The sequence below is a fragment of the Teredinibacter haidensis genome, from assembly GCF_014211975.1.
In the GTDB taxonomy this organism is placed as follows: Bacteria; Pseudomonadota; Gammaproteobacteria; order Pseudomonadales; family Cellvibrionaceae; genus Teredinibacter; species Teredinibacter haidensis.
On the sequence record NZ_CP060084.1, the window covers coordinates 3,653,083 to 3,710,753 of the forward strand.

Annotated in this window: 54 protein-coding genes and 1 pseudogene (2 of these 55 only partly in view); 7 read left to right on the forward strand and 48 right to left on the reverse strand. The window is 43.2% G+C overall.

The genetic code is table 11. The features are described from left to right. The 26 genes from H5715_RS14655 to H5715_RS14780 all read right to left on the reverse strand — a co-directional run. A protein-coding gene (locus H5715_RS14655; protein ID WP_075187034.1) for a DUF4279 domain-containing protein crosses the window boundary here: on the reverse strand, positions 1–300 show its 5' portion. 126 nt of this gene lie to the left of the window's left edge; 300 of the gene's 426 nt are visible here — the first part of the coding sequence; it begins with the start codon at positions 298–300; its stop codon lies off the left edge, out of view. 985 nt (positions 301–1,285) lie between these two features. Continuing rightward, a complete protein-coding gene (locus H5715_RS14660) occupies positions 1,286–1,645 on the reverse strand; it encodes a hypothetical protein (protein ID WP_075187035.1) in 360 nt (119 codons plus the stop codon). Between the two features lie 144 nt (positions 1,646–1,789). After that, entirely contained in the window at positions 1,790–2,164 is a 375-nt protein-coding gene (locus H5715_RS14665; protein WP_075187036.1) for a DUF4288 domain-containing protein, read from the reverse strand. Positions 2,165–2,894: 730 nt separating this feature from the next. After that, on the reverse strand, positions 2,895–3,473 hold the full coding sequence (locus tag H5715_RS14670; protein ID WP_075186170.1) for a hypothetical protein: 579 nt from the start codon (positions 3,471–3,473) through the stop codon (positions 2,895–2,897). A 1,904-nt stretch (positions 3,474–5,377) separates the two neighbouring features. Then, the gene (locus H5715_RS14675; RefSeq protein ID WP_075186116.1) at positions 5,378–6,010 is read right to left on the reverse strand and encodes a hypothetical protein; all 633 of its coding nucleotides are present in this window, start codon (positions 6,008–6,010) and stop codon (positions 5,378–5,380) included. A gap of 1,071 nt (positions 6,011–7,081) precedes the next feature. Further along, complete coding sequence (locus H5715_RS14680; protein ID WP_075185004.1) at positions 7,082–7,390, reverse strand: hypothetical protein; 309 nt, start codon at positions 7,388–7,390, stop codon at positions 7,082–7,084. 123 nt (positions 7,391–7,513) lie between these two features. Then, positions 7,514–8,185, reverse strand: coding sequence for a hypothetical protein (locus H5715_RS14685; RefSeq protein ID WP_075185005.1), 672 nt, complete (start codon positions 8,183–8,185; stop codon positions 7,514–7,516). A gap of 120 nt (positions 8,186–8,305) precedes the next feature. Continuing rightward, the gene (locus tag H5715_RS20620; RefSeq protein WP_075185006.1) at positions 8,306–8,545 is read right to left on the reverse strand and encodes a tetratricopeptide repeat protein; all 240 of its coding nucleotides are present in this window, start codon (positions 8,543–8,545) and stop codon (positions 8,306–8,308) included. A 1,065-nt stretch (positions 8,546–9,610) separates the two neighbouring features. Next, a complete protein-coding gene (locus tag H5715_RS14695; RefSeq protein ID WP_075184547.1) occupies positions 9,611–10,120 on the reverse strand; it encodes an RING finger protein in 510 nt (169 codons plus the stop codon). Between the two features lie 118 nt (positions 10,121–10,238). Further along, positions 10,239–10,742 (reverse strand): hypothetical protein, encoded by a 504-nt coding sequence (locus tag H5715_RS14700; RefSeq protein WP_075184546.1) that lies wholly within the window; start codon positions 10,740–10,742, stop codon positions 10,239–10,241. 890 nt (positions 10,743–11,632) lie between these two features. After that, positions 11,633–12,049: a hypothetical protein gene (locus H5715_RS14705; protein WP_185906544.1), complete on the reverse strand. Its 417-nt coding sequence runs from the start codon at positions 12,047–12,049 to the stop codon at positions 11,633–11,635. Between the two features lie 176 nt (positions 12,050–12,225). Then, complete coding sequence (tnpA, locus tag H5715_RS14710) at positions 12,226–12,669, reverse strand: IS200/IS605 family transposase (RefSeq protein ID WP_185906545.1); 444 nt, start codon at positions 12,667–12,669, stop codon at positions 12,226–12,228. A gap of 509 nt (positions 12,670–13,178) precedes the next feature. Further along, a complete protein-coding gene (locus tag H5715_RS14715) occupies positions 13,179–13,631 on the reverse strand; it encodes a hypothetical protein (protein WP_075186662.1) in 453 nt (150 codons plus the stop codon). A gap of 1,479 nt (positions 13,632–15,110) precedes the next feature. Beyond that, positions 15,111–16,346 carry a hypothetical protein gene (locus H5715_RS14720; protein ID WP_139309789.1) on the reverse strand — a complete coding sequence of 412 codons (1,236 nt, stop codon included), beginning with the start codon at positions 16,344–16,346 and terminating at the stop codon, positions 15,111–15,113. Further along, a complete protein-coding gene (locus H5715_RS14725) occupies positions 16,339–17,379 on the reverse strand; it encodes a nucleoid-associated protein (protein WP_075185768.1) in 1,041 nt (346 codons plus the stop codon). Before H5715_RS14725 ends, H5715_RS14720 begins: the two co-directional genes overlap by 8 nt. A gap of 217 nt (positions 17,380–17,596) precedes the next feature. Then, positions 17,597–18,067 (reverse strand): hypothetical protein, encoded by a 471-nt coding sequence (locus H5715_RS14730; RefSeq protein WP_185906546.1) that lies wholly within the window; start codon positions 18,065–18,067, stop codon positions 17,597–17,599. Positions 18,068–18,190: 123 nt separating this feature from the next. Next, complete coding sequence (locus H5715_RS14735) at positions 18,191–18,577, reverse strand: type II toxin-antitoxin system YafO family toxin (protein ID WP_075188193.1); 387 nt, start codon at positions 18,575–18,577, stop codon at positions 18,191–18,193. Continuing rightward, the gene (locus H5715_RS14740; protein WP_175574348.1) at positions 18,568–18,732 is read right to left on the reverse strand and encodes a hypothetical protein; all 165 of its coding nucleotides are present in this window, start codon (positions 18,730–18,732) and stop codon (positions 18,568–18,570) included. Before H5715_RS14740 ends, H5715_RS14735 begins: the two co-directional genes overlap by 10 nt. Before the next feature lie 10 nt (positions 18,733–18,742). Then, positions 18,743–19,105, reverse strand: a complete 363-nt coding sequence (locus tag H5715_RS14745) for a hypothetical protein (RefSeq protein WP_075188194.1) — start codon at positions 19,103–19,105, stop codon at positions 18,743–18,745. A 141-nt stretch (positions 19,106–19,246) separates the two neighbouring features. Further along, the gene (locus H5715_RS14750; protein WP_185906547.1) at positions 19,247–19,717 is read right to left on the reverse strand and encodes a hypothetical protein; all 471 of its coding nucleotides are present in this window, start codon (positions 19,715–19,717) and stop codon (positions 19,247–19,249) included. Positions 19,718–19,848: 131 nt separating this feature from the next. Then, entirely contained in the window at positions 19,849–20,844 is a 996-nt protein-coding gene (locus H5715_RS14755; protein WP_075188196.1) for a DUF5677 domain-containing protein, read from the reverse strand. A 1,885-nt stretch (positions 20,845–22,729) separates the two neighbouring features. Beyond that, on the reverse strand, positions 22,730–23,137 hold the full coding sequence (locus H5715_RS14760) for a lysozyme inhibitor LprI family protein (protein WP_075188411.1): 408 nt from the start codon (positions 23,135–23,137) through the stop codon (positions 22,730–22,732). Positions 23,138–23,678: 541 nt separating this feature from the next. Continuing rightward, positions 23,679–24,164, reverse strand: a complete 486-nt coding sequence (locus tag H5715_RS14765; protein WP_075184544.1) for a GNAT family N-acetyltransferase — start codon at positions 24,162–24,164, stop codon at positions 23,679–23,681. A 112-nt stretch (positions 24,165–24,276) separates the two neighbouring features. Next, positions 24,277–24,501: a hypothetical protein gene (locus H5715_RS14770; RefSeq protein ID WP_075184545.1), complete on the reverse strand. Its 225-nt coding sequence runs from the start codon at positions 24,499–24,501 to the stop codon at positions 24,277–24,279. 1,794 nt (positions 24,502–26,295) lie between these two features. Continuing rightward, positions 26,296–26,628 carry a hypothetical protein gene (locus H5715_RS14775; protein ID WP_075186517.1) on the reverse strand — a complete coding sequence of 111 codons (333 nt, stop codon included), beginning with the start codon at positions 26,626–26,628 and terminating at the stop codon, positions 26,296–26,298. Between the two features lie 87 nt (positions 26,629–26,715). Next, positions 26,716–27,372, reverse strand: coding sequence for a DUF4145 domain-containing protein (locus H5715_RS14780; RefSeq protein ID WP_083608101.1), 657 nt, complete (start codon positions 27,370–27,372; stop codon positions 26,716–26,718). 605 nt (positions 27,373–27,977) lie between these two features. Here H5715_RS14780 and H5715_RS14785 point away from each other — a divergent pair. Both H5715_RS14785 and H5715_RS14790 read left to right on the forward strand, forming a co-directional pair. After that, complete coding sequence (locus tag H5715_RS14785) at positions 27,978–28,226, forward strand: type II toxin-antitoxin system Phd/YefM family antitoxin (RefSeq protein ID WP_075185000.1); 249 nt, start codon at positions 27,978–27,980, stop codon at positions 28,224–28,226. Continuing rightward, a complete protein-coding gene (locus H5715_RS14790) occupies positions 28,216–28,515 on the forward strand; it encodes a type II toxin-antitoxin system RelE family toxin (RefSeq protein WP_185906548.1) in 300 nt (99 codons plus the stop codon). The genes H5715_RS14785 and H5715_RS14790 overlap by 11 nt, the downstream gene beginning before the upstream one ends. 66 nt (positions 28,516–28,581) lie before the next feature. On the opposite strand, the gene H5715_RS14795 is transcribed toward H5715_RS14790, so the two are convergent. The 3 genes from H5715_RS14795 to H5715_RS14805 all read right to left on the reverse strand — a co-directional run bounded on the left by H5715_RS14795 (position 28,582) and on the right by H5715_RS14805 (position 32,846). Beyond that, positions 28,582–28,884, reverse strand: a complete 303-nt coding sequence (locus H5715_RS14795) for a hypothetical protein (RefSeq protein ID WP_075186935.1) — start codon at positions 28,882–28,884, stop codon at positions 28,582–28,584. A gap of 3,076 nt (positions 28,885–31,960) precedes the next feature. Then, positions 31,961–32,263: a hypothetical protein gene (locus tag H5715_RS14800; protein ID WP_075186657.1), complete on the reverse strand. Its 303-nt coding sequence runs from the start codon at positions 32,261–32,263 to the stop codon at positions 31,961–31,963. A 370-nt stretch (positions 32,264–32,633) separates the two neighbouring features. Beyond that, positions 32,634–32,846, reverse strand: coding sequence for a hypothetical protein (locus H5715_RS14805; RefSeq protein WP_075186132.1), 213 nt, complete (start codon positions 32,844–32,846; stop codon positions 32,634–32,636). A 1,035-nt stretch (positions 32,847–33,881) separates the two neighbouring features. Here H5715_RS14805 and H5715_RS14810 point away from each other — a divergent pair. Both H5715_RS14810 and H5715_RS14815 read left to right on the forward strand, forming a co-directional pair. After that, the gene (locus tag H5715_RS14810; protein WP_075185000.1) at positions 33,882–34,130 is read left to right on the forward strand and encodes a type II toxin-antitoxin system Phd/YefM family antitoxin; all 249 of its coding nucleotides are present in this window, start codon (positions 33,882–33,884) and stop codon (positions 34,128–34,130) included. Then, positions 34,120–34,419, forward strand: coding sequence for a type II toxin-antitoxin system RelE family toxin (locus H5715_RS14815; RefSeq protein WP_075184999.1), 300 nt, complete (start codon positions 34,120–34,122; stop codon positions 34,417–34,419). Before H5715_RS14810 ends, H5715_RS14815 begins: the two co-directional genes overlap by 11 nt. Positions 34,420–34,518: 99 nt before the next feature. On the opposite strand, the gene H5715_RS14820 is transcribed toward H5715_RS14815, so the two are convergent. Further along, positions 34,519–34,866, reverse strand: a complete 348-nt coding sequence (locus H5715_RS14820; protein ID WP_175574239.1) for an energy transducer TonB — start codon at positions 34,864–34,866, stop codon at positions 34,519–34,521. 178 nt (positions 34,867–35,044) lie between these two features. On the opposite strand from H5715_RS14820, the gene H5715_RS14825 reads away from it, so the two are divergent. Continuing rightward, complete coding sequence (locus H5715_RS14825) at positions 35,045–35,317, forward strand: type II toxin-antitoxin system Phd/YefM family antitoxin (protein WP_075184721.1); 273 nt, start codon at positions 35,045–35,047, stop codon at positions 35,315–35,317. Beyond that, positions 35,298–35,567, forward strand: coding sequence for a Txe/YoeB family addiction module toxin (locus tag H5715_RS14830; protein ID WP_075184719.1), 270 nt, complete (start codon positions 35,298–35,300; stop codon positions 35,565–35,567). The genes H5715_RS14825 and H5715_RS14830 overlap by 20 nt, the downstream gene beginning before the upstream one ends. A 125-nt stretch (positions 35,568–35,692) precedes the next feature. On the opposite strand, the gene H5715_RS14835 is transcribed toward H5715_RS14830, so the two are convergent. From H5715_RS14835 to H5715_RS14915, 18 genes and pseudogenes are all read right to left on the reverse strand, one after another. Next, entirely contained in the window at positions 35,693–36,316 is a 624-nt protein-coding gene (locus tag H5715_RS14835; RefSeq protein ID WP_139309728.1) for a hypothetical protein, read from the reverse strand. A 502-nt stretch (positions 36,317–36,818) separates the two neighbouring features. Then, positions 36,819–36,974, reverse strand: a pseudogene (locus H5715_RS20625) (DUF7683 domain-containing protein); the annotation flags it as partial. 225 nt (positions 36,975–37,199) lie between these two features. Next, positions 37,200–37,499: a hypothetical protein gene (locus H5715_RS14845; protein ID WP_075186666.1), complete on the reverse strand. Its 300-nt coding sequence runs from the start codon at positions 37,497–37,499 to the stop codon at positions 37,200–37,202. 113 nt (positions 37,500–37,612) lie between these two features. After that, positions 37,613–38,236 carry a metal-dependent hydrolase gene (locus H5715_RS20630; protein ID WP_221892300.1) on the reverse strand — a complete coding sequence of 208 codons (624 nt, stop codon included), beginning with the start codon at positions 38,234–38,236 and terminating at the stop codon, positions 37,613–37,615. A 2,168-nt stretch (positions 38,237–40,404) separates the two neighbouring features. Then, on the reverse strand, positions 40,405–40,803 hold the full coding sequence (locus H5715_RS14850) for a hypothetical protein (RefSeq protein WP_075186121.1): 399 nt from the start codon (positions 40,801–40,803) through the stop codon (positions 40,405–40,407). 899 nt (positions 40,804–41,702) lie between these two features. Continuing rightward, positions 41,703–42,113: a hypothetical protein gene (locus tag H5715_RS14855; RefSeq protein WP_075184712.1), complete on the reverse strand. Its 411-nt coding sequence runs from the start codon at positions 42,111–42,113 to the stop codon at positions 41,703–41,705. Between the two features lie 607 nt (positions 42,114–42,720). Next, positions 42,721–43,140, reverse strand: a complete 420-nt coding sequence (locus H5715_RS14860; protein ID WP_075184713.1) for a hypothetical protein — start codon at positions 43,138–43,140, stop codon at positions 42,721–42,723. 555 nt (positions 43,141–43,695) lie between these two features. Further along, complete coding sequence (locus H5715_RS14865) at positions 43,696–43,995, reverse strand: hypothetical protein (RefSeq protein ID WP_075185764.1); 300 nt, start codon at positions 43,993–43,995, stop codon at positions 43,696–43,698. A gap of 1,421 nt (positions 43,996–45,416) precedes the next feature. Next, positions 45,417–45,830, reverse strand: a complete 414-nt coding sequence (locus tag H5715_RS14870) for a hypothetical protein (protein WP_075186122.1) — start codon at positions 45,828–45,830, stop codon at positions 45,417–45,419. Between the two features lie 1,523 nt (positions 45,831–47,353). Then, complete coding sequence (locus H5715_RS14875) at positions 47,354–47,782, reverse strand: hypothetical protein (RefSeq protein ID WP_075185462.1); 429 nt, start codon at positions 47,780–47,782, stop codon at positions 47,354–47,356. 865 nt (positions 47,783–48,647) lie between these two features. After that, on the reverse strand, positions 48,648–49,460 hold the full coding sequence (locus H5715_RS14880; RefSeq protein ID WP_083608170.1) for an alpha/beta hydrolase: 813 nt from the start codon (positions 49,458–49,460) through the stop codon (positions 48,648–48,650). Continuing rightward, the gene (locus tag H5715_RS14885) at positions 49,453–50,154 is read right to left on the reverse strand and encodes an SDR family NAD(P)-dependent oxidoreductase (RefSeq protein WP_075187187.1); all 702 of its coding nucleotides are present in this window, start codon (positions 50,152–50,154) and stop codon (positions 49,453–49,455) included. The genes H5715_RS14880 and H5715_RS14885 overlap by 8 nt, the downstream gene beginning before the upstream one ends. Before the next feature lie 18 nt (positions 50,155–50,172). Next, on the reverse strand, positions 50,173–51,372 hold the full coding sequence (locus H5715_RS14890) for a heme biosynthesis HemY N-terminal domain-containing protein (protein ID WP_075187186.1): 1,200 nt from the start codon (positions 51,370–51,372) through the stop codon (positions 50,173–50,175). Then, positions 51,369–52,610, reverse strand: a complete 1,242-nt coding sequence (locus tag H5715_RS14895; RefSeq protein WP_075187185.1) for a uroporphyrinogen-III C-methyltransferase — start codon at positions 52,608–52,610, stop codon at positions 51,369–51,371. The genes H5715_RS14890 and H5715_RS14895 overlap by 4 nt, the downstream gene beginning before the upstream one ends. Further along, on the reverse strand, positions 52,607–53,416 hold the full coding sequence (locus H5715_RS14900; RefSeq protein ID WP_075187184.1) for a uroporphyrinogen-III synthase: 810 nt from the start codon (positions 53,414–53,416) through the stop codon (positions 52,607–52,609). Before H5715_RS14900 ends, H5715_RS14895 begins: the two co-directional genes overlap by 4 nt. Continuing rightward, positions 53,406–54,332: a hydroxymethylbilane synthase gene (gene hemC, locus H5715_RS14905; RefSeq protein WP_075187183.1), complete on the reverse strand. Its 927-nt coding sequence runs from the start codon at positions 54,330–54,332 to the stop codon at positions 53,406–53,408. Before hemC ends, H5715_RS14900 begins: the two co-directional genes overlap by 11 nt. A gap of 87 nt (positions 54,333–54,419) precedes the next feature. Beyond that, the gene (locus H5715_RS14910; protein ID WP_075187182.1) at positions 54,420–55,154 is read right to left on the reverse strand and encodes a LytR/AlgR family response regulator transcription factor; all 735 of its coding nucleotides are present in this window, start codon (positions 55,152–55,154) and stop codon (positions 54,420–54,422) included. 18 nt (positions 55,155–55,172) lie between these two features. Continuing rightward, positions 55,173–56,276: a sensor histidine kinase gene (locus tag H5715_RS14915; protein ID WP_075187181.1), complete on the reverse strand. Its 1,104-nt coding sequence runs from the start codon at positions 56,274–56,276 to the stop codon at positions 55,173–55,175. Between the two features lie 138 nt (positions 56,277–56,414). On the opposite strand from H5715_RS14915, the gene argH reads away from it, so the two are divergent. Continuing rightward, on the forward strand, positions 56,415–57,671 hold the 5' portion of the coding sequence (gene argH, locus H5715_RS14920) for an argininosuccinate lyase (protein ID WP_075187180.1). 144 nt of this gene lie beyond the right edge of the window; the window shows 1,257 of its 1,401 coding nt (coding positions 1–1,257); its start codon is at positions 56,415–56,417; the stop codon falls past the right edge of the window.

Below are 57,671 nucleotides of genomic sequence, written 5' to 3' on the forward strand. Positions count from 1 at the left end.
TCCGCAGAATAAATCTACTCGATACTTCTTAGTCAGAGTATTCCACACTCCTAAATCGTCAGTTAGTTTATCCGAAATTTCAGTTATTTGTAGATCTAGATCTCCTGGGATTTTCTCCGTTGCGAAAATACGCCACATTCCAGATTTTGCTACTCGAATTTTACCGGAAGGTAGCTTTACCTCCTCACCTTTTTGCTGCCCATTAGAAGGCATACACCCAAGCGATGCTGATATGTCAGCAGGTAGTAAATCATCTCCAATTATACGAAGAGTGGCTTTTGTTCTACTAATCGTTGCCATATAGCTCTACTACATAGTGTGTAACGCCGAGCTCACCGGCGCATATTGCGGAGAGCGTTTTTATGTAAAATGGAGCACCGCGACATACATAAAAACGAGCGTAGCAATATGCGTCCGAGTGCAGCGATTTGTTATGGAGCTGGGTGGCACTTATTCTCTACAGCGCTCTTTGTGGAGCTTTAGCGAAACCAATACCCCGAAAAAAACCCAACCAGTTTAAACTACAATTCTTGTAATACGTACCTTCTTGATGGAGCTTTGAAGATGCGAGTCACCCATTTTCTTTTCGCAGTGGAATCTTAAACGGTGAGCCAAGGAACGAATAGTTTTAGACTCACCTTATTCCAATGCTTTCTATTGGAACCACTTGGCTACTTTCTTGCGCCGAGTGAAACTATTTGTTCTTTCTCGACGATTGCACTTACTAAACTGCGAACTCTCAAATTAGAAAAGATTCTGGAACCACAAATAAATTATTTAAACCCGCCCTAACGTTTTGCTAAACGGCGCAGCTTGCTGCGTCCAGTGGAGGCCGTCTTTTTGGCCGGAACGATGTTTAAGTAATTTGTTATAAGCGGAACCGTACCGAACTTTCTAGTGAGGACCACAATACCTTACTCGAATACCATACTTCAATATTTGGACTTAGCCCACGCGAAGATGGTTGGAACGGAATCAAACAGCCAACAACAAACTGATTGACTAAGCCAAACTATATTGTTGTTCTTTAACGATTTAGTTTGGCTGGTATAACTCGCACCTAGAACGAACACTCTTAACCTCAAACTGTGGCGGCCTACAGGCGGCCCTTTAGGTTAAAAGTGATTACACAAAGCTCTCAGAAAGCTCGTTGCTCAATTGAAACACGTAAAAACTTTACAACTAACTACGAGCGCTTATAACGTCGCCATTTGCGGCCGTAGTGTAGGCGCGAAGCGCCGAAAGAAGGTCCAGAGAGCGAAGCGAACGAGGCAAGATGGCCTTGTTAAGCATTTGTAACCAACCCTGCAAAACCGATAAGACCCAATAGAATGCGTACGACTCTGAATGATACTGAAAAAATAATGGCGGCTATAAACCAACTTACCGACATTGCCACGCCAAATAAAGCTATTGCAATTGAGCCCACAATGAAAAGCACTAAAGATGCAACTTGATATACACGAGCTGGATACATACTAACTACATTATTGTTTTTCGTAGTCGTTAGAATTAATGACGCAACGACCATAGGCATCCACAACCCAATAGTATGCCAACCCCCGAACAATAAAGCCAAGCTCAAGATCAATAGCATTCCTGCTAGGAATTTTGGCCGAACCTTTTTTTCATTGGATACATTCATATTGAAGCTTAACGCCCGCTTCAGTTGCGCCGAATGCGGAGCGGTTTTTGTGTTATTGTTTGAGCGCAGCGAGTAACGCAAAAACGGCGTAGCATTTGGCGTCAGTCTGCAAGCGTTTGTCAGGCTCTTGATAACTCGGCAATTTTATTGTTTAAACTCGCCTTTTGGTGTAACCAAATTTCTGATGTTTTTCAGCTTTTTGGGATTATATTCAGACCACATAATCTCGGCCCCATCTTCCAATTCTTCATATATGGGCAACAAATTAGTAACACCCTCTAGAACCCATTGTACTGGAACTCCATCAGGGCCTCCTTTATATGGATTTGTGCCTAACTGTGCTTCTTTAACCACTTTATCATATGCTTCATCCAGATCTGAAGCGCGAACGATTATAGTATTTTCCCATGATAGAAACCTCTTTTCGAGATCATCGTTATCTTCTTCATTGAGTTCAATAAATCGAATTAGGTATGATCCGACATACCAACCAACTGGAGATACATTTTGATTCTTCATGATTGCCTAACGCCTGTAGCACCTGCACGAATTGTGGAGTGCCGTTTGTGTATAATTGAGCGTAGCGAAAACACAAAAAGGCGCGCAGCAATTTGTGTCAGGTGACTACACTTGTTAGGGCTTACGTGCACTGACAAAGGAATGCTCCAAATCTAATTCGCTACACGCTGAACGCTGAACGCTGAACGCTTACCAGGTACTGCGCCACAACTCTTACAATAAAGACTCTCATCTTTCCAAAGTTCAAATGTGTGGCAATTATCAATTTGCAGCCCGCCACTACAACTCGTTTTCCTACCCGGTACGGCACCACATGCAGTACAGTAAACAGGAAACTCTAAAGGAACAAAATCATGCCCAACAATCGAAAAACACTCTGTTGATTCTTTTGGAGACACTCCACAATTTTTGCAGTAGACATCCCCCAATCTCTACTCGAGGGTCTTCCTCAAAGGAACTCTCAGTTTTATGGCTGGAAAGCTGAGCCCCTACTAAAGTTATCAAACTTGCGATACATGTAATTATCGGTTCATAACCATTCTCTGCAAAAAACCATACACCAGAAAGAACAACACCAATCAACGCTAGAATTCTAATCATTACTCGTTCTCTAAGGTTGCCCTAACGCTTTTGTCAGCCACGTTTTGGTTGTAGTGGATTTTTGGGCAAAGATGGCCGAAGGCCATGCACAAAAAGGAGCGAAGACCAAAACGTCGGCTGCACAAACCTGTTAGGCATTGCCCCTCCTACCACCGAAATCATCAATACACAACATAAAAGTGTTGATTATCTTCTCGATGTGGTCCAGCGTAAATACTGGTATCGACTTAAACGAAACATACTCAGAATTTTTTAGTCTGTTATATAAATTCAAATGCTTATTTGAACCTGAAAACACCGGCCCGTAGTGTACTAGATGATTTCTTAGGTCATACAGTACGTAAGTATCTTTCCAGTGCTTCTGATTTATATCTATCGAAAACCCCAGAACTTTATTTGCGTATGATACAGACCGTTTTATTCCGCGATCTTTTAAGTCACCTGGAGATAAACTGGCCTCTTGTTTCTCTTTCGCCATATGAGCCAATTCATCAAGATTTTGCTCCAATGTTGAACACAGCGAGATAAATGCAGATCTATAAAGGCTTTGACACGTCGCGTTTAAATTTCCGATCTTGTCTTTATCTTCTGCTTTATCTATTTCGCATTGAAAGTGCTGATCGACTACTTTTAGCCCTTCATAAAGATAAGCTAAATCTATAAAGGATAAAAACCGGGGTACCGAATATACTTCTTTTTCTTCATTCATTGAGCATTACCCCGATATGCCTAACGCCCCAAGCAGAGGCTTACTTTGCGTTTTGGAGCGAAGCGACGGCAAAGTAAGTCCTACTGACTTGGTTTGTTACTTGTACCAAACACCTACTCGCTTTGAACTACGCTGTTACGCCAATTGCTTTATTTGTTTAAAAAGCCTGAAGCTTTGGTTAGACCCAACTATAACCGTGGGATAGCCAAAACAGAAGGCATAAAATTGACCCAAAACAACAAGTGATTATGGCAACCAACAGAAAGGAACGAACGGGAGGAATAAGCCGCAATTTCCCTTTGCTAGGTAAAGCTTGGTTGCGATTTTTTGCAACGAAGCTTTACCGGATTACCAAATCTGCCTTTTACGAAGCACGTTGTAAGCGACCAAAGGTGGCTTACCTAAACTTGATGGAGGGAGACGAATTTAGGAACACCCTACTGAAACTTAAATACACACCAAACTTTTTTGAATAGACAAGTAACGCCGCTATAAACGGCAGACAAAACGCAGTTTTGGCTGTCCAGTGGAGGCATGCAGTGCCGGAACGAGTTTAATAGCCTTGTTATAACGGATAAACATTCGGTAAAACCACCATGCAAAATAAACACAACCCAGTAGAAACAGCCAGGTATGAAATCCCTTTAATCATTTTTTTCTTAATTATTACAACCCAACTAAACAAGAAGGAAGTAATAGCCAAAGAATAAACAACAATAAGTATTGGCCCGTAGACATACCAGAGAAAATACTGAGGATTTATTGTTTCTTCCGATGGCGGAAAAAAGCTAATGCCGAATAAAGCAATTATAAAAATCAACGCTAAAACTAAAATCTGTTGTGTGGATTTAGCCCAGCTATCGGGTAGAAGCCTCAAAACGTATCCTCGAATTAGTTATAACGCCCACATTTGCGGTGACTGAAGCGTAGCGTAAGGAGTCCGGCCGCTTTAGCGGCGAACAACATGTGCTTGTTAAGGTGTTTTTGCAGCATAAATTACTCCCCAAATTAAGAGCGCCTGCAATAAAAAGAACACGAGATGCCCAATAATACTTGGCCGCTTATCTAGGATGTTGATATTCACATTTGCATAGATTTGATAAAGCGCCGTAGTAGGTATACCAGATAGAACAGCCATTAGGATCCATACAAATAGATTGTCGACCCAAATCATCGCTCCGAACCACATCAAGAATGAGGGGAGCGTAGTGATGCACTTTACACTTAGCGGAATATCTCTCCATGAATCTTTGGATTGTTCCAACTGACTGAAAACTTTATCTACCATTATTACCTTAACGTTTTGCTAAACGGCGCAGCTTGCTGCGTCCAGTGGAGGCCGTCTTTTTGGCCGGAACGATGTTTAAGTAATTTGTTATAAGCGGAACCGTACCGAACTTTCTAGTGAGGACCACAATACCTTACTCAAAGACCCTTCTTCAATATTTTGACTTAGCCGACGCAAAGATGGTTGAAACGAAGTCAAACAACCACCAACAAATTGTTTACTAAGCCAAGCTATATTGTTGCTCTTTAACAATTTAGTTTGGCTGGTATAACTTGCACCGAGAACGAACACTCTTAACCTCAAACTATGGCGGCCGACAGGCGGCCTTTTAGCCTAAAAGTGGTTCCACGAAACCCTCAGGGGCCTCACCGCTCAATTGAAAAACGTAAAAAACCTTACAACCAACTACGACCGATTATAACGCTGAGTTAACCGGACCGACCTGTTTGTATTTTTTGTGATACCCTGCGCGCAGCGTAGGCACAAAAAATTCGAACGGGGAGGTTCCAGCCAGCGGGGTTTATGCTGGCGAGGTTGAACGTTTTGTTGGGCATGCCGGAGTAAAATAGTCAATATAATAGGAATCTATACTACGGAAGTATAGATTCCTATTATTCTATAATGAACTCCCGATGGCCTTTAATAATATTTCAAAGCCCCCAACTTCACCACCACTAATATGCGTTTTTTCGTCTACTGAATTAGTAGTGGTGATATCGGGAACTAGAGGAAATGCCTTTTTAAGAGCCGGCAAGTCTCGCTTATATTGATTCTCATAAAATACATTTGCACCTGTCACGACGAGCCCCGCAGACTTAGTTTGATCAAAGTGAAAGCCCCCCAAATAAATAGCCTTTCCTGCTTCAACCAACACCTCTACAGCAAAGCTTTCCTTCTTACTAACACTAAATGAGCTACTAATACTCCAACCATTGAAAACGTATTTTCCAGGCTCTAACTCTAAGGCAAAAACACTACCTTTGGCTCCGAAACCAGATACACTAGTTTTTGAATCAGGTATTGAAAACATAGAGCCGCTACCTGCCCCAACTGATCCAGACTGAGTTGAGTCTATTTTACTATAAAGTATAGAATACCTTGAGAGCATACCACTGTATGTAACCGAACCCATTAAGACACCCTTTGGACTACTCCCCTCTAGCCTATAATCACTTTTAATGTTATTGCTACTACACCCAGCCATTATGGCAATAGCAAAATAACATATGATAACTTTAAATAATTTCATTTCACTTCCTTAAAATTTAATACAGAATTAAGCATCTTCCCAGCAGTATATATCCACAAGCAGAATAAGTAATAGAAAAGGTCTCAACACCTGACTTTCACAGCCCAACGTTTTGCTAAACGGCGCAGCTTGCTGCGTCCAGTGGAGGCCGTCTTTTCGGCCGGAACGATGTTTAAGTAATTTGTTATAAGCGGAACCGTACCGAACTTTCTAGTGAGGACCACAATGCCTTACTCAAAGAGCCTTCTTCAATATTTTGACTTAGCCGACGCAAAGATGGTTGAAACGAAGTCAAACAACCACCAACAAATTATTTACAAAGACAATCTATATTGTTGTTCTTTAACAATTTAGTTTGGCTGGCATTACCCGCACCGAGAACGAACACTCTTAACCTCAAACTTTTGGCGGCCGACAGGCGGCCCTTTAGCTAAAAAGTGATTACACAAAACTCTCAGAAAACTCAGTGCTCAATTGAAACACGTAAAAACCTTACAACCAACTACGAGCGCTTATAACGTTGTTATAAACTGCACTTTTTACGTAATGTAATGTTGTGCGATTATGCCGCAGGCATGCACAACATGGAATGCAGTAAAAAGTGTCAGGTTTGATGACTTTGTTATAGCAAAGCAGCGTTCATACCTACAAATTTTCCCCATTCTTCTAACAGAGCCTTTGCCGACAATAACGAACAGGCCGCCGCACGCCATTCCCCTCTAAACACTACCACTACTGACAAAAGCCGAGCAACAGCACAACATCCAAACTGGCAAAGACCCGTAGTTAAATACCACCAACGATAAAGAAACTACGTTAGCGATGTAGAATCTCGCAATTTACGATCCAACTGCTTGGCCAAGCCCCTACGAAGTAAGGTAAGGGATACTTGAGACTCACCTAAAAATGTAAAATGCTAAAGACCGCTATAACGCTGAGTGCAGTGGCAGTTTGTGGAGTGGCGTTTTGTGCAAGCGTAGCGGCATGCACAAAAAGAGCCACGGAACAAACTGTCCGACTGGCACGACTTGTTAAATGTGTGTACGATAGTGGCTGATTGAATATTTATAGCTATGCAATTGACACCAGCTCCATTTCCTCTCTTCCCCAACATAGTCTTTTATTTTCTAACTCGCCAATTAGAGTGATAGGATAAACGGTCATTTCTCTTCCTTCAATCTCTATCCGGCTTGCCTCACCATCTAAGACCATTTCATCAGACATGTTTTCTGGAATCATAGTGAGTACCCATTTACCCGGTGGATTTTCTTCAATATCACCCTTTACAACACTAAGAACATACTTTTCATCTTTACATAGAGATATAGCTTCATCCATGTAACTCAAAATATTTTTATCAATAACAAGACTTGATTTCATGTGACATTTAACGCCAAGCTCTTTTGCATTTTGGTTGAAGTGTAGTGTTGTGTGAAAATGGCCGTAGGCCATGCACAACACGAAACGTAGACCAAAATGTCAAAAGGAGCGCCTTGTTAGCATTTAAGCTAACCCTCTTTCAAACAGGTCTGTCACCCGTTTGGGGTGATAATGTTGAACTATAGATGAACCATCCAAAGATCGTTGAAGCTCTATCGTAAAATCAATATTTAGTGCTATTTCATCGTAGTGAATGTAGTTGTTAACCTGACAAACTAACTGTTTTAGGTCGTATTCGCTAATATGATTAATACCCAGAAGCAACTCAAAAACTGTTGGAGTACCTATTTCTTTTAGATATCTTGACCCACCCACTTTGAACTTGTGAAATATTCTGTTTGCTATAGCACAAATATATTCACTACCATAAATTGCATAATGTCCAGCATGGTTTAGAAGATCTGTATCGTCCAAAACCACAAATAGCCGGCCATTATGAAATTCACCTATTTCTTTGCGCGCTAAATCTAAGTGTTCTTTAGTGATATCTATATCGAAGTTTGTTTTCATATTACGGGAAAACTCTTTCTCAAGTTCTCGATAATTAGATACCTTTAATCCATTTTTATAATAGAGGTTCAGATCTGTTGGTCGTGCAGCATGGTATACACGTATATAATCGTAATTATTGTAAAACTGCCACATTAAATCTTCGTCAATATTTAGATCAAGTGCCTCATTCTTTCCAAGAAATTTGGGCCAAGTGAGGGGGTCTTTCCAGCTAAATATATCCATATGTGTTTCTGATGCTAACGCCTTAAGCACCTGCACGAATTGTGGGGTGCCTTTTGGTGTATTGTGAGCGACGCGAACACCAAAAGGCGCGCCGCAATTCGTGTCAGGTGACTTTATTTGTTAGTGCTTTGCTGCAATTTTTTCCAAAAATGGAGATATAAATTTTTTATCCCATGTTGGGTCCAGCTCTCTGGCTTTCAGAAAGTATTCTTTTGCGCTATGAAAGTTGTTCTGTTCATATAATGCTCGCCCAATATTGTAGTTAGCTATAGCGGAATTTGGGCGTTTTGCTAACTCTGCTTCACAATACTTGACCAGTTCATCGTACTCACCATCTTCTAGTAGCTGGCTGCAAACCACCCCGAATTTTCGCCCCTCGTTTGATCCTGAAAACGCACACCCATGAATTTAGATGCGACTACAGCTATCATAGGTATCCCTGTCGAGAACAATATACCTATGAGCAAGTATTTAATTGTTACTAATTCATTCAATATTTCTTGCTGCATTGCTCCCCCTGAGTACTAACGTTGTTATAAACTGCACTTTTTACGTAATGTAATGTTGTGCGATTATGCCGCAGGCATGCACAACATGGAATGCAGTAAAAAGTGTCAGGTTTGATGACTTTGTTATAGCAAGGCAGCGTTCATACCTACAAACCGTCCCCATTTCTCTAACAAAGCTATCGCCGACAATAACGACCAGACCGCCGCACGCCATTTCCCTCTAAACACTACCACTACTGACAAAAGCCGAGCAACAGCACAATATCCAAACGGGAAAAGACTCGTAGTTAAATACCACCAACGATAAAGAAACTACGTTAGCGATGCCGAATCTCGCGATTTACGATCCAACTGCTTGAGCAAGCCCCTACGAAGTAAGGTAAGGGATACTCGAGACTCATCTAAAAATATAAAATGCTAAAGACCGCTATAACGTTTTGCTAAACGGCGCAGCTTGCTGCGTCCAGTGGAGGCCGTCTTTTTGGCCGGAACGATGTTTAAGTAATTTGTTATAAGCGGAACCGTACCGAACTTTCTAGTGAGGACCACAATACCTTACTCGAATACCATACTTCAATATTTGGACTTAGCCCACGCGAAGATGGTTGGAACGGAGTCAAACAGCCAACAACAAACTGATTGACTAAGCCAAACTATATTGTTGTTCTTTAACAATTTAGTTTGGCTGGTATAACTCGCACCGAGAACGAACACTCTTAACCTCAAACTATGGCGGCCGACAGGCGGCCTTTTAGCCTAAAAGAGGTTCCACAAAACTCTCAGAAAGCTCGTTACTCAATTGAAACACGTAAAAACATTACAACCAACCACGAGCGCTTATAACGCCGCACATAAGCGGAATTTTGGCTGGAATGGAGCTTTGGGGTAAAGTGGCGCAGCCACCCCAAAGTGGAAATCAAGCCAAAATGTCCCGCTTTGTGGCTTTGACAACTTTCACCTTGAACTTTGACGGTAATTCCTCAATTGAACTTTTACTATTTTCTAGTTTGAACTTCAACTTCGTATTTGCTGGAACGATTAAGCCATAGTGTTTTTCGTCAAATGCTTCGACTAACTTTCCTTTTTCATCATATGCCTCGATATTGAAATGAAAATCTTCGTACGCCTCTGCATTTGAATTATATATTTCACCAAGAAATTGTATTTTTTGAGCACACTTGCCCATTGCTTGCTGAATATTGTTTTCAGTTATATCGAATCCACTTGGCATATATACATCTTGGCGATCTGCGAAATAGCTACTACCCCAGAATACAACAGAAAAGAAAATTACGAATAGTGGAATATTTATCAACGGTGAATTTAATATCCGATTTATTCCAAGTTGTGGCGTTCGGCAATATGGGCACTTACTAGCCTCTTTTTCAATTTCTTTAATACAGTCCTTGCAGTATTTGGTATTCATTATCTATTCCTAAATCTAACGCAGAGCTAACCGGCAGCTTTGGAGAAGCGAAGCGCCGGAAAAGCTGTCCAGTGGAAGCCGCGTGTTTTTGCGGCTGGAACGGTGGTTGAGCGTATTGTTAAGTTTGAAAGCTGACATACAAGACACGCTTAGTAAGTTTGTGATACATAATAACCACTGCCCCTTCAACATGCTTCCGATTAGATTCAACAGACCATATTTTTGCTGCTATATTTTGTGACTCTGGATTCGACTCGCCTTCGAAACATTTATCAATTTTCCCCGAACTTGCAGCTAGCTCCCTAGCCTGGCTAAAGATATGGTTATCTTCTTGCCCATACACCCATTTACCTTCTTCAGGTCTCTGGAATTCAAACTTCTCAAGTTGAAGACAATAATAATCCAGATGATCGCCATTGAAAATTGGTGGAGACTGATCGCTGTAAATTAACTTGTAATCTTGCTCGGTTACGATATTACCGTGGTTAAGTACGAACACAGAATCTCTTTTACCCGGTTTTCCTAGAGGACTAAATGAGTAAATCAGAGCCAATACTACACAACACACTACTAAAAGTGATATTCCTGACGCGATGAAATATATGGCTTTTAATATCTTCATGATTATTTCGATATTCCCAGAAACTTAACGCCCAGTTCAGTTGCGTTTTGGTTGTAGTGTATTTTTGTGCGAAAATTTGCGAAGCAAATGCACAAAAATGAGCGCAGAACAAAACGTCAACTGGAAATGTTTGTTATGCATAAATTTCAAATTTCTCTACCTGTTACACCAATTCCCATTTAGAACCGATTTGATATATTTCGATTGCTAGGTTGGATTATTACTTATTGGCCAAAATATTGAGCTCCAGCATTAAACCCTTGGTAAATACCCCAGCAAAACACTATAAATAATAGACCGGCTGTAGCGAATACTACTTTTCGGTTTTCGAAGCACAATTTATGTTTTCCAAAATTTACTTCCATTGGTTTACTCATAGATATTCTCCTTTTCTAGAATTTAATAAAACCTACGGATTCTGCATAACGTTTTGCTAAACGGCGCAGCGTGCTGCGTCCAGTGGAGGCCGTCTTTTGGCCGGAACGATGTTTAAGCAATTTGTTATAAACGGAACCGCACCGAACTGTCTAGTGAGAACCACAATACCTTACTCGAATGCCATACTTCAATATTTGGACTTAGCCCACGCAAAGATGGTTGAAACGAAGTCAAACAACCACCAACAACTTATTGACTAAGCCAAACTATATTGTTGTTCTTTAACAATTTAGCTTGGCTGGTATAACTCGCACCGGGAACGAACGCTCTTAACATCAAACTATGGCGGCCGACAGGCTGCCTTTTAGCCTAAAAGTGGTTCCACGAAACCCTCAGGCGCCTCTGCGCTCAATTGAAACACGTAAACATTTTTCAACCAAATACGAGCGCTTATAACGCCAACAGCAAGCGCGCCGCTTTTTGGCGTCGCCTTGCCTGTTTTTGTTAGAGCTTTATTGTTGCGCAACATAAGCAACCTTCAATATCCATATTCCAAGTAAAACCCCAACACCCATTGCCACCGGGGAGAGAAGTACTGGGGTCAACCCTCCCGAACGAAAGTACGCAGCTATCAAACCACAAATGCCACTCACCACCAAAACTACCGCCGCAAACTGAAAGAAGTGCTCTGGGTGTGAGAAGTCCAGCGGGTTTGATTCCCAGCTTGAAAGCTGGATTTCCAACTTCTTCCTAAGGATAATTTTTAATATAAGCAATCCAGCAACAACTATGCATGGGAAAAACAACAGCCCGACAATGACCGGGTCCCACCCAATCTCATCCCCAACCTCGGAGTACGATGTATCAAACATCGCTCCAACCGAGGCGACGATAATCAAGATGATTTTAATAGCTGGCCAAATTTTCATGTGTAGCTCTAACGCCCCAAGCAGAGGCTTACTTTGCGTTTTGGAGCGAAGCGACAGCAAAGTAAGTCCTTCTGGCTTGGTTTGTTACTTGTACCAAACACCTACTCGCTTTGAACTACACTGCTACGCCAATTGCTTTATTTGTATAAAAAACTCGGCCGCAAGCGACCGAGTTTTTAGAAGAGCCCCAGCTGCTTACTGTTTTCTTCACCTTTATTCATAGCTTCAAGTTGATTCTTAATATACTCGCGAATGACTTTTTCACTCGCATTTCCGATCGTTTCGACAAAGTAGCTTTGAGTCCACAATTTGCCACCCCAGAAATATTTATGCCTTATTTGTGGGTGTATTCGAAAAAACTCTCTTGCCGATAAGCTTTTGATTTTCTGCATAATACTTGATGGTGAATCTTTAGGCTCAGCTCTTACAACCATATGTATATGATCTACTGGAATCTCAAGCTCCACAATTTCTATATCGTAGTCATATCCGATCTTCTGGATAATGGCTTTCAAATCTGCTCGAAATGGTTCTTCAAAAACTTTATGCCTATATTTTGGTATCCATACAAAGTGATACATTATTCTATACACATGATGAGTATTTCGACGTAACTCCATAAGTTGGCTACCCCACAATGGCTAAAGCCATTGTACGCTATCCAGCTCGGGGGCAAGCCCCCGAGATTTACGCTATGCGGTTAAAAAGCCTGAAGCTTTGGTTAGACCCAACTATAACCGTGGGATAGCCAAAACAGAAGGCATAAAATTGACCCAAAACAACAAGTGATTATGGCAACCAACAGAAAGGAACGAACGGGAGGAATAAGCCGCAATTTCCCTTTGCTAGGTAAAGCTTGGTTGCGCTTTTTTGCAACGAAGCTTTACCTGATTACCAAATCTGCCTTTTACGAAGCACGTTGTAAGCGACCAAAGGTGGCTTACCTAAACTTGATGGAGGGTAACGAATTTAGGAACACCCTACTGAAACTTAACTACACACCAAACTTTTTAGATTAGACAAGTAACGCTTTACTCACCGGAAAAATAAAGCATAGAGAGTGAAACGAACGACGCTTTAATTTTTCCGGTGGAGTTATTTGTTATGTGATTTTATTCACTCATTTAGCTTAAAGTGAAAAGTTTTCTAAATCGGAGAATATGGCAGAGGCTTCCCCCACACTTCTAGGAGAAGATCCACCTCCCTTTACGGTATAGGCAATAAGGGCGTTCATGTTTTTAGCCGTTGCTATATACATCACAGTGTCTGACATTAGTCCTAGGTGCCGAGAACCTTCCTTTTTGAATTTTAGCCCCTGGGATTCAAATCTCGCTAAATATTGACTTGTAATCCCTTCCACGGTAACTGTGGCTGAATCATTTACTAATGCTAGTAATAGGACATGATGATTAGAGCTATCCCTATAACTAAATATGTCGATTTCCTTGTTTAGGCTATCATTATTATCTTGCTTAGAGCTCAACTCAATGCCCTGAAAGTATATATCACTGGGATATGAATCTTTAATAAAAAGAAAGTAACCCGCGACAAGAACAACCGCAATTAGGATGTATTTAACCATTACTCAAATCCCTTACATTTACAATTAATAACTATTATCTGACGATACATAACGTTTTGCTAAACGGCGCAGCTTGCTGCGTCCAGTGGAGGCCGTATTTTGGCCGGAACGATGTTTAAGTAATTTGTTATAAGCGGAATCGCACCGAACTTCCTAGTGATTACCACAACACCTTACTCAAAGACGCTACTTCAATATTTTGACTTGGCCGACGCAAAGATGGTTGGAACGAAGCCAAACAACGAGCAACAAACTGGTTGACTAAGCCAAATTATATTGTTGCTCTTTAACAATTTAGTTTGGCTGGTATAACTTGCACCGAGAACGAACACTCTTAACCTCAAGCTATGGCGGCCGACAGGCGCCTTTTAACTTAAAGGTGATTCAACAAAACTCTCAGAAAAACTCAGAGTTCAATTGAAACACGTAAAAACTTTACAACCAACTACGAGCGCCTTATAACGCCGAGCTCACCGGCGCATATTGCGGAGAGCGTTTTTATGTAAAATGGAGCACCGCGACATACATAAAAACGAGCGTAGCAATATGCGTCCGAGTGCAGCGATTTGTTATGAGCTGGGTGGCACTTATTTCCTACAACGCTCTTTGTGGAGCGAACGCGAAACTTTAGCCTATTAAAAACCCAACCAGTATAAACTACTATTCTTACAATTCGCACTTTCTTGATGGAGCCTTGAAGATGCGAACTACCCATTTTTGTTTCGCAGTGGAATCTTAAACGGTGAGCCAAGGAACGAATGGTTTTAGACTCACCTTATTCCAATACTTTCTATTGTAACCACTTCGCTAGACTCTTGTACCAAGTGAAACTATTTGTTCTTTATCGACGATTGCACTTACTAAACTTCGTACTCTCAAATTCTGACGAACTCTAGAACGATATACAAATTATTTAAACCCGCCATAACGTTTTGCTAAACGGCGCAGCTTGCTGCGTCCAGTGGAGGCCGTCTTTTGGCCGGAACGATGTTTAAGTAATTTGTTATAGGCGGAACCGTACCGAACTTTCTAGTGAGGACCACAATACCTTACTCGAATGCCATACTTCAATATTTGGACTTAGCCCACGCGAAGATGGCTGGAACGGAGTCAAACAGCCAACAACAAACTGATTTACTAAGCCAAACTATATTGTTGTTCTTTAACAATTTAGTTTGGTTGGTATAACTCGCACCGAGAACGAACACTCTTAACCTCAAACTATGGCGGCCGACAGGCGGCCCTTTAGCTTAAAAGTGATTACACAAAACTCTCAGAAAGCTCGTTGCTCAATTGAAACACGTAAAAACATTACAACCAACCACGAGCGCTTATAACGCCCGGCTCACCAGCGCCCAAACCGGAGAGGCTTTTGTGGTAAAGTGTAGCGCAGCGAAACCCACAAAAGCTGCGTAGGTTTGGGCGTCTGCGTGGAGCCGTTTGTTATGCGTGACTCTAGTACCCACTAACGCCACACTCCTAGTTTTGCGTTTTTTCTTTAAGCAATCGAATATTAACTACTCTCCAAATTAGAGAGAGCAATAAATAGATTACTCCACCAATAAATCCGTAGCGCAACACATCCTTGTAAAGATGAAGAGATTGTGAGTTATATAATAATAGAACTGTACTTACAGCAATCGATAGCGAAACTATTAAACTAACCAGAAACAAAAAACGTTCCTGAGTTTTCTGTCTACTTTTCAAGTAGGAATAGTTTGCGCTTAGTCTATTAGCCACGAATTTATGTTTGTCTTGTATGCTATTCCACTGAGAGCCAATTTCTAACTTAATTGCGTTAAGCGTACTTCTTTGGTTTCTAATTAGCAGTGACATAAATATTCCGAAAATTAGGACTCCACACCAAATTGACATATTTATAAATGAAAGGCCATTCGCTAACTTCATTTGGCTACTTACAAGCACTAACGCGATTGGAATTGCAAGCAGCTGGTTTTGAATATCAGAAAATACTTTGTTTAACTTTAAGGTGAACTCAAACTTCTCACTCTCCACCTGCTCTTTGATTTTTTCAAAAGAAAATTCAGAAACATATAGTTGGTAGTTAGCATTAACTCTTTCCAGGAATTCTGAAAATCGCTTCATCAGACAAGAAACCGTGAGCCGATCAATCTCGTTGTTTTTGAGCATCTCAATAAGAACGCCCTTTATAATCGTGGCTTTTTGGTCTTTATGTATTTCAGCCTCAACGAAATCTAGGATAAACTTATCAAGCCCTTCTAATATTACAAGGTCGCTAGAACTATAGGTTAATGATAACTCAAGCTTTTCCCCTTGCAAGAATATTGCTTTAGGCACTAATGGTAGGCTGTGATCAGATATATTGTTTAGTGTAGATGCAAACTTCGATGCATCCATGTACCCTCTTACCAAATCTGGTAAACTTTCTGATTCACCAGAAAAAAAATAATCGATATCAGCTAAGTAGAAATTTTTTGGTAGGGAAAGCAGCCTGCTTGGAGCTATTAGAAGATCATCCATATCTTTCGCAAAAAGTGCATCACTTTCCGAAGGGAGATTAAACTCTATTTCTCGTGTCTCATCCTTGACGTTTAGTATCAGATCGAATTTCTGTAATTCATCCTTACAATTTTTATAATCCTTTTTCGAGAGAATTCCTGTAACTTGGCGACCATTTATTGATTTTTCTTCAAAAAGTCTATAAACGTGAATTGCAGCATCTAGCTTATTCATTGCCATTTTCACTTTCGCCCTTAGCCCTTTTAATTTCAGTCACAAGTTCTGTCGGTGGGTTTCGTAAAACAATTGAATTATCCTCGCTGTTATACACAACTCTCTCGGAGTATAAGTCGTCCACATCGAAACCTAAGCTTATTGTTCCAAAACGCTTACTCAACCGCTGAAGCCTCTTATAGCTCGCTGGGCTTGGAGAAAAGGTCTCACTAACCTCATAATTATTTTCTCTAACAAAATTTATAAAAGATTCCGGCTCTTGGTCGTTTAACATGGCGGATAAAGAAGTTAAATTTACGGGCTCGTCGGCATCTTTTTTCTCTTTACAATACTCATACATCCTTGCCCTTAGAGATTGCTTTTTTTGAGCATCATAGTTCTGACTGTTACAGTAATCGTCTACTGCCTTTACCGCAGTGTCTGTATTATATTTCGCATCAGTGTACTCTAGGCATGACAACGCATCTCTAAAGTATCTTGATGACTCAGAATCTGAGCCAGACCCTCTCTTTATAAAGGAAAGGTAGGGCTGTTGATTCACCTTCCATTTTTCGATATCGATACGTGCAGCTTCTCGAAGATCGCTTACATCAAAAGATAGCGAGTCATTGAGATCGAGGGTTTCCTCATCTATACCAACACCCTCTTTTAACTTCAAAACTGCAATCAGGAGCCAATCATTTCCTTGATTCGTATACCTGAAAAAAACTGGATAGCTAGTGGTTGAAAACCTTTGCTGAGACATAAGCTCTGATATAACTGAGATTGTGTTATTTGAAAACACTATAAAATCTTCTTCAGATCCTATATAGCTGTCCAAAAATTTGGGGAAACGATGAACATCATAATTGTCACCAAGCATTCCATACCCGTTACTCAATTTCCCATAAAGTTTTAAAATATCGTTTCCTAGAGTTATAAGTCGGTCATCGATAGATAATAGCTCTATTCTGGGCTTAATTGTAACGCTATCAGCCCCAGAGGTGTCTTTATCTTTTATAATACCGTGAATTATTGATTGTTGTATTTCCATGAGCCATCTCCCAAACCAAAATTGACATTAACTAGAAGTTATTTTTTATAGATTTTATATTTTGCTGCCGTAGTTAACGAATAGTAATCACCTAGACGCATAACGCCTTACTCTGCTGCGTTTTGGTTGAAGTGGGGTTTTGGGGTAAAGTGGCGCAGCCACCCCAAAACGGAGCGTAGACCAAAACGTCAGCAGGAGTAAATTGTTAGGCATAGGCTTAATAACCCTCCGCTTCCAATTTAAGTACCATACCACCAATTTTTTTATCATTTTTCAGGGACAGCTCTATAAGTGAGCCGCGTTCATCCGTACCCCATGATAGCGAAACAAACGCCGTTTCAAATGACACGTCTCTTTCTATTTTCGTTTTTGGCGATAGACACATCAAAAACCTTTTGAAATTAACTCCAGAGAACTCGGTAGATGAGTTCTCCATTAAGTAGTTGCATAAGCTCTTTGCCAATGGAGATTCATCTCGAATGCATCTCTTAGCCGCGAAAGCCTCTTCCGACTCCCCTATAAAATTTGAACCCCACGATGTGTGCAACTCAATAGTCGATGACTTATCAGGACCTATCGCTTTTAGATATGCATCTAGATAACCACATAATTTGTCTGCTCCTGCGAAGGCAAGCTGGAAACCAGTCAAAAAATATATCACGCAGATTCTAAGGATGATTGAATTCATATTTTGCCTAACGTCGCGCTCACCCGCACCCAAAGTGGAGCACCTTTTGTGTTAAAGTGAAGCGAAGCGGAACACACAAAAGGGGCGGAGCTTTGGGTGTCGGCGTGCAGCCCTTTGTTAGCGCTATACTTTTGATCGAAAATTCTCTGCAACTTCGGCCATATCCAGCATGAAATTAATATTTCGTGCTCTTTCATGCGCTCTATCTATGACTGCAATCAACAAGTATGCATTAGGATTCATGAAGCCACGACAATAAATGAGGTGGAGATTGCTCAGTCTTCTGAACTGAACAATGTTTAAGCTCCATTTTTCATTCCCCTTTAGGTGAACATGATGCATATCTGCCTTAAGAACCGCATCTGGACGATTGTACGAAGCATCTCGACCAAAGAGTAGCGGAGCATTTCCTGATTTTTTATACTCCCTGAATTCAGATACAAGGTTGGCCAACTCCGACTCTGGCATGGTGTCTCTTATTAGAGAAGAGGTAAATACCTTTACTTCCATTCGGTAAACTCCTCAGCATTATTCTTTTCTTTTTTCCTCTTCTCTAAGGCCTGATCAATTTTTTTAGATGAAATAATTAGCGATGAATCCGATGTTGGCTTTTGAGTATTATTTTTGGACGGATTTTTTACAGTAATTCTGGTATTTTTCTTCATTATTACCTCCCTAATTTGACACCACATTTTCTTTGAATATTTTTATACCGTTAACAGAGGCATAGCAGCCAATATCGTCCTCTACATAATTTTGAAACGGCAACTTTTCTAGAAGCTCTTTTAATGAGAAATTAAAATTGCTCATAAAAGAAATAAGCGCCATCAATCCATTTTCTGTATCGTCCGGTTTAAAATAGTACTCAGTTGAATTTGTGTCGCTTCCGTACACATTAACCACCAAATAGGCGTCATCTCCTTCACCAAATATTTTCAAATTACAATCTATGCTACCCACACCAATGTCCTTTTCATTCACGATGAAATCCATCCACTGATAGAGGCTATTTAGATCTTCATAACTAATAGCTTTCATTCATATTCCTCGATATTAAATACTGATTTTATGCTAACGCCTGTAGCACCTGCACGAATTGTGGAGTGCCGTTTGTGTATAATTGAGCGTAGCGAAAACACAAAAAGGCGCGCAGCAATTTGTGTCAGGTGACTACACTTGTTAGGGCTTACGTGCACTGACAAAGGAATGCTCCAAATCTAATTCGCTACACGCTGAACGCTTACCAGGTACTGCGCCACAACTCTTACAATAAAGACTCTCATCTTTCCAAAGTTCAAATGTGTGGCAATTATCAATTTGCAGCCCGCCACTACAACTCGTTTTCCTACCCGGTACGGCACCACATGCAGTACAGTAAACAGGAAACTCTAAAGGAACAAAATCATGCCCAACAATCGAAAAACACTCTGTTGATTCTTTTGGAGACACTCCACAATTTTTGCAGTAGACATCCCCAATCTCTACTCGAGGGTCTTCCTCAAAGGAACTCTCAGTTTTATGGCTGGAAAGCTGAGCCCCTACTAAAGTTATCAAACTTGCGATACATGTAATTATCGGTTCATAACCATTCTCTGCAAAAAACCATACACCAGAAAGAACAACACCAATCAACGCTAGAATTCTAATCATTACTCGTTCTCTAAGGTTGCCCTAACGCCAAGCTCACCTGCAAATATTGCGGAGAGCGTTTTAGTGTAAAATGGAGCACCGCGACATACACAAAAACGAGCGTAGCAATATTTGTCAGGTGCAGCTTTTTGTTAGATTTTTTTGTTCGAACACTCAATCATTTTATCTCCAACGGCATCGACATATTTTTGAATCAACATCATAAATATGGTTGAATCAGTGTAATCTAGACCATCGTCTTCTTCTATATAAGTTGTCAGAAAAGCGACCGTAATCTGTGCAAGTGCTATAGCAGTCATATGAGCAGGCTCGACCATACCAGAGTTTGATTGGCCAGCTAAAAGCATATCTTGCTCGGACTCAGACATTGCTAATAGCGATAACATTTCATAGTAGTCGGCATGAACGTTTCTACTTGCGAGCTTGTAATCGAATGACCATTTACCTAAGCCGATATCTTCTCTCAATTTATCGAGCTTAGAAAATCCAGCGTATTTTCTTGCCCAATGAAAGTGGGCTTCCCCTTCTGTAACTTGCTCTTTTATCCATTGAGCCGATATAAGATCTTCATCTAAGTACGGCTCACGCTTCATTTCATCGGCAGTTTTTTGGTATTCTTCCATGCCTTCAACGGATTTCACCTGGCCATGCCTAATATAGTCTTCGGCGGCTTCACGCCCATACTTTCTTAGAATTAGACAATTTACAGATATTTCGAATAGTGTTCGCCATCTAGCTAAAGCACCGTCAGGATAACCGCCCTTTAACAATAAAATAATCTCTCCCGACACCCGACAAGCATTAGCGTGTTGGCGCATTAAAACGCCAAGTAAAGGGTCTTGCTCATATTTTTTGTCTTTCAGGAAGGTACTTTGGAATTCCATTCCGGCCTCAAGAGAAATCTCTCTCAGCATTTCTAATTTTTGGAATCCAAGCTCCCACCTCTTACAGTTTCTTTTCTCGAACTCAAGGGTACGGGATTTTAGCTCCTCGATATTATCTGATTCATTTTCTTCCATCACTCCATACAAAGTATCAGCTGAAATATTAAGCACTTTTTCATAATCAATTTCGCCAGACTCTTTTTCCACTTTTTCTTTAACGCTTTCGATTATTTCTTTGAACATGAATTACTCGATTCTAGAAATTCTAACGTTTTGCTAAACGGCGCAGCTTGCTGCGTCCAGTGGAGGCCGTCTTTTGGCCGGAACGATGTTTAAGTAATTTGTTATAAGCGGAACCGCACCGAACTTCCTAGTGATTACCACAACACCTTACTCAAAGACGCTACTTCAATATTTTGACTTGGCCGACGCAAAGATGGTTGGAACGAAGCCAAACAACGAGCTACAAACTGGTTGACTAAGCCAAATTATATTGTTGCTCTTTAACAATTTAGTTTGGCTGGTATAACTTGCACCGAGAACGAACACTCTTAACCTCAAGCTATGGCGGCCGACAGGCGGCCTTTTAACTTAAAGGTGATTCAACAAAACTCTCAGAAAAACTCAGAGTTCAATTGAAACACGTAAAAACTTTACAACCAACTACGAGCGCTTATAACGTTGCGTTCACCTGCGAATTGTAAATAGCGCGTTGCGATAAACTTCGCGCAGCGATATTGCAAAAGCGCTACTTACAATGCGTCAGGTGGAACGCCTTGTTAAGCATGACACGACACACATAACCAAGACAGCTATTAATGCTTGGTACAGCCCGCATAAAAGCCCATAAAACGTAATTCCATACTCTGAATATGCGATCAGTAATACAAAACTCAGAAAGTAGCCAAAAATAACAAATTGCCATTCGAAGGAATGAATTGAAAAGCGTTTTGCTAATAAAGTAACAGCTAAAAAAAACAACGTAAAACTAACCAAGAGTAAAGGAAGTTCGCTTATCCAAAGTCCCGCGTAAGCCACACCGTGACACACGTCTGAATTCAGAATACCTTTACAGTACTGAACTTTTTCGACAAACGAGATAAAGATGTAAAGGTAATCAAATAGGTATTCATACACTAAGCTTAACCAGCCGAAACTAAGAATACCTATGGCGAATGATAAAGAGTATTTTTTCATATTTTTGCTTAACTTTTTGCTAAACGGCGCAGCCTGCTGCGTCCAGTGGAGGCCGTCTTTTGGCCGGAACGATGTTTAAGTAATTTGTTATAAGCAGAACCGTACCGAACTTTCTAGTGATTACCACAATACCTTACTCAAAGACCCTTCTTCAATATTTTGACTTAGCCCACGCAAAGATGGTCGAAACGAAGTCAAATAACCACCAACAAATCATTAACTAAGCCAAACCATATTGTTGTTCTTTAACAATTTAGATTGGCTGGCATTACCCGCACCGGGAACGAACACTCTTAACCTAAAACTATGGCGGCCGACAGGCGGCCTTTTAGCTTAAAATTTATTCCACAAAACTCTCAGAAAAACTCAGAGTTCAATTGAAACACGTAAAAACTTTACAACCAACTACGAGCGCTTATAACGTTTTGCTAAACGGCGCAGCTTGCTGCGTCCAGTGGAGGCCGTCTTTTTGGCCGGAACGATGTTTAAGTAATTTGTTATAAGCGGAGGAACCGTACCGAACTTTCTAGTGAGGACCACAATACCTTACTCAAAGACCCTTCTTCAATATTTTGACTTAGCCGACGCAAAGATGGTTGAAACGAAGTCAAACAACCACCAACAAATTGTTTACTAAGCCAAGCTATATTGTTGCTCTTTAACAATTTAGTTTGGCTGGCATTACCCGCACCGGGAACGAACGCTCTTAACCTCAAATTATGGCGGCCGACAGGCGGCCTTTTAGCCTAAAAGTGGTTCCACAAAACGCCCAGATATCTCGTTACTCAATTGAAACACGTAAAAACATTACAACCAACCACGAGCGCTTATAACGCCTTGCTAAGCGGATAAAAATTGTTGGCTATAATCGCGAAGCGATGGCCAACTGTTTTTATTCCGTTTAAGCAACTTGTTATGTACGATCAATTTATTACAACTCGGGTTCTGGTAAAACAGCAGGCGTACTATCCATATAAGTTAGAAAGTTAGCCCAAATTTCGTGCGTCCGTTGTTTCGTAACTTTCGTTTTACAACTCAAAGACATAACTCCTCTTATTGTCCCATCACGCCACTGCGTATAAATAGAATCGCAATGTGCATTTGCATATAACAACCATGCTTTTTGGGCTACATTAATTGAGTTAATTAACTCAAGGTCATAATTATTATGTTCTTTGCTCTTAGCCAGATATGCATTCATTTCATGTTGAGCTTTTTCTAATTCAACTCCTGCACAGTAATTTATCTGTGAAGTGGTCATTGCTTCATTACAGTCAAATTCATTACTCAAGGTGTTAACAGAGTAGATACTGAATAGTAATATAAAAAGTTTATTCATTGGAATTCCATTAGTACATAACGTTGTTATAAACTGCACTTTTTATGTAATGGAATGTTGTGCAATTATGCCGCAGGCATGCACAACATGGAATGCAGTAAAAAGTGTCAGGTTTGATGACTTTGTTATAGCAAAGCAGCGTTCATACCTACAAACTTTCCCCATTTCTCTAACAAAGCCATCGCCGACAATAACCACCAAGGCCGCCCCGCCCTATTACCCTTTAAACACTGCCACCAACGACAAAATCCGAGCAACAGCACAACATCCAAACTGGCAAAGACTCGTAGTTAAATACCACCAACGATAAAGAAACTACGTTAGCGATGTAGAATCTCGCAATTTACGATCCAACTGCTTAACCAAGCCCCTACGAAGTAAGGTAAGGGATACTTGAGACTCACATAAAAATGTAAAATGCTAAAGACCGCTATAACGCCTTGCTCATTTGCGCGGCAGTTGTAGTGAATTTTTGTGCAAAAACGAGTGTAGCGAATGCACAAAAAGGAACGTAGACCGCTGCGTCAAATGTAGCAAATTGTTAGCTTGATACCACATACTTCATAAATAAGACATCAAAGGGGAGGTGTGTAAATTGCTTTTCACCATTTTCAACAAACCCTAAATCTTTATACCAATTCTTAAGATTTACATGATGAGCAATAATTCCGATACTTATTTCACAAACCCCTTTTGATGCACCATAATCGAACACAGCATTGACCAGTGAAGTCCCAAAGCCCTTTCTTCGATACTTTGGTAAAACGGACAATCTATTTAGATATCCTACGCCTTTACTAGGCTGTTCAAAAGCAACGCAACCAACGTACGCTCCCTCATATTTACGCAAAAAATACTTCTCCCCCCTTTTAAAATCAGATACTACCCAATCTCGATTATAAAAAGAGGGGTGCTTTGGATTATTGCCGATAGTGATTCCAAATTTGTCAGCGACATCCTTATTTGAACCTGAAACAATATCTGCAACCAATTGAGCATCTTCATATCTAGCATTAAAAATAGTCATTTTTTAACTACTCGCCGCACAAAGCTAACGCCCCAAGCAGCGGCTCATTTTGCGTTTTGGAGCGAAGCGACAGCAAAATGAGTCCTGCTGGCTTGGATTGTTATGTGAAGGACTAAAACGGTAAATCTTTATCATCTAGCTCTGATAATTGAGAAATTGTAAGGGCGATTTCAGTCATCTGCCGTTCACTAAAGGATATTTTACTTAAACCTACCGCATGGTTTTTACCCGTCATTTCTGATATTGCCTTTGCAATTGACGATTCTATTTCTTCAGCCGAGTATTTTTTTAGCTTTGTTCCCAGGATGTCCCCCCAGTCTTCATCTTTGTTAGACATTTTTCACCTTTCGATTTGATTGGTTCACATAACGTTTTGCTAAACGGCGCAGCTTGCTGCGTCCAGTGGAGGCCATCTTTTGGCCGGAACGATGTTTAAGTAATTTGTTATAAGCGGAACCGCACTGAACTTTCTAGTGAGGACCACAATACCTTACTCAAAGACCCTTTTTCAATATTTTGACTTAGCCAACGCAAAGATGGTTGAAACGAAGTCAAACAGCCAACAACAAACTGATTGACTAAGCCAAACTATATTGTTGTTCTTTAACAATTTAGTTTGGCTGGTATAACTTGCACAGAGAACGAACACTCTTAACCTCAAACTGTGGCGGCCGACAGGCGGCCTTTTAGCTTAAAACTGATTCCACAGCACTCTCAGAAAACTCAGTGCTCAATTGAAACACGTAAAAACCTTACAACCAACTACGAGCGCTTATAACGTTTTGCTAAACGGCGCAGCTTGCTGCGTCCAGTGGAGGCCGTCTTTTGGCCGGAACGATGTTTAAGCAATTTGTTATAAGCAGAACCGTACCGAACTTTCTAGTGATTACCACAATACCTTACTCAAAGACCCTTCTTCAATATTTTGACTTAGCCCACGCAAAGATGGTTGGAACGAAGTCAAACAATCAGCAACAAACTGATTGACTAAGCCAAATTATATTGTTGCTCTTTAACAATTTAGTTTGGCTGGTATAACTTGCACCGAGAACGAACACTCTTAACCTCAAACTATGGCGGCCGACAGGCGGCCCTTTAGCTTAAAAATGATTACACAAAGCTCTCAGAAAGCTCGTTGCTCAATTGAAAAACGTAAAAACTTTACAACCAACTACGAGCGCTTATAACGTTTTGCTAAACGGCGCAGCTTGCTGCGTCCAGTGGAGGCCGTCTTTTGGCCGGAACGATGTTTAAGTAATTTGTTATAGGCGGAACCGCACAGAACCTGCTAGTGAGGACCACAATACCTTACTCAAAGACCCTTCTTCAATATTTGGACGTAACCGACGCAAAGATGGTTAGAACGAAGTTCAGCGACCAACAACCAAATGAATTACTAAGCCAAGCCATATTGTTGCTTTTTAACAATTTAGTTTGGCTGGCATTACCCGCACCGAGAACGAACACTCCTAACCTCAAACTATAGCGGCCGACAGGCGGCCTTTTAGCTTAAAAGTTATTCCACAAAACTCTCAGAAATCTCAGTGCTCAATTGAAACACGTAAAAACCTTACAACCAACTACGAGCGCTTATAACGTTTTGCTAAACGGCGCAGCTTGCTGCGTCCAGTGGAGGCCGTCTTTTCGGCCGGAACGATGTTTAAGTAATTTGTTATAAGCGGAACCGCACCAAGCTTTCTAGTGAGTACCACAATACTTTAACCAAAGGCCCAGTTTCAATATTTTTACCTAGCCCACGCAAAGATGGTTGGAACGAAGCCAAACAACCACCAACAAATTATTTACTAAGCCAAGCTATATTGTTGCTCTTTAACAATTTAGTTTGGCTGGCATTACCCGCACCGGGAACGAACGCTCTTAACCTCAAATTATGGCGGCCGACAGGCGGCCTTTTAGCCTAAAAGTGGTTCCACGAAACCCTCAGGGGCCTCAGCGCTCAATTGAAACACGTAAAAACCTTACAACCAACTACGAGCGCTTATAACGCCAGTAGCAGGCGCATTTTTTGTGTTGTGGAGTTTGTGCAATAATGGGCGTAGCCCAGCACAAACGGAACGACGCAAAAAATGTCGCTTGCCTACTTTTGTTATGCATATGTCTGACAACTAACTTAGTCATGATAAAACGCTTCCGTTACATAGAATTCGCAGAATTCCTTTACAGATTCTTCGCTATTCGACTCTATAACTTTCATTCTCAATTTATAACCCTTGATAACACGGCCAAAGTTTTCTACCGCGAACTGCACCATTACATCTTGGCTATCTTTATCTAACTCCGCCAACCTTGACTTGGCATTAAGATACTCCTTTTCATTAAATAGTGATTCCAGCATTCTCATGTCAGGCTCAATGGGATTTTCCCACCCGACGCAAATATCTTCTGCCACAACCGACACAGATGAAAACGAAATCAATATCAAAATATATTTCTTAAAACTCATAACCACCCTGATGTATAACGCCGCCATAAGAGGCGAGCAACTTGTTGCGAGTCCAGCGCACGAAGTGCGCGGTTTTTGATGGCTTTGTTAGCCTTTTTTTGGCTCCCGCGCAGGAACTCGATTTTTTAATACTGACACCTTTGACGAGTGCAAGTACACGAATTCAATAATATGCTCCGTTATGTCTAATACTGTCACCACCTCACCCTTTCTAGGTTTGTATTTACGATGTATGGCAGCGTGCCCAGCTTCTAATATTGCATCTAAGTTTTCTTTCTGCCGGCCAGATACATAACCCTCAGAAGCAAAGGCATTCAGGTTCTTTGAAAATGTGCCCTTATCTCCAACCTTTGCAATCATCACCTTTTCTAAGAGAGACCGAACGCCCATCAATGCCAAGTTGGGAAGATTGTTTTGCACTGCAACGTATATTTCGTTAAGCAGGCTTTCAACGAATTCCTCTTCACTCGGGACTTCGAAAAACAGATCATCGAACCAATCTGGCCTTTTCCTAAACATTGATGGAGGAAAATAATGGATCGTCGGTTCATCATGCTCCGAAAACATTGAAGTATGCCGAAGTTTGATCTCTTCACAGCCGCGACACCTCAATGTTTGATAATCATCTGAACCCCATATTGGGTGCTCATCGTCACTCCATGATGTTTTTTCTGAATGTAAGACATCATGGTTTCGCTCACCACTACAGCGATTACAATGAGCTTTAACTACTTGTTCAGTCATGCGACTCCTTGATGGCTAACGTTTTGCTAAACGGCGCAGCTTGCTGCGTCCAGTGGAGGCCGTCTTTTCGGCCGGAACGATGTTTAAGTAATTTGTTATAAGCGGAACCGCACTGAACTTTCTAGTGAGGACCACAATACCTTACTCAAAGACCCTTCTTCAATATTTTGACGTAGCCGACGCAAAGATGGTTGAAACGAAGTCAAACAACCACCAACAAATTATTTACAAAGCCAATCTATATTGTTGTTCTTTAACAATTTAGATTGACTGGTATAACTCGCACCGAGAACGAACACTCTTAATCTCAAACTATGGCGGCCGACAGGCTGCCTTTTAGCTTAAAAATGATTCCACAAAACCTTCAGTAAAGCTCAGCGTTCAATTGAAACACGTAAAAACCTTACAACCAACTACGAGCGCTTATAACGCCGCTATAACCTGCGGCCAAAGTGGAGCTGGATTTGGGCCAAAATGGCCGTAGGCCATGCCCAAAGACAAGCGTAGCTTTGGACGTCAGGTTAATGGCCTTGTTATGGCTCTACCGAAGACCCGTTAATAGGTCTATAATTAGGGCTTAACCCAACCCTTTATAGGTAAAAACCATGCCAAATCAAATACTTACCGAAATGGCTGCAAGCATTTCTGAGCTAAAAGCCAACCCCATGAAGGTTGTTGCTAGCGGTGAAGGTATGCCAATAGCCGTGCTAAACAGGAACGAACCAGCCTTTTATTGCATCCCAGCTAAAGCCTACGAGGCTATGATGGACCTCATAGAAGATAAAGACCTTCTAGAGGTAGCCAGAAGCCGCATGGATGAAGAAAGCGTAAAGGTGAAACTGGATGAGCTATAGCCTCGAATTTAAAAAGAGTGCTTTAAAAGAATGGATAAAGCTCGCCCCATCAATACGACAAGTATTTAAAAAGAAACTAACCGAACGACTTGAAAACCCTCATGTGCTTTCCGCTGCTGTTAGCGGCGGGAATAACTTATACAAAATTAAATTACGCCAACTTGGCTACCGCTTAGTATATTCAGTTTCCGATACAACAATTACAGTGACCGTTCTTGCTGCAGGAAAAAGAAACCGTAACGAAGTCTATGATTTGGCGCTTTCTCGTGATGACCCCGACAAGCTATAACGCTTGGGTAATATGCAGAAAAAAGCGAAGCTTTTTGGAGTCATATTGACCCACTTGTTAAATGCTTTATTCACCTTCATCACTTTCATAGAATAAACGAGAGGCTTCAGCTGCTCGCTGAAACTCTTCATTATTAGCAAAAACAAAATAGTCCGAAACTTGATCCCATGCCAAAGCAACCTCACAGCCCTCTACCCATCCAGATTCGGTGGAGCCTTTTGGGCTAATGCCTTTAACAAATATACGGCCAGCTTGGTTTTCGAAGACTGGATTGAAAATATCGATATTACTTTTATCTTCCCCACTTATTGTAGTGAAAGACACGCACTTACCTGTAAAGTCAGGTATCGAAAATTCTATTTCACGCATAAATTAATTCCAGACTAGAGGCATTTAACGCTGTTATAAACTGCACTTTTTATGTAATGGAATGTTGTGCAATTATGCCGCAGGCATGCACAACATGAAATGGAGTAAAAAGTGTCAGGTTTGATGACTTTGTTATAGCAAGGCAGCGTTCGCACCTACAAACCGTCTCCATTTCTCTAACAAAGCCTTTGCCGAAAATAACGACCAGGCCGCCCCGCCCTATTACCCTTTAAACACTGCCACCAACGACAAAATCTGAGCAACAGCACAACATCCAAACGGGAAAAGACTCGTAGTTAAATACCACCAACGATAAAGAAACTACGTTAGCGATGCCGAATCTCGCGATTTACGATCCAACTGCTTGAGCAAGCCCCTACGAAGTAAGGTAAGGGATACTCGAGACTCATCTAAAAATATAAAATGCTAAAGCCCGCTATAACGTTTTGCTAAACGGCGCAGCTTGCTGCGTCCAGTGAAGGCCGTCTTTTGGCCGGAACGATGTTTAAGTAATTTGTTATAAGCGGAACCGCACCAAGCTTTCTAGTGAGTACCACAATACTTTAACCAAAGGCCCAGTTTCAATATTTTTACCTAGCCCACCCAAAGATGGCTGGAACGAAGTCAAACAATCAGCAACAAACTGATTGACTAAGCCAAACTATATTGTTGTTCTTTAACAATTTAGCTTGGCTGGTATAACTCGCACTAGAGAACGAACACTCCTAACCTCAAACTATGGCGGCCGACAAGCGGCCTTTTAGCTAAAAGGTGATCCCACAAAACTTTCAGTAAAGCTCAGCGTTCAATTGAAACACGTAAAAACCTTACAACCAACTACGAGCGCTTATAACGTTGTTATAAACTGCACTTTTTATGTAATGGAATGTTGTGTGATTATGCCGCAGGCATGCACAACATGAAATGGAGTAAAAAGTGTCAGGTTTGATGACTTTGTTATAGCAAGGCAGCGTTCATACCTACAAACCTTCCCCATTTCTCTAACAAAGCCATCGCCGACAATAACGAACAGGCCGCCGCACGCCATTTCCCTCTAAACACTACCACTACTGACAAAAGCCGAGCAACAGCACAACATCCAAACTGGCAAAGACTCGTAGTTAAATACCACCAACGATAAAGAAACTACGTTAGCGATGCCTAATCTCGCGATTTACGATCCAACTGCTTGACCAAGGCCCTACGAAGTAAGGTAAGGGATACTTGAGACTCACCTAAAAATGTAAAATGCTAAAGACCGCTATAACGTTGTTATAAACTGCACTTTTTATGTAATGGAATGTTGTGCGATTATGCCGCAGGCATGCACAACATGGAATGCAGTAAAAAGTGTCAGGTTTGATGACTTTGTTATAGCAAAGCAGCGTTCATACCTACAAATTTTCCCCATTCCTCTAACAAAGCCTTTGCCGACAATAACGAACAGGCCGCCGCACGCCATTTCCCTCTAAACACTGCCACCAACGACAAAAGCCGAGCAACGGCACAACATCCAAACTGGCAAAGACTCGTAGTTAAATACCACCAACGATAAAGAAACTACGTTAGCGATGCCGAATCTCGTAATTTACGACCCAACTGCTTGGCCAAGCCCCTACGAAGTAAGGTAAGGGATACTTGAGACTCACCTAAAAATGTAAAATGCTAAAGACCGCTATAACGTTGTTATAAACTGCACTTTTTATGTAATGGAATGTTGTGCAATTATGCCGCAGGCATGCACAACATGGAATGCAGTAAAAAGTGTCAGGTTTGATGACTTTGTTATAGCAAAGCAGCGTTCATACCTACAAACTTTCCCCATTTCTCTAACAAAGCCATCGCCGACAATAACCACCAAGGCCGCCCCGCCCTATTACCCTTTAAACACTGCCACCAACGACAAAATCCGAGCAACAGCACAACATCCAAACTGGCAAAGACTCGTAGTTAAATACCACCAACGATAAAGAAACTACGTTAGCGATGTAGAATCTCGCAATTTACGATCCAACTGCTTAACCAAGCCCCTACGAAGTAAGGTAAGGGATACTTGAGACTCACATAAAAATGTAAAATGCTAAAGACCGCTATAACGCCGAGCTCACCGGCGCATATTGCGGAGAGCGTTTTTATGTAAAATGGAGCACCGCGACATACATAAAAACGAGCGTAGCAATATGCGTCCGAGTGCAGCGATTTGTTATGAGCTGGGTGGCACTTACTTTCTACAGCGCTCTTTGTGGAGCGAACGCGGAACTTTAGCCTATTAAAAACCCAACCAGTATAAACTACTATTCTAACAATTCGCATTTTCTTGATGGAGCCTTGAAGATGCGAACTACCTGTTTCATTTCGCAGTGGGTTTTTAAACGGTGAACCAAGGAACGAATGGTTTTGCTCTCACCTTATTCCAATGCTTTCTATTGTAACCACTTGGCTACTTTCTTGTGCCGAGTGAAACTATTTGTTCTTTCTCGACGATGGCACTTACTAAACTGCGAGACCTCAAATTTTGACGAACTCTGGAACGATTTACAAATTATTTAAACCCGCCATAACGTTTTGCTAAACGGCGCAGCTTGCTGCGTCCAGTGGAGGCCGTCTTTTGGCCGGAACGATGTTTAAGTAATTTGTTATAAGCGGAACCGCACAGAACCTGCTAGTGAGGACCACAATACCTTACTCAAAGACCCTTCTTCAATATTTTGACCTAGCCCACGCAAAGATGGTTGGAACGAAGTCAAAGAACCAGCAACAAACTGATTGACTAAGCCAAGCTATATTGTTGTTCTTTAACAATTTAGTTTGGCTGGTATAACTCGCACCGAGAACGAACACTCTTAACCTCAAACTATGGCGGCCGACAGGCGGCCTTTTAACTTAAAGGTGATTCCACAAAACTCTCAGAAAAACTCAGAGTTAAATTGAAACACGTAAAAATTTTACAACCAACTACGAGCGCTTATAACGCCTTTGTCAGTTGCGTTTTGGTTGTAGTGGATTTTTGTGCGAAAAATTGCGAAGCAAATGCACAAAAAGGAGCGTAGACCAAAACGTCAACTGGACAAACTTGTTAAGTGTTTTTGGCACTTTGCCCACCTGCAATTTGTGCTTGTAGGTCATTAGGTATATTTACCCACGAAACGCTAGGGGATAATATAAGCTTACAACCTTGCTCCGATGCCGCTTTAACTATTTGTTGATACCACTCAATGTAACCCCATTTTCTAGGCTTAGCGCCATAGAGGTATTTATGCTCACTGTTCCAGTGAACCTCCATAGCTTCACGGTAAATCATTGGGAATGCTTCATTAGCGGGCTTAAGATATAACCGCTCTTCTTCATCAATACCTATTTCTTCGATTAAGTCTTCCATACTTTCTCTGACACTTAACGTTGTTATAAACTGCACTTTTTATGTAATGGAATGTTGTGCAATTATGCCGCAGGCATGCACAACATGGAATGCAGTAAAAAGTGTCAGGTTTGATGACTTTGTTATAGCAAAGCAGCGTTCATACCTACAAACTTTCCCCATTTCTCTAACAAAGCCATCGCCGACAATAACCACCAAGGCCGCCCCGCCCTATTACCTTTAACGCCGAGCTCACCGGCGCATATTGCGGAGAGCGTTTTTATGTAAAATGGAGCACCGCGACTTACATAAAAACGAGCGTAGCAATATGCGTCCGAGTGCAGCTTTTTGTTATGTGTTTGTTGCACTTCGCTTATTTTTTTAGGTGTATCTACTTACGAAATAGTTTCTCGACCTGATCCGGGTTTTTCTTTACAAAAACATACAGAACAAACGCTACTAATAAGTAAAATGCCACCAAAATTAATGTACCCACAATGGATGCTGTAAATTCAAATGCCCCTTGAAAATATATTGATACAGTTCCTGCAACGCAGAACCCAATATACATAGACCAAAAAGCTATTTTTTGATTCTTGCTCATACAGGTAACCTTTTTTACTCGACCACATAACGTTGTTATAAACTGCACTTTTTACGTAATGTAATGTTGTGCGATTATGCCGCAGGCATGCACAACATGGAATGCAGTAAAAAGTGTCAGGTTTGATGACTTTGTTATAGCAAGGCAGCGTTCATACCTACAAACCGTCCCCATTTCTCTAACAAAGCTATCGCCGACAATAACGACCAGACCGCCGCACGCCATTTCCCTCTAAACACTACCACTACTGACAAAAGCCGAGCAACAGCACAATATCCAAACGGGAAAAGACTCGTAGTTAAATACCACCAACGATAAAGAAACTACGTTAGCGATGCCGAATCTTGCGATTTACGATCAAACTGCTTGACCAAGCACCCTTCGAAGTAAGGTAAGGGATACTTGAGGCTCACCTAAAAATGTAAAATGCTCAAGACCGCTATAACGTTGTTATAAACTGCACTTTTTATGTAATGGAATGTTGTGCAATTATGCCGCAGGCATGCACAACATGGAATGGAGTAAAAAGTGTCAGGTTTGATGACTTTGTTATAGCAAAGCAGCATTCGTACCTACAAACTTTCCCCATTTCTCTAACAAAGCCTTTGCCGACAATACCGACCAGACCGCCCCGACCTATTACCCTTTAAACACTGCCACCAACGACAAAAGCCGAGCAACAGCACAACATCCAAACTGGCAAAGACTCGTAGTTAAATACCACCAACGATAAAGAAACTACGTTAGCAATGTAGAATCTCGCAATTTACGATCCAACTGCTTAACCAAGCCCCTACGAAGTAAGGTAAGGGATACTTGAGACTCACCTAAAAATGTAAAATGCTAAAGACCGCTATAACGCCGCTATAACCTGCGGCCAAAGTGGAGCTGGATTTGGGCCAAAATGGCCGTAGGCCATGCCCAAAGACAAGCGTAGCTTTGGACGTCAGGTTAATGGCCTTGTTATGGCTCTACCGAAGACCCGTTAATAGGTCTATAATTAGGGCTTAACCCAACCCTTTATAGGTAAAAACCATGCCAAATCAAATACTTACCGAAATGGCTGCAAGCATTTCTGAGCTAAAAGCCAACCCCATGAAGGTTGTTGCTAGCGGTGAAGGTATGCCAATAGCCGTGCTAAACAGGAACGAACCAGCCTTTTATTGCATCCCAGCTAAAGCCTACGAGGCTATGATGGACCTCATAGAAGATAAAGACCTTCTAGAGGTAGCCAGAAGCCGCATGGATGAAGAAAGCGTAAAGGTGAAACTGGATGAGCTATAGCCTCGAATTTAAAAAGAGTGCTTTAAAAGAATGGAAAAAGCTCGCCCCATCAATACGACAAGTATTTAAAAAGAAACTAACCGAACGACTTGAAAACCCTCATGTGCTTTCCGCTGCTGTTAGCGGCGGGAATAACTTATACAAAATTAAATTACGCCAACTTGGCTACCGCTTAGTATATTCAGTTTCCGATACAACAATTACAGTGACCGTTCTTGCTGCAGGAAAAAGAAACCGTAACGAAGTCTATGATTTGGCGCTTTCTCGTGATGACCCCGACAAGCTATAACGCCTTGCTCTGCTGCATTTTTGGAGTGGATGCTTTTGTGCTATTAAGCACAAAAGAAGCAACGGAAAAAATGTCAGCAGGAGCAATTTGTTATACATTTCATTCAGTTAGTTCAAATATAAATTTTTGTGAAGATTCACAAGCGATTTGTCTAGCTTCATACTCCCACTGCTTTAGTGCTACAAGAGCTGACTGAGCGAATGGCTTTGCAAATTGCTCAGTCGGTTGAGACACAGCTTCGAGAACTTTTGGCGAGTTGACCTCTCCCTTATAGTCAATAGTAAATTCAATAATGACATATCCGCTATGTCCCACCGGCGATTCTATTGAAGGGTATGCCGGTGGCACTGACTTTAGCGGCACCTCCCCTTCACAGATCTGCCTAGCATAAACACTTTCGCAAAACATCACGAAAAGAAAACTGAAGCTAAAAATTAAATTTCTCACCGTTACTCCGTACGTGTATAACGCCGCTATAACCTGCGGCCAAAGAGGAGCTGGTTTTGGGCCATAATGGCCGAAGGCCATGCCCAAAGACCAGCGTAGCTTTGGACGTCAGGTTGATAGCCTTGTTAGGGCCATACTGCTATACTTGTACCGAACTTCCGTACACCTGGTATTAGATATGGATACAGTAAGCGTAAACCAGTTTAGAGATAAGCTAAAAACCTTTGTAGAACAAGTAGTTACAAACCATACCCCTCTCAAGGTAACCCGCCGAGCCGGAGAGGCATTTGTTGTAATGAGTGCCGACGACTGGGAAAGAGAGCAAGAAACGCTCTACATTCTACAGAACAACAACCTCATGAAACAGATTGCCGACTCAATGGCAACTCACAACAAAAACACCGGCTATAGCCCTACCAGCGAGCAGATGAATGAGATCACTGGTATTTGAAGGTAAAACTTGGGAAACCTACGAAGAGCTTCGTGAAAAAGATAAAAAGTTACACAAAGCTCTTTGCAAACTTTTAAGAGAAATGCTTCGTGACGACCCAAGCAAAGGCATGGGAAAACCAGAGCAACTTAGACACAGCCTCGCTGGCTTTTGGTCAAAACGTATTTCCCAAAAAGATCGCCTAATTTACAAATTCGATGAACACTCAATTTATATTTTTGCAATTGGTGGGCATTACGATAATCACTGAACTTGCGCAGCCCTAACGCCGCGTTAAGCTGCGGCTATGTAGTTGATTGTGTTGTGGCAGCGTAGCGGCCGCCACATAAACAAGCGACGGAATAGCCGTCCGCTTGACCGCTTTGTTATGTAAATTTACTCAACAACTGCATAGATTAGCTTGTTATTCTTTTCTGCTGTTAACGTGTATGCGCCATCTGAATATGTCGCAATAAGCTTATACAGGCCCGGCCCATCAATGACTAAATTATGATGATAGATACCTTCTTCACCAAAATCCTTGGTACCACGTAACGTACACTTTCTGTCGAAATACGCGAGAACAAGAAAGTTTCCGTATTCATCTTCTAACCCTCCGCTAAAGCGGATAAATTCGTTTGGCGCTGAACCAAACGTACTTACACGAACAAATTTCGTCTGGTTGGGCTCTAATACAAGGCCATTATTAATCGGGTTACCGGTCATTTTTGAGGCATATTTTTTTAGAGCCTTTGATAGAACTGTCACGTCTATCTCGGGTTGGTTTTCTGGATATAGATCGATATACCAGCTAGGTTCGTTATAGGGGGCTCCATAAAGCGCTCCTGGTATAACACCCAGCTCTAGATATATTTTATCTGGACTAACTATTCTTCCCTCAGTGGCGCCCGTAGGTATTGCGCTTATTGGTATAAATTCCTTCGTATTTGGATTAATAGCGTTAGCACAGCCTAAAACTGATAAAGCAAGAAAAATAATTGTTAAGTGTTTCATCATCATCCTTTTACATAACGTTGTTATAAACTGCACTTTTTATGTAATGGAATGTTGTGCAATTATGCCGCAGGCATGCACAACATGAAATGGAGTAAAAAGTGTCAGGTTTGATGACTTTGTTATAGCAAGGCAGCGTTCATACCTACAAACCGTCCCCATTTCTCTAACAAAGCTATCGCCGACAATAACGACCAGACCGCCCCGCCCCATTACCCTCTAAACACTGCCACCACCGACAAAAGCTTAGCAACAGCACAACATCCAAACTTGAAAAGACTCGTAGTTAAATACCACCAACGATAAAGAAACTACGTTAGCGATGCCGAATCTCGCAATTTACGATCCAACTGCTTAACCAAACCCCTACGAAGTAAGGTAAGGGATACTTGAGACTCACCTAAAAATGTAAAATGCTAAAGACCGCTATAACGCCGCTATAAAAGGCGCGCGTTAGCGCGTCCAGTGGAGGCCGTGTTTTTGGCCGGAACGATTTTTGATAGCTTTGTTATATGCCATGAGATTCAACAAAGTAAGATTTACTAGAAAAGTCCCACTCAGGCGAATCACTGATGTATTTTTTAAGAAATCCAACATTCTCAGGTTTTATTGGATAGCATTCGAACATAGGATTTTTATCATTAGTTTCATTGAATTCTTTCTGAAATTCAGAAAGCTAAAAACTATTCAAGTCGTACTCAGCAAGCAGCTCTTCCGTTTTCTCAGAGAATTCGGTTATGTAGCGCTTAACTTTATATTCAGAGTCAATCATTGCTTTGCCATATAACGCCTTTGTCAGTTGCGTTTTGGTTGGAGTGGAGTTTTGGGGCAATGTGGCGAAGCCACCCCAAAACGGAGCGTAGACCAAAACGTCAAATGGACAAACTTGTTAGGCATTAGTCCCCGAGCTATCACGAAGCATTCGTTTTGATTCCCACTCTGCATAATTTGGATACATCTCAGTCCATGGCCACTCTGGGCTTACGCTAACACCAAATGAAAGATGAACGACAGCGACTCTGTTGGTGCCATCTAACAGCGAAAATAAATAATCGTCATCACCATCAATCCGCGCAATAGCTTTAACTGAGATCCCAAACAATACATGGCCAGATATCAGCTCTTTATCAAGCTGTTCCTCGAACAACTTTGGATTTTTTAGATCAATCCAAGGGTACAGAAGATTCATGATATATGCCTAACGCCTTGGTAACCCGCCGGAACGGAGTTGTAGTTTTGTGCTATTTAAGCACAAAACGCGCAACGCAGTGAAGGTCGGGTTCACCAACTTGTTATACGTTTTCATCGTTTTACAAGACTCACCACGACATTATTTATACGAGATGACACCAACTCAAAAGGTGACTCGCGCTTAATTTTAATTAAGCTATAATTTATAGCGGAAAATATGAATGCTATAAGAATATTTTGCCAAGCATTAAGTTCCCATTGCCATGATACAGATAAATTAACTCCGCTATGTAGCGGACTCAAATAGGGGATGGGCCATTGATACCCATTCGAACCTTTGGAGCCGACAAGATCACATAGCAAATGTATGTGAAATAACAAGAGCGAACCACAACCAATTAATACCCTTCTTCCCTTCGCAAAAAACATAGAAATAACAGCAACAAATATTCCGAACGGGAGCGAGTGCAAATTGTGGTGAAAGTGGCTCCAATAGTTTGTTGAAACCCCGAGTATTTTTGTCGAAAAATCGACAACCAGTCCAAATCCATCTATATCAGGGGAAAGCCCAGAAACGCTCAGAATTATTCGCTCTCTCTTCGTCGTATCTTTGAATAACGCATAAGAAACAGGCCAAGAAATTAATAAGTGCGCTACAGGGCTGATCTTAGACTCCTTGACGTATAACGCCCCAAGCAGAGGCTTACTTTGCGTTTTGGAGCGAAGCGACAGCAAAGTAAGTCCTACTGACTTGGTTTGTTACTTGTACCAAACACCTACTCGCTTTGAACTACGCTGTTACGCCAATTGCTTTATTTGTTTAAAAAGCCTGAAGCTTTGATTAGACCCAACTATAACCGTGGGATAGCCAAAACAGAAGGCATAAAATTGACCCAAAACAACAAGTGATTATGGCAACCAACAGAAAGGAACAAACGGGAGGAATAAGCCGCAAGTTCCCTTTGCTAGGTAAAGCTTGGTTGCGCTTTCTGCAACGAAGCTTTACCGGATTACCAAATCTGCCTCTTACGAAGCACGTTGTAAGCGACCAAAGGTGGCTTACCTAAACTTGACGGAGGGTGACGAATTTAGGAACACCCTGCCAAAACTTAAATACACACCAAACTTTTTTGAATAGACAAGTAACGTTGTTATAAACTGCACTTTTTATGTAATGGAATGTTGTGCAATTATGCCGCAGGCATGCACAACATGGAATGCAGTAAAAAGTGTCAGGTTTGATGACTTTGTTATAGCAAGGCAGCGTTCATACCTACAAACTTTCCCCATATATCTAACAAAGCCATCGCCGACAATAACGACCAAGCCATACCAAGCTACTGCCCGTCTAAACACTACAACCACTAAAAAAGGCTGAGCAACAGAACAACATCCAAACTGGAAAAGACTCGTAGTTAAATACCACCAACGATAAAGAAACTACGTTAGCGATGCCGAATCTCGCGAGTTACGATCCAACTGCTTAACCAAGCACCCTACGAAGTAAGGTAAGGGATACTTGAGGCTCATCTAAAAATATAAAATGCTAAAGACCGCTATAACGTTTTGCTAAACGGCGCAGCTTGCTGCGTCCAGTGGAGGCCGTCTTTTTGGCCGGAACGATGTTTAAGTAATTTGTTATAAGCGGAACCGTACCGAACTTTCTAGTGAGGACCACAATACCTTACTCAAAGACCCTTCTTCAATATTTTGACTTAGCCGACGCAAAGATGGTTGAAACGAAGTCAAACAACCACCAACAAATTGTTTACTAAGACAAGCTATATTGTTGCTCTTTAACAATTTAGCTTGGCTGGCATAACTCGCACCGAGAACGAACACTCTTAACCTCAAATTATGGCGGCCGACAGGCGGCATTTTAGCCTAAAAGTGACTCCACAAAACTCTCAAAAAACTCAGTGCTCAATTGAAACACGTAAAAACGTTACAACCAACTACGAGCGCTTATAACGTTTTGCTAAACGGCGCAGCTTGCTGCGTCCAGTGGAGGCCGTCTTTTTGGCCGGAACGATGTTTAAGTAATTTGTTATAAGCGGAACCGTACCGAACTTTCTAGTGAGGGCCACAATACCTTACTCAAAGACCCTGCTTCAATATTTTGACTTAGCCGACGCAAAGATGGTTGAAACGAAGTCAAACAACCAGCAACAAACTGATTGACTAAGCCAAGCTATATTGTTGCTCTTTAACAATTTAGCTTGGCTGGTATAACTCGCACCGGGAACGAACGCTCTTAACATAAAACTATGGCGGCCGACAGGCTGCCTTTTAGCCCAAAAAGTGGTTCCACGAAACCCTCAGGCGCCTCTGCGCTCAATTGAAACACGTAAAAACCTTACAACCAACTACGAGCGCTTATAACGTTGTTATAAACTGCACTTTTTATGTAATGGAATGTTGTGCAATTATGCCGCAGGCATGCACAACATGGAATGCAGTAAAAAGTGTCAGGTTTGATGACTTTGTTATAGCAAGGCAGCGTTCATACCTACAAACTTTCCCCATATATCTAACAAAGCCATCGCCGACAATAACGACCAAGCCATACCAAGCTACTGCCCGTCTAAACACTACAACCACTAAAAAAGGCTGAGCAACAGAACAACATCCAAACTGGAAAAGACTCGTAGTTAAATACCACCAACGATAAAGAAACTACGTTAGCGATGCCGAATCTCGCGAGTTACGATCCAACTGCTTAACCAAGCACCCTACGAAGTAAGGTAAGGGATACTTGAGGCTCATCTAAAAATATAAAATGCTAAAGACCGCTATAACGCCTTGCTCTGCTGCGTTTTGGTTGTAGTGGATATTTGTGAAAAAATGGCCGCAGGCCATGCACAAATAGGAGCGAAGACCAAAACGTCAGCAGAAGCAATTTGTTATATTTTTTGCCTAAATTCACAATAAGGAACATGAAATGCTGCCTTTTCGTATTTTTTACGGAAAATTGTAACGAACTCCACGTTTTGTACATACTCGGGCTTAACACTAAAAAATACCCTATGCCCATCTTTTTCTATTTCAGCTAGCAGAGGCGCCCGTAGAACCTCTTCTTTAGCGTTAGAGTAGACAAGATACGACATAAAATAAGGTAAATCTTTGTACTCCAATGGAGTAAAAACATTAAAGCTAATAATCTCTTCGCCAATATTCGACTTTTTGATCTCAAGGTCTTCTCTAAACTTTGAAATCGTATTTTCATCAGTGCACTGATTAGTGTCGACTATTGACCAACTCAACGGCGATAAAAATAATAGTAAAAACAGTACTTTGTTCATAGTGAAATATAACGTTTTGCTAAACGGCGCAGCTTGCTGCGTCCAGTGGAGGCCGTCTTTTGGCCGGAACGATGTTTAAGTAATTTGTTATAGGCGGAACCGCACAGAACCTGCTAGTGAGGACCACAATACCTTACTCAAAGACCCTTCTTCAATATTTGGACGTAACCGACGCAAAGATGGTTAGAACGAAGTTCAGCGACCAACAACCAAATGAATTACTAAGCCAAGCCATATTGTTGCTTTTTAACAATTTAGTTTGGCTGGCATTACCCGCACCGAGAACGAACACTCTTAACCTCAAACTATGGCGGCCGACAGGCGGCCTTTTAGCCTAAAAGTGGTTCCACGAAACCCTCAGGGGCCTCAGCGCTCAATTGAAACACGTAAAAACCTTACAACCAACTACGAGCGCTTATAACGTTTTGCTAAACGGCGCAGCTTGCTGCGTCCAGTGGAGGCCGTCTTTTGGCCGGAACGATGTTTAAGCAATTTGTTATAAGCGGAACCGTACCGAACTTTCTAGTGAGGACCACAATACCTTACTCAAAGACCCTTCTTCAATATTCTGACTTAGCCGACGCAAAGATGGTTGGAACGAAGCCAAACAACCACCAACAAATTATTTACTAAGCCAAGCTATATTGTTGCTCTTTAACAATTTAGTTTGGCTGGTATAACTCGCACCGAGAACGAACGCTCTTAACATCAAACTATGGCGGCCGACAGGCTGCCTTTTAGCCTAAAAGTGGTTCCACGAAACCCTCAGGCGCCTCTGCGCTCAATTGAAACACGTAAACATTTTTCAACCAAATACGAGCGCTTATAACGCCCAAAGCAGCGGCGCGCGTCAGCGCGTCCAGCCCGCAGGGCGATGCTGCCTTTGCTTGTTATGTGTGTCACTTTATTAAGCACTTACCAAGGGATGTATGAGTGGTGATTATTTTTGAGCTAATAAGTGACGCCTTGTACCAGCCATTTAGACCTTTGGAATTTTCACCCAACTTGTGCTCAATGGTAAGTAGCTCGCCAAAATCACCGGCGTAAGTAGTTGAATACGTTTCCCAGCCCTTGGGTTCTAAAATCACCCAGTTGGCACTATTTGCAGCCCGTTTCTTACCGTCTAGTTTTAATGTTTCCTCCAATGTTTTACCTACCACAATTTCGAGGCTTTGGTCGATGGCTGCATACCCTGTCATCTCAGGAACTTCGTGATTTACTTGGTGAAACTTATCAAAATAGCAGTTAATAGTTTCTGCGGCAAAACTCCAACAAGGTAGTAATAAAATTGCCAGAAAAATATTTCGCACTTTCAGCTCTCCTTACACATAACGCCGAGCTCACCGGCGCATATTGCGGAGAGCGTTTTTATGTAAAATGGAGCACAGCGACATACATAAAAACGAGCGTAGCAATATGCGTCCGAGTGCAGCGATTTGTTATGAGCTGGGTGGCACTTACTTTCTACAACGCTCTTTGTGGAGCGAACGCGGAACTTTAGCCTATTAAAAACCCAACCAGTATAAACTACTATTCTAACAATTCGCATTTTCTTGATGGAGCTTTGAAGATGCGAGCCACCCATTTTAGTTTTGCAGTGGAACCTTAAACGGTGAGCCAAGGAACGAACAGTTTTAGACTCACCTTATTCCAATACTTTCTATTGTAACCACTTCGCGACTTTCTTGCGCCGAGTGAAACCATTTGTTCTTTCTCGACGATTGCACTTACTAAACTGCGAGACCTCAAATTAGAAAGATTCTGGAACCACAAATAAATTATTTAAACCCGCCATAACGCCGCAAACAGCGGCAGACTTGTTGTTGATTGTTTTGTGCGTAAATGGCGAAGCCATGCACAAAACGAGCGACGGCAAGGCTGTCCAAGGAGCGCAGCGACTGATGCTGGTTTGCTTTGTTAAGAGTTGCCACGACGTTTACCCTGGCTAATTATTAATGAACTACCTACCAGACCGCTAAACCCCGTTGCCGCCAGAAACGGAGTATTGCTTAAACCAAAAACTGATGCCACTAAAAGCATGCAGCTAGAAGTACCTAAAACATAACCTGTAATAATTATTGCTTTCGCGCTAGGTTTTTTGCGCTTGCCGAAGACTACGCGCACTAATAGATAGCCTGAACCGATAAAGAGCAATACTGCCACTAAAAATGTTACCAAAGTGGTATTTGTAATCTCTTTCTCAATTATGCTCAAAGATGAAGCATATAAAAAAAGAGACATTAAGATGAAGATCAATATTGAAAATACTGAACCATAGATACGCTCCCACTTCGTAGGAGGCCGATCTAAATTCCATTTATTGTCTTCAGTGCTCATAGACTCTTAACGCCCCAAGCAGAGGCTTACTTTGCGTTTTGGAGCGAAGCGACGGCAAAGTAAGTCCTACTGACTTGGTTTGTTACTTGTACCAAACACCTACTCGCTTTGAACTACGCTGTTACGCCAATTGCTCTATTTGTTTAAAAAGCCTGAAGCTTTGGTTAGACCCAACTATAACCGTGGGATAGCCAAAACAGAAGGCATAAAATTGACCCAAAACAACAAGTGATTATGGCAACCAACAGAAAGGAACGAACGCGAGGAATAAGCCGCAAACTCCCTTTGCTAGGTAAAGCTTGGTTGCGCTTTCTGCAACGTAGCTTTACCGGATTACCAAATCTGCCTTTTACGAAGCACGTTGTAAGCGACCAAAGGTTGGTTACCTAAACTTGATGGAGGGTGACGAATTTAGGAACACCCTACTGAAACTTAAATACACACCAAACTTTTTTGAATAGACAAGTAACGCCTCAAACACCGGCTTGGTGAAGTTGGCGACTTTTTTGGAACAAAAAAGGTGACAGCTTTACCAAGTCCGAGTGCTTTGACTTGTTATGACTTTGCATGACGACCCACCAAAAGCGGTATGCCACTGCGAACCCAAAACTCAGGGCTAATACCACCACTAGACATACCGTGGCTACGAAACCTCTCGATGCCGAAATGCTTTTGATAGCTAATTGGATGCCCAGTTGATTTTTCGTACTCTTTTTCGATTAAGACCTGTAACTCTTGCGGAGTATCTGGCATATCAATTTCTTTGAAGACTTCCTGTAGCTCACGCCACAGAAAAGGATCACCTCGCAATCCCCACTGTATTGGTTCTTCTTCAAATATTTTTGATACTTTCATGTTCTCGCTCTAGAGTCATAACGTTGTTATAAACTGCACTTTTTATGTAATGGAATGTTGTGTGATTATGCCGCAGGCATGCACAACATGAAATGGAGTAAAAAGTGTCAGGTTTGATGACTTTGTTATAGCAAGGCAGCGTTCATACCTACAAACCTTCCCCATTTCTCTAACAAAGCCATCGCCGACAATAACGAACAGGCCGCCGCACGCCATTTCCCTCTAAACACTACCACTACTGACAAAAGCCGAGCAACAGCACAACATCCAAACTGGCAAAGACTCGTAGTTAAATACCACCAACGATAAAGAAACTACGTTAGCGATGCCTAATCTCGCGATTTACGATCCAACTGCTTGACCAAGGCCCTACGAAGTAAGGTAAGGGATACTTGAGACTCACCTAAAAATGTAAAATGCTAAAGACCGCTATAACGCCGAGCTCACCGGCGCATATTGCGGAGAGCGTTTTTATGTAAAATGGAGCACCGCGACATACATAAAAACGAGCGCAGCAATATGCGTCCGAGTGCAGCGATTTGTTATGAGCTGGGTGGCACTTACTTTCTACAGCGCTCTTTGTGGAGCGAACGCGGAACTTTAGCCTATTAAAAACCCAACCAGTATAAACTACTATTCTAACAATTCGCATTGTCTTGATGGAGCCTTGAAGATGCGAACCACCCATTTTTTATTTCGCAGTGGAATCCCAAACGGTAAGCCAAAGAACGAACAGTTTTAGACTCACCTTGTTCCAATACTTTCTATTGTAACCACTTCACTACATTCTTGTACCGAGTGAAACTATTTGTTCTTTCTCGACGTTTGCACTTACTAAACTGCGAGTTCTCAAATTGGACAGTATTCTGGAACGATTTACAAATTATTTAAACCCGCCATAACGTTGTTATAAACTGCACTTTTTATGTAATGGAATGTTGTGCAATTATGCCGCAGGCATGCACAACATGAAATGGAGTAAAAAGTGTCAGGTTTGATGACTTTGTTATAGCAAAGCAGCGTTCGTACCTACAAACTTTCCCCATTTCTCTAACAAAGCCTTTGCCGACAATAACGAACAGGCCGCCGCACGCCATTTCCCTCTAAACACTACCACTACTGACAAAAGCCGAGCAACAGCACAACATCCAAACAGGCAAAGACTCGTAGTTAAATACCACCAACGATAAAGAAACTACGTTAGCGATGTAGAATCTCTCGATTTACGATCCAACTGCTTGACCAAGCCCCTACGAAGTAAGGTAAGGGATACCTGAGACTCACCTAAAAATGTAAAATGCTAAAGACCGCTATAACGCCTTTGTCAGCTGCGTTTTGGTTGTAGTGGATTTTTGTGCAAAGATGGCCGAAGGCCATGCACAAAAAGGAGCGAAGACCAAAACGTCAGCTGGACAAACTTGTTAGGAGTTTTCTTCATTACGTTTTTTCCAGCCTTCCCAATAATTGTCACATTCTTGAGATAACTCATCGTCTGTTACAGGGATGCCATTATCTATTTCAATAGTTGCACTGTCGTAAGACAACCTTAAAGTGCCAGCAGAACAATCTAGGACCAATGGTTCTTTACTTTGCACATACAAAACTTCAGGTTCTAAGTCTTCTATATCTCTTAGGTTACTTGTGGGTTGCTCATCATATTCTTGGAATTCAAACACTGTGCAATTACTTAAAGTAACTACAAAGCCCTCACCCTCTCCCTGGAACATTTCACGGAGATATAGGATATTTACAAATACTCTTAATTCACCAGGGACAACACCTTCAATTCTGGATATATAGCCATCATGAAATATACCCCAACTGTCTCGATCCATGGTGACTCCTAACGCCGCCATATGGGGCAGCTTTGTAGTTGATTTGTTTTGTGCTATTCAAGCACAAAACGAAGCGACGGAAAAGCTGTCCACATGATGGCTTTGTTAGGCGATACGCAACACTTTGCAAGGAAAGTACCCCTTTTAATAGCTACCGACCAATACAATATCCCATATGATTAGCTATTAAACTTTCTAATTCTGGATTATTTATTAGCGAAAAATATATTGTTGTATCGTAATTCGACGGATCATCACGAACTGACATACATAGAATCATATCCATTTTCTCTATAAGGAATCTAGGATAGAAATCCCTGTAGCGAGTGTAAAAATTTATGTCATCGTAAATTATTGGAGTTACACTTTCGCGAGTCTCTCCTGCGCCTGCTTTATCGGCGATTTGATAAAGATTGGAGCTCAGCAAATGAACTCTCGCGACACTCGTCTCCATAAGTGAATAAACTATAAAGTAGAAACAAAACACAACACCTAATATAAATGAAATGAGGGAATTAAAAACATTTTTCATGGTGATGTGCATATTCCCTATGATACCTAACGCCGAGCTCACCGGCGCATATTGCGGAGAGCGTTTTTATGTAAAATGGAGCACCGCGACATACATAAAAACGAGCGTAGCAATATGCGTCCGAGTGCAGCGATTTGTTATGAGCTGGGAGGCACTTTCTTTCTACAACGCTTTTTGTGGAGCGAACGCGGAACTTTAGCCAATTAAAAACCCCAACCAGTTTAAACTACTATTTTTACAATTCGCACCTTCTTGATAGAGCTTTGAAGATGCGAACTACCCATTTTTGTTTCGCAGCGGAATCTTACACGGTGAGCCAAGGAACGAATGGTTTTAGACTCACCTTATTTCAATACTTTCTATTGCGACCATTTCACTACTTTCTTGCACCGAGTGAAACTATTTATTCTTTCTCGACGATTGCACTTACTAAACTTCAAACTCTCAATTTAATAAATATTCTGGAACTACAACTAAATTATTTAAACCCGCCATAACGTTTTGCTAAACGGCGCAGCTTGCTGCGTCCAGTGGAGGCCGTCTTTTGGCCGGAACGATGTTTAAGTAATTTGTTATAGGCGGAACCGCACAGAACCTGCTAGTGAGGACCACAATACCTTACTCAAAGACCCTTCTTCAATATTTGGACGTAACCGACGCAAAGATGGTTAGAACAAAGTTCAGCGACCAACAACCAAATGAATTACTAAGCCAAGCCATATTGTTGCTTTTTAACAATTTAGTTTGGCTGGCATTACCCGCACCGAGAACGAACACTCCTAACCTCAAACTATAGCGGCCGACAGGCGGCCTTTTAGCTTAAAAGTTATTCCACAAAACTCTCAGAAATCTCAGTGCTCAATTGAAACACGTAAAAACCTTACAACCAACTACGAGCGCTTATAACGTTCGTATATGGGGCGAGCAAAAGCGCAGCTTTTGTGAGTCCAAGCCGCGAAGCGGCTGAACCATGATGCGCTTGTTATGAGTTTCATTGCTGCTTGCTCCAATCTCTATTTCTTACCCCTGCAGTCTGAGCTGGATCTATTTCTTTAGCTTTTTGTAGAATTGATAATATTAGCTCATTATTCTTCCACTCTGGCACGGGATACTTCTCATGCATGACAGCAAGAACTCTAATCATTCCCCATGCCCGATCAAGTTCGGCTTCATTTTCAAAGCACTCTTCATAGGGCAAAAGTTGACCTAACCCATAAATAGTATTGGATAAATCACGAGTAAGGCTATGACGAGCCTCATCAGGTTTGTTTATGTTGAAATACTGAAGCGCGGTAAAAGGTAAGCGAACATCATAAAGATAATCTTGCAATATAGACTCGCTATTCTCATGGGGACACGCCTCAACTGCATAAGAATTTTTAGCAAAAATAAATATAATGGATAAGATTAGATATTTCATTAGCACCTACTCATAACGTTTTGCTAAACGGCGCAGCTTGCTGCGTCCAGTGGAGGCCGTCTTTTCGGCCGGAACGATGTTTAAGTAATTTGTTATAAGCGGAACCGTACCGAACTTTCTAGTGAGGACCACAATGCCTTACTCAAAGAGCCTTCTTCAATATTTTGACTTAGCCGACGCAAAGATGGTTGAAACGAAGTCAAACAACCACCAACAAATTATTTACAAAGACAATCTATATTGTTGTTCTTTAACAATTTAGCTTGGCTGGTATAACTCGCACCGGGAACGAACGCTCTTAACCTCAAATTATGGCGGCCGACAGGCGGCCCTTTAGCTTAAAAGTGATTACACAAAGCTCTCAGAAAAACTCAGAGTTCAATTGAAACACGTAAAAACTTTACAACCAACTACGAGCGCTTATAACAATATTATTAGGGCGTAAAACGCCGTATTAAATGCGGCGAAATGCCGTCTTTCAACGCGTGCATTGTTTAAGGATACGCCCATACCACCACAAATCCTAGGCTCTACACTTATAATGAATAGCTATTAGTATTTTTCGCGCTTTCGCACTCCAACTGCAGTTAGACGGCGACCCTATTTAACTTTTTATATGCACACGTTAACAATAGGTTTCTAGAGGATAAATTAGATGCTCCGTGCGGAATATTTACCATAAAAATTTTCACCAAGGCGCTGTTATTTCAATCATGCTTTCTGTGATATTTTACGCACTCGAGCGATGGCTATGGTGTTTACGTTTCTGCCGGTGTAGCTATGGCCCTGGGAACTGGGCGGATGGTCGTTGGAAATTACCAGCCGTTGGGCCTATTGCTCGGTGTTACGTAATAGACGTTTGTTTTTATATTCCGGGTACGCTATTGCCACTTTCAGCACCTTGTTCCTCTAAAAATTCGCTTATTGCACTTAGGTACTGCGGTATATTACTTATCGAGTTGTGCCCCGCGCCTTCAATTTTTATTAGTGTTGCAACACCGCGCGGGAATTGATGGTAGAGCTTTTCACTATTGGCCATTGGGATGATGGTATCTTCTGCGGCAATCATCATTAGCGTGTCGCAGCTTATGTGCCCGGCGCGGCTAGCTGAATCGTATTTTTCCGTTATCATCCATTTTATGGGGTAAAACCAATAGGTTCGCGCCGCCAGTGCTTCAATACTGTCGTAGGGTGTAACCAATACCAGTTTGTCGATTTTGCGCTGACTGGCAATATAGCTGGCTACTCCGCTTCCGAGGCTGCGCCCGATCAACGCAACTTTATCGTATTTTACGGCCAACTGATCGTATATATATAGCGCATCGGCAAAGATCGTTTTTTCGCTTGGCTCGCCTTCGCTACCGCTGTAGCTACGGTAGTGGAAGCCCACGAGTGTTTTGTGTCGCAAGTAAGGGGAGAGGCCTTGCAGGCTATACGCTATTTGCTCCGCGTTGCCGCCAAAATATATGACAAGTTCACGCTTACCATCGTTTACAACATGCCCCTGTAGGTGGTAATTGTCATGGCTTATCTCCACATTTTCCACGCCCGCTAGCGATACCGCTCGTGTGGGGAAATAAATAAAGCTGCGCTGAAAAACAAAAAGCGCTGCCCCAATTCCCACATAGGCGAGAACCAGTAGCAGCGCTACATTTTTAACAAACGTCAACTCAGTCAAATAGGGTAAAGTCCTGCGCCCTGAAATATTCGCCGTTTGCGCCGCCATCGGCAACGATGACCGGGGCGAGCATACCAGGCAATGTAGATTCGACAGAATCCCAAGCGTCTGGTCCACCGAGGTCTGTGCGGATCCATCCCGGGTCAATGCAGTTTACCCGCACGTTGGTATCTTTGAATTCATAGGCTAGATCTTTAGTGAGCTTGTCCACTGCCGCCTTGGTAACACTATAGGGTGCAAGGTTGGGCTGGTCGGCAATGCCGGAGGACAGGTTCACAATGCGCCCCCAGTTGCGTTCTTTCATTCCTGGGCCAAAGGCATTGCACAGTTGTGCCAGGGCAAATACGTTCACCTGGAAAGATTTTTTCCACACGTCCATGCTGAATTCAAATACGGGTGTGGATTCGCAACTAATGGCGGCGTTGTTGTAGAGTATGTCGATCTGGGGAGCAACTGCCCGCACCTGCGCAATAATTTTCGCTACACCCTCTTCGGTATCCAGTTCACCAAAGACATTTTTAACCTCAACACCGGTTGCTTTAAGCATCTCCTGTGTTTTTTGGGTGTTTCCCTCGGCTCTGCCATGAACGATAACGTTGCAACCCAGTTGCGCGAGTCCCAATGCGATTTGTTGGCCGATACCGCGAGCCGAGCCTGTTACCAGTGCCCATTTATTGTCGAGTCTTTTTTTCATTGTTTTACCTGTTGTCGATTACTGCGTTGTGAGCAATAAACCTTTTTGATACAGAGCGGCACTCTTCTGGTGGTCGCCCAACTGAGAAGCCAGGGCTGCAAGCTCTGCATAAGCCTGGGGACATTCCTGTAACTGCAAGCTGCGCTCGTAATAGCCTCGCGCCTTGCCCCACAATTCATTAACCATGGACATTCTTGCGGCGGCCAAATGTACCTGCGCTTCATCTTCGTGCTGGTGCAACCAACGCTCAACATGGACGAGCTGTTCAGCTGGTTTGACCGTTTTGATGGTACCGTAAATAGCCGCTAAAGATGGATCCCAGTTTTTATTCAGTGCCTGGCGAACCAACTGTTCGGCCTTATCCTGCTGCTCTGCGTGGAGCAGCAGTTTGGCATATTGCGCGATAAGTTCAGGTGAATGACGCAGCGAACGCGGTACGCTCTGCCAGACCGCAGCCGCCTTTTGGGAAGATTCTGTAATACTCTCGGTGTGATTGTTTTCTGCCAGCAAGCCCACATAGGCTTGTACTTCCATTTTGTGCAAAAGCTCATCGCTGTATTGCTTTGAATATTTTAGCTTCGGCAATAGCTCTACCAATTCTTGCCATCGCTGCTGCGCAATATAGAGCTTGCCCTGTAGGTCCAGAACGGTAGGGTGCAAGGGTGAGCTTTCGCTGGCAAGCTCTAAGGCCTCTGCGCACGGCTCATATTGTTTTTCCGCAAGCTGAATACGTGCCTGCGTGAGCAGCACAACCAAGGCCTGTTCCGGTGCGTTTTCTTTTGCCAGGGTTAAAAGCCGATGACTTTCTTCCTTGTCACCCATTTCATATGCGCTTCGTGCGGCCGCCAAATAATGTACCAGGGGCTGATCGCTGCGCTTGGCTACACTGAGCAGATCTTTCTTTGCTGCCTTCCAGTTACCTTCTATAAAATGAATAAGGCCCCGCTGGGTTTTAATCAGAACCTGCCGGTTTCTTCGATTGGAGAAAATTCGAAGACTAAAGCCAAAATACTGGAGAATATGAACAACAAATCGGTACAGCCACCAGGTAAACAACAGGCCTGCAGGGAAGGCCGCCAACCAAAAGCTCATCTCTATGGTTGTGCTGCCAACACTGATAAGAATATAGCCGGAATCTTTGCGAATCATTTCAACCAATATTGGCCCGGCCAATAAAAACAGTAAGCTAAGCGCCCCTAAGAAAAGCAGCCGTTTCATTTCTGCTCGCTCCCCGCCGCTTTTGCCGCACCTTTTAAGCTATGCAAATCTTCAACGTAGCTGTGTAACAATTCCAGCGAGCCGGTAATATCGGGCAAATTGCTGACGATATTTCTTTCGGCCAGCAGTTGCAGCTGCTTACGAAAGGCGATTGAGGCACTGGATTCTGGGAAGAATCGGTTTATGTAGTCGTCCGCCTGCTCCAGGCTTTGGCGATAAATTTTCGGCTGTTCGCGCAATAGCGCCAGCTGAGCACGCTCCAAAATCAAACGAATATTGTGCTGAAGATATTCGGCCGTTTCCGGTGCTAACAGGGCTTTCGCTTCTACGCTGTGGTCTCGCACACGAACATATTTACCCAGCGCACGAACAAACGCTCTGAAGCTATTACCCAGCTTGGCCAGCCAACCCTGCTCGCCCGCTTCCGGCGCTTCCGCTACGGCCTTTTCACCCACGCTTTTCATCAGTTCCTGGCGAGTCGGTTGCAACGGCAGAGCATGCAGCTGCTCGACCAGACCATAAATGGAGAGGTAAATGCCTTCTACATCGATTGTCTGCGTCAGGCGCAAGGCCGCCAGATCATTATTGACGGCTTTGCGCAGTGGATAGAGGTCGGGGTCGGCAAGATCGCGCAGTATCAAATCGGCCTCTGCCAGCAGGGCTTCGGCACCGGCGGCACTGTGTTCGATTAAAATGCGTTGGTTGGCCAGCTTTAGGAGGTATTCGGCTTCCGCCAGTAGCCAGTCTTCGCGCGTTACGGTCGACATTGCTAGCAGGCGGCGGTTTTGCGCCACTACTCTCTGCTCTAGTACCTGAATGCGTTCACTCGCGCCTTGTATTTGCTGCTTTGCATCGGCCGTTATTTTTTCCTGCAACTGGCTGAGCCTGGACAGCTGACTTTGCTGCTGCTGTAGCTGGGCTTCCAGTACAGAAAACTGGCCGGCCTTTTGCTGATCGGCTTTTATATACTCGTAACCACGCCAGCCCAAAAAGGCAACGGCGGCAATGGTTGGCAGAATTAGAATAAGCAGCAACAAAAACACCCAGGGAAACCGCCTTTTTGGCTTGGCGGCTTTAACCGGCTGAACGATGTCTTCTTCAACCTTTTCCTGGGATGTTTCGCTCTCGCTATTGTCGTGTTCGATTACGGCACTGGCTGTTTCAGAAGTAAGCGTTTTTTCTTCCGCTGACTCTTCCGCCGATTCCAAACCGTCGGCTGGTTTTTTATCTTCAGTCATAAAAGCTTCTCAGAAAACTCGTGGATCAGGCTGCTTAGCATGCTCTGCTCAGAGGCGTTGGGCGATACAATTATGCGCTCAAAACCCAGATTTTGCGCCTGTTGCGCAACTCTCTCACCCGGTACAACAACCGGCATTTGTCTTATCACGCCAGATAGTTCCGGCCCTTGCGACTGCTCCATGGCAAACAAGGTGTTCGTTAAGGTTTCACCGCTAAAAACAGTTAGCACATCGTTAGCTGGCGAAAAATGTTCTGCTTTAAGCTGTTCTATTACTCCGCTGGGAAGTGCACGCTGGTACAGTTCGCAATAGTCAACTGTAGCACCCCGGCTGCGCAATGCCTGCGCCAACAGGCCCCGGCCACCCAAACCTCGGCAGATCAGTATTTTCTCGCTGTCCAGCCGCTGTAACTGTGGATGCTGCAACAATTCTTCGCTGTTCATCGTCGTTGATGCCAATTGCACATCGTTCACCCCCAGTTGCAACAGTTCGCGAAGCAATGCGGCGGTTTTACTGCCTATGGCAAAGTATTGGACACCTACGGGCATTTGCGGCCAGTAGTCGTGCAGCCAGTTGCAGGCGTGCTGCACCGCATTTTGGCTGACGAAAATGGCCGCACTGTACTGATCAAAGTTCAGTATGCGCTGCTTGATCGCCTGCTGTCGCTGCGAATCTGAAACGGCCCGAATCTCCAGCATGGGCAGGCTGAGCGTAGTAAAACCCTCTTGCTCCAGTTGCTGGCACCAGCCGGTGTTCTGCTCTCTCGGCCGGGTGGCGATAACGCGCAAGCGCCCCTTATTTACCATAAACGCCCGCTAAAATGCGGCCGGCACCGGCAGCCAGTAGCTGCTCGGCCAACTGTTCACCCATACGCTCTCCAGACTCGGTTTCGCCGGTGATTTCCCTATGGATAATTTCGCTACCATTAGGCTCGGCCACTAGGCCACGCAACCACAGCTGCCCGTCCCTATGAATCGCATAGCTGCCAATCGGCACCTGACAACCACCCTCAAGCGCTCGGTTCATGGCCCGTTCGGCCAGCACCGCCTGCGCTGTCGCCAAGTGGTGCAGGGGCCGAATCGCGTCCAGTACAGCCTGGTCATTCGTGCGGCACTCAATCCCCACAGCGCCCTGCCCACCGGCGGGCAGTATGGTTTCCGGTGGAATACAACTACTGATACGGTCGTGCATCTCCAGGCGCTTTAATCCCGCAGCGGCGAGGATAATTACGTCGTACTCACCGGCATCGAGTTTTGCTAGACGGGTATTCACGTTGCCACGTAGAAAGGTCACTTCAAGGTCCGGGCGCAACGCCAATAGCTGGCTTTGGCGGCGCAGGCTGGAGGTGCCGACAATCGCTCTGGAGGGAATATCTTCCAGTAATAGATATTTATTGGATACCAGGGCATCGCGTGGATCTTCCCGCTCACAGATTACCGCTAACCCCAGGCCATCGGGAAACGTCATCGGTACATCTTTCATGGAGTGAACGGCAATATCCGCCTCTCCTTCCAGCAGCGCGTGCTCTAGCTCCTTAACAAACAAGCCCTTGCCCCCGACCTTTGCCAGGGGCACATCCAGTATTTTGTCGCCACGGCTGGTCATGGGCACCAGCTCAACCTTTATTTTCGGGTTGCGCTTGAGAAGTTCTACTTTAACAAACTCGGCCTGCCACAGCGCCAGTGCGCTTTTGCGGGTTGCGATACGAAGGGTTTGGGTCACTGTTGCCTATCCTCTAAAAGTTAACGCCTATAATAACAGACGCCTATTACAGCTGACTGCAGGAAGGCGTTAAGGAGGTTTGGGAAGCTAAAGTGTCGATAACATGTCGCGTACACTGGCCACGTGGCGACGACTCACCACGGGACGGTAGTCGGTCGATTTCAAACGCAGCTCAAACTGACCAGTGCTAGCCCGCTCCATCGCTTCGATTTCACTGATAGCTACAAGCGCGTTGCGATGAACACGCAAAAATTGGTTGGGGAATTCCTGCTCCAGCTCTTTCAGCGTATCGTCGATAAGCGTCTCACCCGACTCGTGCATAATCGTGACGTATTTTTGATCGGCAATAAAACAACGCACGCCGGCAATGCCAATCAGCTCCACCCCTTTGCGGGTTTTTGCTGCGATATTCTGGCGCTGCCCTTCCGGGGCCGACTCCGCCGCTATGGTGTTGCGCTGCACCTTGTTCAGTCTTTGCGCTTTCTCCAACGCATCGATCAGCTGCTGCTGCTGCACAGGCTTTAGCAAATAGCCAACCGCCAGCGTATTGAACGCCTCCAGCGCATATTCGTCATAGGCTGTGCAAAAAATTACGGCGGGAGGATCCGGCATTTCTGAAATTTTTCGCGCAGCTTCCAGACCGTCTTCGCCGGGCATTCGCACGTCCAGCAGTACAATATCTGGATCATACGCATCGACCGCCGCTACCGCTTCCACACCATTTCCGGCTTCACCAACCACTTCATAGCCGTCGAACCTGTCGACCAAACGGATAAGGCGCTGGCGGGCCAAAGGCTCGTCATCGACAATTAACACGTGCATTTATTGCATCTCCTTGAATCAGGCATTTCTTTCAATGGTCAAAGGATAGCGAAGCTTCACTTTATGTTCTTTGCTGCCTCTCACTACTTTTAACGAGGCCGCGGTTCCGTAGTACGCCATTAGGCGGTGACGGATATTATCCAGCGCTATTCCGTTACCATTGGCGTTGGCTTTATCCAGATCGGCGGTCTTATCATCAACACCCGCAACAGGATTGCAGATGGTAACCTCTAAAAACGTTGCACCCAGGGTTAACTCAATCGTAATGGTGCCACCTTCCGGCAGGGGTTGAATCCCATGGTAGATCGCATTTTCAACCAAAGGTTGCAACATAAAGCTGGGAATTTGCACGAATTCCAAACGCTCGTCTTCCGGCGCGAGCGCCTCTCCCTGCTCGGTCTGACAGCGCCAGTACGCCGTCATACGATCCCCCAGCCGCATCTGTTCAATGTCCATATAATATCGACAGAGATCAATTTCTTTTTGCAGGGGTATCAAACCCGGCTCCCCCAGGCTGGCACGGAAGAGCTGGGACAGCTCCACCACCACGCGCTCTGCGGTTTCCTGATCGACGGCAATCAGGCTGGCGATGGTGTTCATACTGTTAAACAGAAAATGCGGGCGTATGCGTGACTGCAATGCCTGCAAACGGGATTGCATTTCGGCTTTTTGCTGATTGCGCAATTGCTGTTGCAGGTACAAATAGCGCAACCCGATACCCGCCAGCACGGCGGCAACCATTAAATTTCCAATCAGCAGCTGACCAACTCCGATCAGTGAACCACTGCTGATCCAGTGCATTAGCAGTGAAAACGCCAGGGTGTAGAACAATACCAATCCGTAACTGCTTAGGCCTGCGGCGACAGGGTGAAAACGCTTAAGTACCGGGCGCAACAGGCACAGGCTGCCCGCAGAACTCAATACAACCCACTGCGCCAGGACGGAAACCAGACCAAAAACCGACCAATCGAACTTATCCAAACCATAGGCCGCCACCACCGTGGAGCCGACAAGGAGCTCACTGACAAGAATTAACGCCAGTACCGGCTGCGGACCACATAGATCCGGTAAAAAGTCTCCATCGTCTACGGCTACACTGGGTTGAGATAGTTTATTTGTCACTCGATAACCTTGGGCTCTGTTTCAAGCTCTTATTTTCGCGCAAGCTGTAGCGCTCGGGTATAATGTGTGTCCAATTTTCAGCCGACAATCGCCAATACTATTCACCTTTACCTATGGCGTAACAGGATTTAACTAACTATGAGCCAAGAAGACAACCCTGTAAAACCCTGGGGTGGCCGTTTCAGCGAAGCCACCGACGCTTTTGTGGAAAGGTTCACCGCCTCTGTGGATTTCGATCAGCGCCTATATCACCACGATATTAACGGCTCTATTGCCCACGCGACCATGCTTACTTCTGTCGGAGTATTAACCGGTGAAGAGAAAACAGCCATTATCGATGGCCTGGAATCGATTCGCCGCGATATTGAGCAGGGCAAGTTTACCTGGTCTGTATCACTGGAAGATGTTCATATGAACATCGAGGCCGAGCTAACCAAACGCATTGGTATTACTGGCAAGAAGCTGCACACTGGCCGTTCCCGCAACGATCAGGTCGCCACCGATATCCGCCTCTACCTGCGCGATGAGATTGACAATATCGCCAAAGAGCTGACCCGACTGCAGCAGGGTTTGTTAACCATTGCAGAGCGCGAAGCGAATACCATTATGCCGGGCTTCACTCACCTGCAAACCGCGCAGCCAGTTACTTTTGGTCATCACCTGTTAGCCTGGTACGAAATGCTTGGCCGCGACTATGATCGCCTGAAGGACTGCCGCAAGCGTCTAAATCAATCCCCACTCGGCGCCGCTGCCCTGGCAGGAACAACCTATCCCATAGACCGCCACCAGACGGCCGAGCTGCTGGGTTTTAGCCAACCAACACGCAACTCTCTGGATTCTGTCAGCGATCGTGATTTCGCCATTGAATTTACGTCTTTCGCCGCACTGCTGATGACTCACTTGTCCCGCGCAAGCGAAGAGTTGGTACTGTGGACATCGTCGCAATTTAATTTTATCGATCTGCCCGACCGTTTCTGTACTGGCTCGTCCATTATGCCGCAGAAGAAAAACCCGGATGTGCCGGAACTGGTGCGCGGTAAAACCGGCCGCGTAAACGGACACCTGATCTGCCTGTTAACCCTGATGAAATCTCAGCCGCTAGCCTACAACAAGGACAACCAGGAAGATAAAGAACCCTTGTTCGATGCCATCGATACGGTTAAGGACTGCCTGCGCGCGTTCGCCGATATGGTTCCGGCGCTGCAAGCGAACAAGGAGAGCATGTACGAATCTGCAAAACGCGGCTTTTCTACGGCAACGGATCTAGCAGACTATTTGGTACGCAGGGGCATTCCCTTTCGGGACTCCCACGAGATTGTGGGTAAATCGGTGGCCTACGGTATTGAGCAAGGTAAAGATTTATCCGAAATGTCGCTACAGGAACTACAAGAATTT

What these genes read in the sequence shown, in the direction of transcription:
- H5715_RS14740 (WP_175574348.1), bottom strand. Translation starts at nt 18,732, where the DNA reads ATGAAGAAAAATACCAGAATTACTGTAAAAAATCCGTCCAAAAATAAT.
- H5715_RS14720 (WP_139309789.1), bottom strand. Translation starts at nt 16,346, where the DNA reads ATGAATAAGCTAGATGCTGCAATTCACGTTTATAGACTTTTTGAAGAA.
- H5715_RS14845 (WP_075186666.1), bottom strand. Translation starts at nt 37,499, where the DNA reads ATGAATCTTCTGTACCCTTGGATTGATCTAAAAAATCCAAAGTTGTTC.
- H5715_RS14825 (WP_075184721.1), top strand. Translation starts at nt 35,045, where the DNA reads ATGGATACAGTAAGCGTAAACCAGTTTAGAGATAAGCTAAAAACCTTT.
- H5715_RS14875 (WP_075185462.1), bottom strand. Translation starts at nt 47,782, where the DNA reads ATGAAATATCTAATCTTATCCATTATATTTATTTTTGCTAAAAATTCT.
- H5715_RS14760 (WP_075188411.1), bottom strand. Translation starts at nt 23,137, where the DNA reads ATGAATAAACTTTTTATATTACTATTCAGTATCTACTCTGTTAACACC.
- H5715_RS14680 (WP_075185004.1), bottom strand. Translation starts at nt 7,390, where the DNA reads ATGAAATCAAGTCTTGTTATTGATAAAAATATTTTGAGTTACATGGAT.
- H5715_RS14725 (WP_075185768.1), bottom strand. Translation starts at nt 17,379, where the DNA reads ATGGAAATACAACAATCAATAATTCACGGTATTATAAAAGATAAAGAC.
- H5715_RS14660 (WP_075187035.1), bottom strand. Translation starts at nt 1,645, where the DNA reads ATGAATGTATCCAATGAAAAAAAGGTTCGGCCAAAATTCCTAGCAGGA.
- H5715_RS14895 (WP_075187185.1), bottom strand. Translation starts at nt 52,610, where the DNA reads ATGACTGAAGATAAAAAACCAGCCGACGGTTTGGAATCGGCGGAAGAG.
- H5715_RS14780 (WP_083608101.1), bottom strand. Translation starts at nt 27,372, where the DNA reads ATGACTGAACAAGTAGTTAAAGCTCATTGTAATCGCTGTAGTGGTGAG.
- H5715_RS14755 (WP_075188196.1), bottom strand. Translation starts at nt 20,844, where the DNA reads ATGTTCAAAGAAATAATCGAAAGCGTTAAAGAAAAAGTGGAAAAAGAG.
- H5715_RS14790 (WP_185906548.1), top strand. Translation starts at nt 28,216, where the DNA reads ATGAGCTATAGCCTCGAATTTAAAAAGAGTGCTTTAAAAGAATGGATA.
- H5715_RS14775 (WP_075186517.1), bottom strand. Translation starts at nt 26,628, where the DNA reads ATGAGTTTTAAGAAATATATTTTGATATTGATTTCGTTTTCATCTGTG.
- H5715_RS14770 (WP_075184545.1), bottom strand. Translation starts at nt 24,501, where the DNA reads ATGTCTAACAAAGATGAAGACTGGGGGGACATCCTGGGAACAAAGCTA.
- H5715_RS14830 (WP_075184719.1), top strand. Translation starts at nt 35,298, where the DNA reads ATGAGATCACTGGTATTTGAAGGTAAAACTTGGGAAACCTACGAAGAG.
- H5715_RS14665 (WP_075187036.1), bottom strand. Translation starts at nt 2,164, where the DNA reads ATGAAGAATCAAAATGTATCTCCAGTTGGTTGGTATGTCGGATCATAC.
- H5715_RS14670 (WP_075186170.1), bottom strand. Translation starts at nt 3,473, where the DNA reads ATGAATGAAGAAAAAGAAGTATATTCGGTACCCCGGTTTTTATCCTTT.
- H5715_RS14685 (WP_075185005.1), bottom strand. Translation starts at nt 8,185, where the DNA reads ATGGATATATTTAGCTGGAAAGACCCCCTCACTTGGCCCAAATTTCTT.
- H5715_RS14700 (WP_075184546.1), bottom strand. Translation starts at nt 10,742, where the DNA reads ATGAAGATATTAAAAGCCATATATTTCATCGCGTCAGGAATATCACTT.
- H5715_RS14870 (WP_075186122.1), bottom strand. Translation starts at nt 45,830, where the DNA reads ATGGATCGAGACAGTTGGGGTATATTTCATGATGGCTATATATCCAGA.
- H5715_RS14885 (WP_075187187.1), bottom strand. Translation starts at nt 50,154, where the DNA reads ATGAAAAAAAGACTCGACAATAAATGGGCACTGGTAACAGGCTCGGCT.
- H5715_RS14835 (WP_139309728.1), bottom strand. Translation starts at nt 36,316, where the DNA reads ATGATGATGAAACACTTAACAATTATTTTTCTTGCTTTATCAGTTTTA.
- H5715_RS14890 (WP_075187186.1), bottom strand. Translation starts at nt 51,372, where the DNA reads ATGAAACGGCTGCTTTTCTTAGGGGCGCTTAGCTTACTGTTTTTATTG.
- H5715_RS14900 (WP_075187184.1), bottom strand. Translation starts at nt 53,416, where the DNA reads ATGGTAAATAAGGGGCGCTTGCGCGTTATCGCCACCCGGCCGAGAGAG.
- H5715_RS14805 (WP_075186132.1), bottom strand. Translation starts at nt 32,846, where the DNA reads ATGAGCAAGAATCAAAAAATAGCTTTTTGGTCTATGTATATTGGGTTC.
- H5715_RS14750 (WP_185906547.1), bottom strand. Translation starts at nt 19,717, where the DNA reads ATGATTAGAATTCTAGCGTTGATTGGTGTTGTTCTTTCTGGTGTATGG.
- H5715_RS14785 (WP_075185000.1), top strand. Translation starts at nt 27,978, where the DNA reads ATGCCAAATCAAATACTTACCGAAATGGCTGCAAGCATTTCTGAGCTA.
- H5715_RS14800 (WP_075186657.1), bottom strand. Translation starts at nt 32,263, where the DNA reads ATGGAAGACTTAATCGAAGAAATAGGTATTGATGAAGAAGAGCGGTTA.
- H5715_RS14705 (WP_185906544.1), bottom strand. Translation starts at nt 12,049, where the DNA reads ATGAAAATTTGGCCAGCTATTAAAATCATCTTGATTATCGTCGCCTCG.
- H5715_RS14745 (WP_075188194.1), bottom strand. Translation starts at nt 19,105, where the DNA reads ATGAAAGCTATTAGTTATGAAGATCTAAATAGCCTCTATCAGTGGATG.
- H5715_RS14730 (WP_185906546.1), bottom strand. Translation starts at nt 18,067, where the DNA reads ATGAATTCAATCATCCTTAGAATCTGCGTGATATATTTTTTGACTGGT.
- H5715_RS14865 (WP_075185764.1), bottom strand. Translation starts at nt 43,995, where the DNA reads ATGAAAGTATCAAAAATATTTGAAGAAGAACCAATACAGTGGGGATTG.
- H5715_RS14910 (WP_075187182.1), bottom strand. Translation starts at nt 55,154, where the DNA reads ATGCACGTGTTAATTGTCGATGACGAGCCTTTGGCCCGCCAGCGCCTT.
- H5715_RS14765 (WP_075184544.1), bottom strand. Translation starts at nt 24,164, where the DNA reads ATGACTATTTTTAATGCTAGATATGAAGATGCTCAATTGGTTGCAGAT.
- H5715_RS14795 (WP_075186935.1), bottom strand. Translation starts at nt 28,884, where the DNA reads ATGCGTGAAATAGAATTTTCGATACCTGACTTTACAGGTAAGTGCGTG.
- H5715_RS14675 (WP_075186116.1), bottom strand. Translation starts at nt 6,010, where the DNA reads ATGAAATTATTTAAAGTTATCATATGTTATTTTGCTATTGCCATAATG.
- H5715_RS14715 (WP_075186662.1), bottom strand. Translation starts at nt 13,631, where the DNA reads ATGGTTAAATACATCCTAATTGCGGTTGTTCTTGTCGCGGGTTACTTT.
- H5715_RS14810 (WP_075185000.1), top strand. Translation starts at nt 33,882, where the DNA reads ATGCCAAATCAAATACTTACCGAAATGGCTGCAAGCATTTCTGAGCTA.
- H5715_RS14815 (WP_075184999.1), top strand. Translation starts at nt 34,120, where the DNA reads ATGAGCTATAGCCTCGAATTTAAAAAGAGTGCTTTAAAAGAATGGAAA.
- tnpA (WP_185906545.1), bottom strand. Translation starts at nt 12,669, where the DNA reads ATGGAGTTACGTCGAAATACTCATCATGTGTATAGAATAATGTATCAC.
- H5715_RS14860 (WP_075184713.1), bottom strand. Translation starts at nt 43,140, where the DNA reads ATGAGCACTGAAGACAATAAATGGAATTTAGATCGGCCTCCTACGAAG.
- H5715_RS14735 (WP_075188193.1), bottom strand. Translation starts at nt 18,577, where the DNA reads ATGGAAGTAAAGGTATTTACCTCTTCTCTAATAAGAGACACCATGCCA.
- H5715_RS14850 (WP_075186121.1), bottom strand. Translation starts at nt 40,803, where the DNA reads ATGAACAAAGTACTGTTTTTACTATTATTTTTATCGCCGTTGAGTTGG.
- H5715_RS14695 (WP_075184547.1), bottom strand. Translation starts at nt 10,120, where the DNA reads ATGAATACCAAATACTGCAAGGACTGTATTAAAGAAATTGAAAAAGAG.